This is a genomic window from Sphingobium sp. CR2-8 (assembly GCF_035818615.1).
In the GTDB taxonomy this organism is placed as follows: Bacteria; Pseudomonadota; Alphaproteobacteria; order Sphingomonadales; family Sphingomonadaceae; genus Sphingobium.
This window is the reverse complement of record NZ_JAYKZY010000002.1, coordinates 739778-797448: the sequence shown is the minus strand read 5'-3', so window position 1 is coordinate 797448 and position 57671 is coordinate 739778. Positions and strand designations below refer to the sequence as shown.

Annotated in this window: 49 protein-coding genes, 1 tRNA gene and 5 pseudogenes (2 of these 55 running past the window's edge); 25 read left to right on the top strand and 30 right to left on the bottom strand. The window is 62.7% G+C overall.

The window, feature by feature from the left end; genetic code table 11:
- The 4 genes from U5A82_RS07780 to U5A82_RS07765 all read right to left on the bottom strand — a co-directional run.
- On the bottom strand, positions 1–317 hold the start of the coding sequence (locus U5A82_RS07780; protein WP_326287847.1) for an SDR family NAD(P)-dependent oxidoreductase. It extends 472 nt beyond the left edge of the window; 317 of the gene's 789 nt are visible here — the first part of the coding sequence; the start codon lies at positions 315–317; the stop codon falls past the left edge of the window.
- 11 nt (positions 318–328) lie between these two features.
- A complete protein-coding gene (locus U5A82_RS07775) occupies positions 329–1519 on the bottom strand; it encodes a zinc-dependent alcohol dehydrogenase (protein ID WP_326287845.1) in 1191 nt (396 codons plus the stop codon).
- Complete coding sequence (locus tag U5A82_RS07770; RefSeq protein ID WP_326289922.1) at positions 1519–2094, bottom strand: SRPBCC family protein; 576 nt, start codon at positions 2092–2094, stop codon at positions 1519–1521. The genes U5A82_RS07775 and U5A82_RS07770 overlap by 1 nt, the downstream gene beginning before the upstream one ends.
- A gap of 233 nt (positions 2095–2327) precedes the next feature.
- Positions 2328–2555 carry a DUF3072 domain-containing protein gene (locus tag U5A82_RS07765; protein WP_326289920.1) on the bottom strand — a complete coding sequence of 76 codons (228 nt, stop codon included), beginning with the start codon at positions 2553–2555 and terminating at the stop codon, positions 2328–2330.
- Positions 2556–2716: 161 nt separating this feature from the next.
- On the opposite strand from U5A82_RS07765, the gene U5A82_RS07760 reads away from it, so the two are divergent.
- The 4 genes from U5A82_RS07760 to U5A82_RS07745 are packed head-to-tail and all read left to right on the top strand — an operon-like array spanning position 2717 to position 5027.
- Positions 2717–2932 (top strand): hypothetical protein, encoded by a 216-nt coding sequence (locus U5A82_RS07760; protein ID WP_326289918.1) that lies wholly within the window; start codon positions 2717–2719, stop codon positions 2930–2932.
- A 14-nt stretch (positions 2933–2946) separates the two neighbouring features.
- Positions 2947–3237, top strand: a complete 291-nt coding sequence (locus U5A82_RS07755) for a hypothetical protein (RefSeq protein ID WP_326289916.1) — start codon at positions 2947–2949, stop codon at positions 3235–3237.
- A 46-nt stretch (positions 3238–3283) separates the two neighbouring features.
- A complete protein-coding gene (locus U5A82_RS07750; protein WP_326289914.1) occupies positions 3284–4174 on the top strand; it encodes a diacylglycerol/lipid kinase family protein in 891 nt (296 codons plus the stop codon).
- Positions 4175–4193: 19 nt separating this feature from the next.
- A complete protein-coding gene (locus U5A82_RS07745) occupies positions 4194–5027 on the top strand; it encodes an inositol monophosphatase family protein (protein WP_326289912.1) in 834 nt (277 codons plus the stop codon).
- 7 nt (positions 5028–5034) lie between these two features.
- On the opposite strand, the gene U5A82_RS07740 is transcribed toward U5A82_RS07745, so the two are convergent.
- The 4 genes and pseudogenes from U5A82_RS07740 to U5A82_RS07725 form a co-directional block, all read right to left on the bottom strand.
- Entirely contained in the window at positions 5035–5805 is a 771-nt protein-coding gene (locus U5A82_RS07740) for an SDR family oxidoreductase (RefSeq protein WP_326287835.1), read from the bottom strand.
- 82 nt (positions 5806–5887) lie between these two features.
- Entirely contained in the window at positions 5888–9013 is a 3126-nt protein-coding gene (locus U5A82_RS07735) for a DEAD/DEAH box helicase (RefSeq protein WP_326289910.1), read from the bottom strand.
- A gap of 52 nt (positions 9014–9065) precedes the next feature.
- Positions 9066–9278 (bottom strand): hypothetical protein, encoded by a 213-nt coding sequence (locus tag U5A82_RS07730; protein WP_326287831.1) that lies wholly within the window; start codon positions 9276–9278, stop codon positions 9066–9068.
- Positions 9279–9409: 131 nt separating this feature from the next.
- Positions 9410–12094 (bottom strand): annotated as a pseudogene (locus tag U5A82_RS07725) (PAS domain S-box protein).
- 351 nt (positions 12095–12445) lie between these two features.
- Between U5A82_RS07725 and U5A82_RS07720 the strand changes: the two are divergent.
- Positions 12446–12625, top strand: coding sequence for a hypothetical protein (locus U5A82_RS07720; RefSeq protein WP_326287830.1), 180 nt, complete (start codon positions 12446–12448; stop codon positions 12623–12625).
- Positions 12626–12684: 59 nt separating this feature from the next.
- Here the strand turns inward: U5A82_RS07720 and U5A82_RS07715 are convergent, their stop codons facing one another.
- The 4 genes from U5A82_RS07715 to U5A82_RS07700 all read right to left on the bottom strand — a co-directional run bounded on the left by U5A82_RS07715 (position 12685) and on the right by U5A82_RS07700 (position 16580).
- Positions 12685–13185, bottom strand: coding sequence for a DUF1543 domain-containing protein (locus U5A82_RS07715; RefSeq protein WP_326289908.1), 501 nt, complete (start codon positions 13183–13185; stop codon positions 12685–12687).
- Positions 13182–14828, bottom strand: coding sequence for an FAD/NAD(P)-binding protein (locus U5A82_RS07710; RefSeq protein WP_326289906.1), 1647 nt, complete (start codon positions 14826–14828; stop codon positions 13182–13184). The genes U5A82_RS07715 and U5A82_RS07710 overlap by 4 nt, the downstream gene beginning before the upstream one ends.
- Before the next feature lie 430 nt (positions 14829–15258).
- Positions 15259–15870: a group II intron maturase-specific domain-containing protein gene (locus tag U5A82_RS07705; protein WP_473964818.1), complete on the bottom strand. Its 612-nt coding sequence runs from the start codon at positions 15868–15870 to the stop codon at positions 15259–15261.
- Positions 15768–16580 carry a reverse transcriptase domain-containing protein gene (locus U5A82_RS07700; RefSeq protein WP_326289904.1) on the bottom strand — a complete coding sequence of 271 codons (813 nt, stop codon included), beginning with the start codon at positions 16578–16580 and terminating at the stop codon, positions 15768–15770. The genes U5A82_RS07705 and U5A82_RS07700 overlap by 103 nt, the downstream gene beginning before the upstream one ends.
- 652 nt (positions 16581–17232) lie before the next feature.
- Between U5A82_RS07700 and U5A82_RS07695 the strand changes: the two genes are divergently transcribed.
- Together U5A82_RS07695 and U5A82_RS07690 are read left to right on the top strand one after the other, a co-directional pair.
- Entirely contained in the window at positions 17233–17727 is a 495-nt protein-coding gene (locus U5A82_RS07695; RefSeq protein WP_326289902.1) for a nucleoside deaminase, read from the top strand.
- Positions 17728–17997: 270 nt separating this feature from the next.
- Positions 17998–18279 (top strand): hypothetical protein, encoded by a 282-nt coding sequence (locus U5A82_RS07690; RefSeq protein WP_326289900.1) that lies wholly within the window; start codon positions 17998–18000, stop codon positions 18277–18279.
- A 38-nt stretch (positions 18280–18317) separates the two neighbouring features.
- Here U5A82_RS07690 and U5A82_RS07685 read toward each other — a convergent pair whose 3' ends face one another.
- The 6 genes and pseudogenes from U5A82_RS07685 to U5A82_RS07660 all read right to left on the bottom strand — a co-directional run.
- Positions 18318–19406, bottom strand: coding sequence for a c-type cytochrome (locus U5A82_RS07685; RefSeq protein ID WP_326289898.1), 1089 nt, complete (start codon positions 19404–19406; stop codon positions 18318–18320).
- Positions 19403–19993, bottom strand: coding sequence for a cytochrome c oxidase assembly protein (locus U5A82_RS07680; RefSeq protein ID WP_326289896.1), 591 nt, complete (start codon positions 19991–19993; stop codon positions 19403–19405). The genes U5A82_RS07685 and U5A82_RS07680 overlap by 4 nt, the downstream gene beginning before the upstream one ends.
- Positions 19990–20367 (bottom strand): hypothetical protein, encoded by a 378-nt coding sequence (locus tag U5A82_RS07675; RefSeq protein WP_326289894.1) that lies wholly within the window; start codon positions 20365–20367, stop codon positions 19990–19992. Before U5A82_RS07675 ends, U5A82_RS07680 begins: the two co-directional genes overlap by 4 nt.
- The gene (gene ctaD / locus U5A82_RS07670; RefSeq protein ID WP_326289892.1) at positions 20364–22886 is read right to left on the bottom strand and encodes a cytochrome c oxidase subunit I; all 2523 of its coding nucleotides are present in this window, start codon (positions 22884–22886) and stop codon (positions 20364–20366) included. Before ctaD ends, U5A82_RS07675 begins: the two co-directional genes overlap by 4 nt.
- Positions 22883–23140, bottom strand: coding sequence for a c-type cytochrome (locus U5A82_RS07665; protein ID WP_326292875.1), 258 nt, complete (start codon positions 23138–23140; stop codon positions 22883–22885). Before U5A82_RS07665 ends, ctaD begins: the two co-directional genes overlap by 4 nt.
- Before the next feature lie 107 nt (positions 23141–23247).
- A pseudogene (locus tag U5A82_RS07660) lies at positions 23248–23697 on the bottom strand (cupredoxin domain-containing protein); the annotation flags it as partial.
- A gap of 335 nt (positions 23698–24032) precedes the next feature.
- Here U5A82_RS07660 and U5A82_RS07655 point away from each other — a divergent pair.
- Positions 24033–24461 carry a DUF2231 domain-containing protein gene (locus U5A82_RS07655; protein WP_326292874.1) on the top strand — a complete coding sequence of 143 codons (429 nt, stop codon included), beginning with the start codon at positions 24033–24035 and terminating at the stop codon, positions 24459–24461.
- The gene (locus U5A82_RS07650; protein WP_326289890.1) at positions 24458–25753 is read left to right on the top strand and encodes a PQQ-dependent sugar dehydrogenase; all 1296 of its coding nucleotides are present in this window, start codon (positions 24458–24460) and stop codon (positions 25751–25753) included. Before U5A82_RS07655 ends, U5A82_RS07650 begins: the two co-directional genes overlap by 4 nt.
- Here U5A82_RS07650 and U5A82_RS07645 read toward each other — a convergent pair.
- Positions 25672–25944 (bottom strand): Arm DNA-binding domain-containing protein, encoded by a 273-nt coding sequence (locus tag U5A82_RS07645; RefSeq protein WP_326289889.1) that lies wholly within the window; start codon positions 25942–25944, stop codon positions 25672–25674. The genes U5A82_RS07650 and U5A82_RS07645 overlap by 82 nt on opposite strands.
- Before the next feature lie 197 nt (positions 25945–26141).
- Positions 26142–26217 (bottom strand) — tRNA-Thr (locus U5A82_RS07640).
- A gap of 191 nt (positions 26218–26408) precedes the next feature.
- Here U5A82_RS07640 and U5A82_RS07635 point away from each other — a divergent pair.
- On the top strand, positions 26409–27716 hold the full coding sequence (locus tag U5A82_RS07635) for a PAS domain-containing protein (RefSeq protein WP_326289888.1): 1308 nt from the start codon (positions 26409–26411) through the stop codon (positions 27714–27716).
- 321 nt (positions 27717–28037) lie between these two features.
- Positions 28038–32740: pseudogene (locus U5A82_RS07630) on the top strand (NAD-glutamate dehydrogenase).
- A 233-nt stretch (positions 32741–32973) separates the two neighbouring features.
- Here U5A82_RS07630 and U5A82_RS07625 read toward each other — a convergent pair.
- On the bottom strand, positions 32974–33927 hold the full coding sequence (locus U5A82_RS07625; RefSeq protein WP_326289887.1) for an MlaA family lipoprotein: 954 nt from the start codon (positions 33925–33927) through the stop codon (positions 32974–32976).
- 286 nt (positions 33928–34213) lie between these two features.
- Between U5A82_RS07625 and U5A82_RS07620 the strand changes: the two genes are divergently transcribed.
- The 5 genes from U5A82_RS07620 to U5A82_RS07600 all read left to right on the top strand — a co-directional run bounded on the left by U5A82_RS07620 (position 34214) and on the right by U5A82_RS07600 (position 38021).
- On the top strand, positions 34214–34858 hold the full coding sequence (locus U5A82_RS07620; protein ID WP_326289886.1) for a PepSY-associated TM helix domain-containing protein: 645 nt from the start codon (positions 34214–34216) through the stop codon (positions 34856–34858).
- Between the two features lie 13 nt (positions 34859–34871).
- Positions 34872–35405 (top strand): DUF2271 domain-containing protein, encoded by a 534-nt coding sequence (locus tag U5A82_RS07615; protein ID WP_326289885.1) that lies wholly within the window; start codon positions 34872–34874, stop codon positions 35403–35405.
- Positions 35406–35419: 14 nt separating this feature from the next.
- Positions 35420–36313: a DUF4198 domain-containing protein gene (locus U5A82_RS07610; RefSeq protein ID WP_326289883.1), complete on the top strand. Its 894-nt coding sequence runs from the start codon at positions 35420–35422 to the stop codon at positions 36311–36313.
- Positions 36314–36423: 110 nt separating this feature from the next.
- Positions 36424–37290 carry an FAD:protein FMN transferase gene (locus U5A82_RS07605; RefSeq protein WP_326289882.1) on the top strand — a complete coding sequence of 289 codons (867 nt, stop codon included), beginning with the start codon at positions 36424–36426 and terminating at the stop codon, positions 37288–37290.
- 56 nt (positions 37291–37346) lie between these two features.
- On the top strand, positions 37347–38021 hold the full coding sequence (locus U5A82_RS07600; protein ID WP_326289880.1) for a hypothetical protein: 675 nt from the start codon (positions 37347–37349) through the stop codon (positions 38019–38021).
- A 414-nt stretch (positions 38022–38435) separates the two neighbouring features.
- On the opposite strand, the gene U5A82_RS07595 is transcribed toward U5A82_RS07600, so the two are convergent.
- The 8 genes from U5A82_RS07595 to U5A82_RS07560 all read right to left on the bottom strand — a co-directional run bounded on the left by U5A82_RS07595 (position 38436) and on the right by U5A82_RS07560 (position 47513).
- Positions 38436–39119 carry a Fe2+-dependent dioxygenase gene (locus U5A82_RS07595; RefSeq protein WP_326289878.1) on the bottom strand — a complete coding sequence of 228 codons (684 nt, stop codon included), beginning with the start codon at positions 39117–39119 and terminating at the stop codon, positions 38436–38438.
- Positions 39120–39135: 16 nt separating this feature from the next.
- Entirely contained in the window at positions 39136–39918 is a 783-nt protein-coding gene (locus U5A82_RS07590; RefSeq protein ID WP_326289876.1) for an energy transducer TonB, read from the bottom strand.
- Between the two features lie 174 nt (positions 39919–40092).
- Entirely contained in the window at positions 40093–42651 is a 2559-nt protein-coding gene (locus U5A82_RS07585; RefSeq protein WP_326289874.1) for a TonB-dependent receptor, read from the bottom strand.
- 88 nt (positions 42652–42739) lie between these two features.
- Positions 42740–43027 (bottom strand): ribbon-helix-helix domain-containing protein, encoded by a 288-nt coding sequence (locus tag U5A82_RS07580; RefSeq protein ID WP_326289873.1) that lies wholly within the window; start codon positions 43025–43027, stop codon positions 42740–42742.
- The gene (phbB, locus tag U5A82_RS07575; protein ID WP_326289871.1) at positions 43027–43749 is read right to left on the bottom strand and encodes an acetoacetyl-CoA reductase; all 723 of its coding nucleotides are present in this window, start codon (positions 43747–43749) and stop codon (positions 43027–43029) included. The genes U5A82_RS07580 and phbB overlap by 1 nt, the downstream gene beginning before the upstream one ends.
- 28 nt (positions 43750–43777) lie before the next feature.
- Complete coding sequence (hemH, locus tag U5A82_RS07570) at positions 43778–44776, bottom strand: ferrochelatase (RefSeq protein ID WP_326289870.1); 999 nt, start codon at positions 44774–44776, stop codon at positions 43778–43780.
- Positions 44773–47040 (bottom strand): xanthine dehydrogenase family protein molybdopterin-binding subunit, encoded by a 2268-nt coding sequence (locus U5A82_RS07565; RefSeq protein ID WP_326289868.1) that lies wholly within the window; start codon positions 47038–47040, stop codon positions 44773–44775. The genes hemH and U5A82_RS07565 overlap by 4 nt, the downstream gene beginning before the upstream one ends.
- A gap of 38 nt (positions 47041–47078) precedes the next feature.
- A complete protein-coding gene (locus tag U5A82_RS07560; protein ID WP_326289867.1) occupies positions 47079–47513 on the bottom strand; it encodes a CoA-binding protein in 435 nt (144 codons plus the stop codon).
- A gap of 87 nt (positions 47514–47600) precedes the next feature.
- On the opposite strand from U5A82_RS07560, the gene U5A82_RS07555 reads away from it, so the two are divergent.
- Positions 47601–48059: a GNAT family N-acetyltransferase gene (locus U5A82_RS07555; protein ID WP_326289865.1), complete on the top strand. Its 459-nt coding sequence runs from the start codon at positions 47601–47603 to the stop codon at positions 48057–48059.
- Here the strand turns inward: U5A82_RS07555 and U5A82_RS07550 are convergent.
- Positions 48060–48838, bottom strand: a pseudogene (locus tag U5A82_RS07550) (Mrp/NBP35 family ATP-binding protein).
- Between the two features lie 272 nt (positions 48839–49110).
- On the opposite strand from U5A82_RS07550, the gene hflK reads away from it, so the two are divergent.
- The 8 genes and pseudogenes from hflK to U5A82_RS07510 all read left to right on the top strand — a co-directional run.
- Positions 49111–50241: an FtsH protease activity modulator HflK gene (hflK, locus tag U5A82_RS07545; RefSeq protein ID WP_326289863.1), complete on the top strand. Its 1131-nt coding sequence runs from the start codon at positions 49111–49113 to the stop codon at positions 50239–50241.
- Positions 50241–51089, top strand: coding sequence for a protease modulator HflC (gene hflC, locus U5A82_RS07540; RefSeq protein ID WP_326289862.1), 849 nt, complete (start codon positions 50241–50243; stop codon positions 51087–51089). Before hflK ends, hflC begins: the two co-directional genes overlap by 1 nt.
- Positions 51090–51225: 136 nt before the next feature.
- Positions 51226–52737, top strand: a complete 1512-nt coding sequence (locus U5A82_RS07535) for a Do family serine endopeptidase (protein WP_326289860.1) — start codon at positions 51226–51228, stop codon at positions 52735–52737.
- A gap of 156 nt (positions 52738–52893) precedes the next feature.
- Positions 52894–54525, top strand: coding sequence for a helicase HerA-like domain-containing protein (locus tag U5A82_RS07530; RefSeq protein WP_326289858.1), 1632 nt, complete (start codon positions 52894–52896; stop codon positions 54523–54525).
- Positions 54526–54601: 76 nt separating this feature from the next.
- Positions 54602–54952 carry a hypothetical protein gene (locus U5A82_RS07525; RefSeq protein WP_326289857.1) on the top strand — a complete coding sequence of 117 codons (351 nt, stop codon included), beginning with the start codon at positions 54602–54604 and terminating at the stop codon, positions 54950–54952.
- Between the two features lie 214 nt (positions 54953–55166).
- Positions 55167–56474, top strand: coding sequence for an MFS transporter (locus U5A82_RS07520; RefSeq protein WP_326289855.1), 1308 nt, complete (start codon positions 55167–55169; stop codon positions 56472–56474).
- A gap of 81 nt (positions 56475–56555) precedes the next feature.
- Complete coding sequence (cysK, locus tag U5A82_RS07515) at positions 56556–57473, top strand: cysteine synthase A (protein WP_326289854.1); 918 nt, start codon at positions 56556–56558, stop codon at positions 57471–57473.
- Between the two features lie 67 nt (positions 57474–57540).
- Positions 57541–57671: pseudogene (locus U5A82_RS07510) on the top strand (cell wall hydrolase) (it continues 1209 nt past the right edge of the window).

Below are 57671 nucleotides of genomic sequence, written 5' to 3'. Positions count from 1 at the left end.
TCCACCACGCGCCGCCAGTCGCTCACATCCTGATCGAGAAAAGCGTGGCCCAGGCCGCGCCCAGCGTTGGCGCATAACAAATCGATCTGCCGCCCATCGGCCGCAGCGAGGAGCGTGTCCACGCCTTGCAGTGTCGAAAGATCGGCCTCGACCGCAATAACTTCTACGCCATGCTGCTTGAAATCCTGCGCCGCGGCGTCGATCAGCGGTTCGTCGGCCACGACTAGCAGGTCATACCCATTTTTCGCGGCAATGGAGGCAAGTTCAAAGCCGATGCCGGTGGAGGCCCCGGTGACGATCGCGAATTTATTGGCCATATCTGTCTGTCCTATTGCGCGGCGACGGCGAGACCGGGCTTCAGCACGATCTTGGTTACGTCATTTTGATTGTCATGAAACATCTTGTAGCCCTTGGGCGCATCTTCCAGCCCCATGCGATGGGAAATTAGGAAGGTCGTATCGATCTTCCCCTCAAGAATTGCATTGAGCAGGGCGGGCATATAATGCTGGACGCTCGTCTGACCGGTCTTGAGGGTCAGACCCTTTTCCATGAACGCGCCCAAGGGAAACTTATCTACGAAGCCGCCGTAGACGGCTGGCATCGACACGCGCCCGCCCTTGCGACAGGCATGGATTGCCTGCCGGATCGAATGGGTGCGATCGGTGCCCAAAAATAGCGACGCCTTGATCTGATCGATGACGTTGTCGACAAAGAACCCATGGGCTTCCAGGCCCACCGCATCGATCACTGCATCAGGCCCGATACCGCCGGTCATTTCCATCAATGCTTCGTAAGTTTTCGACTCCTCGAAATTGATCGTCTCGGCGCCGAATTTTTTCGCCAGTTCCAGCCGATGCGGGAAATGGTCGATCGCGATGACGCGGTGCGCGCCCATCAGGAAAGCGGACTGGACGGCGAACAGCCCCACCGGCCCGCAACCCCACACCGCGACCGTGTCGCCCGGTTCGATGTCCGCATTCTCCGCCGCCTGCCACCCGGTCGGCAGGATGTCCGACAGGAACAGCACCTCGTCATCGTCCAACCCGTCCGGCACGACGATCGGCCCCACGTCGCTGAAAGGCACGCGCACATATTCAGCCTGTCCACCAGCATAGCCGCCGGTCAAATGACTGTATCCGAACAGGCCCGACATCGGCTGGCCATACATTTCCTGACCAATATCCTGATTGTCGGCTGGGTTGCCATTGTCGCAGGCGGAATATTGATGCTTGCCGCAATGATAGCAGCTGCCGCAGGCGATGGTGAAAGGAACCACAACCCGCTGTCCCTTCTGCAGGGTGGATTTGGGACCGGTTTCGACCACCTCTCCCATGAATTCATGGCCAAGTATGTCGCCTGCCTGCATGGTTGGAATATAGCCGTCATAGAGATGCAGGTCGGACCCACAGATCGCCGTCGACGTGATCTTGATGATCGCATCGCGCGGGTTGAGGATTTCGGGGTCATCGACGGTATCGACGCGGACGTCATGCTTACCGTGCCATGTGAGCGCGCGCATCAGGCTTTCTCCTCGTCGCGTTGCTTTCGGGTAAAGGCTGCGGTTGCGACCTCCCCCGTCTCCATAAATTGTTTGAAACGGCGCAGATCGCGTCGCGCCTGTATCGCGGGTTCGCGCTGGAACAGCTTGGCGATCACCTTGCCCACCACACCTGCGGGCGGATCATAGACGATGGTTGCCGTGACAATGGTGCCACGCACGCCTGCATCGCGAAATTCGATGCGCCCGCTGTTGGGGACATCGGCGTCTTCTGCGGAAGTCCAGGCGATCAACTCGCCAGTCTTCTCCTCCGTGATGGTCGCGTCCCATTCTACGGTGTGTCCCGCCGGAGCCTTTACCACCCAATGCGAGGTCGTATTGGACAGGATGTCGATCCGTTCGACATTGTCCATAAAAGAAGGCAGATTGGAAAAATCGCGCCAATAGGCAAAGAGTTCGTCGCGAGGGCGGTTGATCGTGACCGAGCGCTCGATCAGGTCGTCGCCCCTGGATTGGAACACTGCCGCGATCCCGCTCGCGCGTTCTTCATTCAACTTCGATGTCGCCGGTGGGGCATCGTCTGTCGCCATCGTCATGGGCATTCTCCAGCCATTCTTATGATGTCCGCACGGAGCAGTCAGATCGTTTGGAGGCTGCCTCCGGGTATGAGTAGACAACGCTCAAATGAAGGATGGGCCCAATAGCCTATTGGAAAATCTACCTGATCAACATCAGTTTAGCTGGAATGCACATGATGCTATAGCAGGCTTTGCGCCCTTCCGTGGAAGCTCCATCACGAACCATCACTGATGACTCGATTTTCAAGCTTTCACTCTCGCCCAAGCTTCGCTTTTAATTCATCAATCCGCCGCGATGCGTCAGCTTTAGTCAGGTCGCCGGCGGGCAGTTCCATACCTGCTTCTTCGCATAATGTCGCCAGATAGGACGCCTGCGCGCCGGTGATGGGTTCATTGCCCGATACCCAATTGGCTGGATCCTTCTCAGCGTTCGAAGCCGGGTGCTCATCAAGTTTGGGATTGTGCAGATGTTCAGTCATGACAGCCTCGTCGTTCACTATATGTTCTCTAGACAACGGTCCATGCGGCATGTGGTTCCTGCAATAAAGGTGGGAACCAGAATGCAACCGATCTCCAGATCAGCGCTTCATCCCAAGGCCGGGCATCGCTTCCGGCCACTGCATTACGGAAGGATCAAGACATGCCTGGAAACGAAAATGGGCTCGACCCCGAAAAGGGTCGATCGGACGGATTGCCCCGACGCGGGCCTGTCGGCGATGTCCGAGCCAATGGCGATGATCCCGATCCCCGCACACGCGGCGGCAAGTCGCAGGAGAATGTCGAGGACCGCCCCTCTGTCGGCACCGTGAAACCGGAAGATTATCCAGAGGCTGATCGGGCCAATTCCAAGCCTTGATGAAAAGGATCACCATGAGCACCACATTGACAGGCACATTCGATAGCCGGGACCAGGCGGACATGGCCGTAGAACGGCTGGTCCAGGAAATCGGCATCGAGCGAACCGATATTTTCGTGACTGCATCCGGACCGGACAACAGCGCGGGAAATCGGATTGGAGGCGCAGATAGCGAGACGGTCGATCAGGAAGAAAGGAACGATGTACCTCTTGCTGGCGGTATCACAGTTTCGATCGATTTGCAGGATGATGCGAAGGTCGAAGTCGTCACGGCTGCGTTGGAAGAATTTGGGGCGCAACCATGATCGGTATGTTGGCAACACGATATAGGCTGAATGGCAGATATTTCGTGTGAAGGCGCTCCTGATCCATAGCCCCAATGCGGGAACAAAGCCCGAGCCGATCCGGTCGCTCATCGGTCAACTGGAAGAGGCCGGCTTCGCCATCCGCTATTGTGAACATGGCCGGGACGATATTCGATCCGGAATGAGCGGCATGGAAATGGCGATTGCCGCTGGCGGTGATGGAACCGTAGCTTCGGTCGCCATCGAGATGCCCGACCGGTCTGTACCCATTGCGATCCTGCCGATGGGCGGGTCCAATAATGTCGCAAGGGCGCTGGGCATTCGTCAATCGGTCGAAGACGTCATTGGTGGTCTCGACAATGCGCGCGAAATGAGGCTGACCGTAGGCAGCGTCGCCGGGCCGTTCGGGCGGAAAGGCTTTCTGGAAGCGGTAGGTCTTGGCGCGCTCAATCAATCCATCGAACTTGTGGATGAATCGCCCAACACCCCGGAGGAAAAGCGCGAAAACGGCCGCGCGGCTTTTCGGGAGACCCTGCGAACGGCCACGCCGATAGCATGCGTCGTCGATATCGATGGACGCCGCGTCGAGGGACCATGGTTGCTTGGCGAAATTCTTAACATAGGCGCGATCGGCCCACGACTCCCGTTCGCGCCCAGGGCGGACACGCAGGATAAGTTGCTCGACATCCTGCTGGTTGGCGAGGCCGATCGCGACGCCATGATAGGATGGGCCGAACATTTCTCCGGCCCGCCACCGGCCCGATTGGAAACCGGCTGCGTCGTAACGCTTAAAGCCAGCGGGCTGTGCCCCCGGATCGACGATCGCCCCATCGACATGCCCGACGACGCATGGACGGTCGAAATACGGTTGGACGACGAGCCGGAGACGATATTGGTGCCTCGCGGTATGACGGGACATGACGATGACACCTGCTGAGCCAATGCTAACGCCGGACTTGCTGACCCGCATTGAAGCGGTAGCGATGGAACTGGCCACGATCGGCGGCCGGGAAATCGTGGCTACGCTGGGCAGCCTTATGGCCGTGGAATATAAGGGGGATGACGACGCCATTGCCTCGATGCGTGATCCGGTAAGCGAAGTCGACAGCCGGGTCGAAGCGATGATCCGCAGCCATCTGGCAGATTATTTCCCTGGCCATGGCATCATAGGCGAGGAAATGGCCATCCATCCTGGACTGGACACTGATTTCGTCTGGGCGGTCGATCCGATCGATGGGACGAGCAATTTCATCAACGGTTTTCCATTATTCGCGTCATCCGTTGGCGTCCTGTATCGGGGCGTTCCCGTCGTCGGCGCATTATGGTGCAGCACAAGTCATTTGCTGACGCCTGGCGTCTATCATTGCGGCGGCGCTGGCGGATTGCGGTTCGATGGCGCGCAGATATCGCACATGGCCAACCCCGCCGTTCGCAAACGGCTTGCGGGCGATCCGCATGGCCAGTCCGGCTTGGGTCCGTGGGATGGGCGCAAGACAGGATCGGCCGCGATCGAATGCGCGTTCGTGGCGGCAGGCCTTCTGCAAGTCACCAGGTTCGCAGCGCCTAACATCTGGGATGTCGCGGGGGGAATAGCTCTGGCGCGCGCATCGGGCGCTTCGGTGTTTCAGGTTGAGCAGGATGGAAATTGGGTGCCATTCACAAGCTTTGGCGACCAACTAGCGCAGATGGCGCAATGGCGGCGTCCATTGATCCTTGGAACGCCTGAGGATGCCGCTCGCATGACCGACATCCAGCGCGCTGAAGCGCAGGACCAAAACCGCCGGATATAGATAACCGTCAATGCGCGTAGATCATCTTTCGGGTCATGCCGCCATCGACGGCGATCTGCTGCCCCGTGATGAACCCCGCACCTTCGGACGCCAGAAACAGGACGGTCGCCGCGATGTCGGACGGTTCGCCGACGCGGCCGACCGGATGCTGATCCCGGTCGATCGCGCGATGCTCCACCGCTTCGCGCACCTCTGCTTTGGCCCAAGGGCGGCTTTCAATCCAGCCGGGTAGGATAGCATTGACGCGGATGTCGGGGCCAAGACTGATCGCCAGCGCATGGGTCAAGGCGCAGAGCGCGCCTTTGGCCGCAGCATAGGCCTCCGTATCGGGTTCCGATTGGACCGCGCGGGTCGACGCCATGACCACAATTACGCCTTTACGCTGGCGCAGGAGCGGGACGGCAGCGCGCACCATCAGAAAAGCACCCGTCACATGGCTGTCCTGCCACGCCTGCCATTTCTTTAGCTCCAGTTTTTCGATCGGACCGCTGACCGGATTGGCAAGGCCCGCATTGGAGACGAGCAGATCGATACCCTGCGCCTCTTCCGTAGCGTTGGTCCAGTCCGTAATTTTATCGAACGCCTTTTCGACGTCGCGCTCGCTGGCAACGTCTGCCCGGATCGCAATAAGCTTGTCGGTCGGCATCTCATTGGAAAGATCGCGCACTGCTTCGGCATCCTGGTCCAGCACCGCTACTCTCCAGCCCTGCGCCAATAATGTCTGGGTGATACCTTTGCCGATGCCCTGAGCACCGCCAGTGACCACCGCTATCTTCATATGGAATCCCCCCTCTTAATCGTCCGAAAATTCCCGCGCCTCAGTTCATGCCGATCGACGCAATCACCGGACATAAGTTCCGCTAAGCGCCTATGCTTTCGAGCAGGCTGGTCACTCTTGCAAGCCGATCAGTGTCGTCGGTCTGCTCCTTCAAAAGCCAGCGGCCGTCTTTTTTGGAAAGCTCAGCACATTTGCCAATATCTCGCGCGGCTCTACGCGGCGTCAGCGCTATCGCGGCCGGGCCTGCATCGACGCGTGCAATTCCGGCCACCCGCGCGAGAATAGCAATTCTGTTGGCATCGATCAGACGTTCGGCAGCGGAGGGCAGCGGACCAAATCTATCCGCCATTTCCTCCTCCAAAGCGCTGAGGGCAGCTTCATCGACAAGCCGCGAAAGCCTGACATAGAGACCCAGGCGGACGTCGGGATCGGGAATCCAGTCCGATGGCAAGCCGCCCGCGATGCCCAGGTTGAGTTCGGGTGTCCACAGTCCAGCATCTTCGCCCCGCGCCTCTTTCAACGCTGCTTCGAACAGATGCTGATAGAGGTCGACCCCGATCAGCTTCATATGCCCCGCCTGCGTGTCGGCCAGCGGATCGCCAGCGCCCCGTTGATCGAGATCGGCTGCGCTGATTGCAAAGCCCGCACCCAGCCGGTCATAGGTCGCCAGCGTGCGCAGCCGCTTCATCGTACGTTCGGCAATCTCTCCCGCTTCGGTCAGCAAAATGACCTGACCCCGGCGATTGCCGCGGCCCACCCGCCCGCGCAACTGATGAAGCTGGGCAAGGCCGAAGCGGTCGGCGCGCCAGACAATCATCGTGTTGGCGCGCGGCACGTCCAACCCCGCCTCGATGATGTTGGTCGCGAGCAGGACATCGCCTTCGCCACCGCCAAAGCGGACCATGGCGTCGTCGATGGCGGCCACCGGCATCTTGCCATGCGCTTCAATCAGCGCGAGGTCCGGCACGATCCGCGCCAGCCGTTCGGCCAGGGGCGCGAGATCTTCGATACGGGGCACGACGACAAAGCTCTGTCCCCCACGCGACCGTTCACGCAGAAGCGCCGTCCTGATCATCATATCGTCGGGGCTGGCAAGGCTCGTCCGGATCGGCTGGCGACGGGCGGGCGGCGTCGCGATCACCGACATCTGTTGCAGGCCGATCATCGCACGGTGCAACGTCCGGGGGATGGGCGTCGCGCTCATCGCCAGCAGATGAAGGTCGGCGCATCCCCGCAGCCGTGCCTTATCGGCCGCGCCGAAGCGCTGTTCTTCGTCGATGATGACAAGCCCCAATCGGGCATAGCGTATATCCTTCGCCATCACCGCAGCCGTGCCGATGAAGATACCGATGGACCCGTCCGCCAGCCCGGCCTTCGCCGCCTTCTTCTCCGCCGCACTCGACAGGCGCGACAGGCCAGCGACGACCACGCCCGTATCGGCAAAGCGTCGCTGGAACGTTTCGATATGTTGCCGAACGAGAACCGTCGTGGGCGCGGCCAAAATGACTTGATAGCCTGCAAGGGCGGCAAGCGCGGCGGCACGCAGGGCGACCTCCGTCTTGCCATAGCCGACATCGCCGATCACCAGGCGATCCATCGGCCGTCCGCTGGCCAGGTCGTCCCTTACCGCCTGGATCGCCCGCGCCTGATCCGCCGTTTCGTTGAAAGGGAAGCTGGCCACGAATTGTTCATAAGCAGCGCTGTCAGGTTCTATGACGGCGGCTTTGACATCGGCCCTCTCCCGCGCCAATCGAAGAAGATCGCGCGCGCTTTGGGCCACCGCCTCGTCAATCGCCCCGCGCCGCTTTTCCCAGGTCGATCCATCCAGCTTGTCGAGCCGCACCGCATCGCCATCAGCGCCATAACGCCATAAAAGGCCCGCCTCCTGGCACGGAACGAGCCGCCGGGCACCATTGGCATATTCAAGCGCGATCAGTTCCGCGTCGGTATTACCGGCAACCGGCTCGAGGCCCAGCACGCGCGCGACCCCATGATCCTCATGCACGATCAGATCGCCTGCACGAATGTCGCCGCCCGCCTGGGCAAGCCCGGCGGCCACGCTGTTTTGCGCTGAGCCTATGATCGCCCGGCTACCCAGCAGATCGGCGGCAGCAATCATCATCAGCTCACTGCCAACAGCGCCCCGGTCGATCGGCGCAACCAGCGCAGCTATCGCGCCCGGCGCAAGCGTATCGACAGCCGCGACCGAATTGACGGCCTCGAGCGCGGCTTTGAATGTCTTGGCGATCTTGGGCCGGAGAAAACGGACGTCCCGCTCGCTGCCAACAAGCAGCAGGCGTTTACCCTGCTGTAAATGCGGTGCCGCAAAGCGCTTCAGTGCTGATAGGGGTGAGCGCTGCTCCGCAAAGCGTAGAATTGGCGATACCGCGAAATCTGCCGGATCACCTGAACGCCAGGCTGCAAGATCCTTTGCCCATAGTGACTGGGATGCGGCATCAATCGCTGAACCGGCTTTGCTGGTGGCGTCGGTGGCCAGGCGAATGAAGCGTGCGCGACGCTGCTCGGCCTTTGCCGAGACGTAAAGTCGCCCTGGCCGCAGGTGGGCTAATATGGTGACTTTCCGCTCCGACTCTGGTTCGGCCGCGCGACCAATCTCCAGCATCTCGCACGGCTCCTGCGTACGCTGCGTGATTGGATCATAGCGGCGGATACCGACGACGCGCCCATCGGCGATATCGATCCGCGCCGGCAGCCCGGCATCGGCCGGAAAGATATCGATGACCTCGCCGCGCACCGCCACTTCGCCGGGTTCATCTACGCGATCGTCGGCGATATAACCCAGCCTTTCCATTTCAGCGGCGAAGTTGGTCGGATCGATCGGTTCGCCAACCCGCAGGCTGGGGGGCGCGGCGTCGAAGGCAGCAGGGTCCGCATAAAGCCGCGCGGCCCCTTCGCCGCTTATGATGGTTGCAAGAGGACGGCGCTTGGGGTCCTCTGCAAGCCGCCGCAGATGCCGCAAGGCAGCAACACGTTTCCCGATGTTGGAAGGGGACGCACGCGCGCTGTCGCCCGGCAAGGTGTCGCTCAATGGCAAGAAGACGACATGATTATCAGGTGCAAAGGACATAAGAGCACATGCCACCGATTTGGCGTCCTGCTCGTCATCGGCCAGATAAAGCAAATCGCCTTCCCGCAGCGCATCAAGCAGCATGAGTGCGGTCTCGCCAATTCCCCGAGACACGCTCATTGCCCCACCGCCGCGCGAAAATAGACCGGAGCAGGCCCGACAGCAAGCCGGCTCAAAATCCTTCTTCGCCCTGATGATCGCCATGCCCGGCCGCCCGCAACGCGGCTCGATCGCGATCTGCGCGCTCACGCGCAGCCTCGATCATGGCCCGTTCCTTATCAGATAATGGAGCGTCGGATTTTGGCGCAGCTTGCTCATAGAGCCCGCCCTTCGCGGCTGCGCGCTGCTCTACCTCCGGATTCTGACCTTTTCTTTTCTCTTCCATCCTAGCACACCTCTCCTACAGGTGGGCTGCTAACTGCGCGACGATGTTGCCGGTTCCGCCAGCGGCAAAATCAAAGGCCGGAAGGCACGCGCCAGGCGGTCGCTTCAAGGGCCAGATTGGCCGACGGCTGATCAGCTGCCATTCTTTCGACTTAATCTGTCACCTTCGTCTATCATCCCACGAACCTTGTTGGCGATGGCTTCGATACCGAAGGGCTTTGTGATCACGTGCATATCATGCTCCAGCAATCCATTGCCGATGACGGCATTTTCCGCATAGCCGGTGATGAACAAGATCTTGAGCTTGGGACGGCCCACCCGGCCGGCATCTGCAACCTGACGGCCATTCATTCCCCCAGGCAAACCCACATCCGTGATGAGAAGGTCTATGCGTAGATCAGACTGAAGCACCTTTAGACCGCTGGGACCATCTGCAGCTTCAATGACGTGATATCCACCGTCCGTAAGAACATCGACGATGAGCGAGCGAACGGAGGCCTCGTCATCGATGACCAGCACGGTTTCGCCATGCCCCCCAGCGTCAAGCTGCGTCGGCCGCAACTCCTGTTCGATCTCGGTTGCCGGGCCCAGATGCCTTGGAAGGTAGAGGCACATGGTCGTTCCTTCGCCGACCTCCGAATAAATCCTTACCTGCCCGCCCGACTGTCGCACGAAGCCATAGATCATCGAAAGACCAAGGCCTGTGCCTTCGCCGAGCGGCTTGGTCGTGAAGAACGGATCAAAAGCGCGGGCGATCACGTCGGGCGTCATACCTGTCCCAGTGTCACTCACGCATAGCGACACATATTAGCCAGGGGGTAGCTCGCGTTCGCGGGCCATACGGTCGTCCAGCCACTTATTGGCTGTTTCAATCGTCAGGCGTCCGCCATCCGGCATCGCATCTCGCGCATTGATGCATAGGTTCAAAAGGGCATTTTCAAGCTGGTAGCGATCGACCAACGTCATCCACAATCCGCCCGATCCAACCACTTCAATCTCTATGGAAGACCCTACGGTGCGGCGTATGAGGTCTTCCAGGCCAGAAATTAGACGGTTTGCATTGACGGCTGTTGGATCCAGCGTCTGTCGGCGCGAAAAGGCAAGCAGTCGCTGCGTTAACGCGGCGGCCCGCTTTGCAGCGCCCTGTGCGGTTTCGAGATGGCGACCGATCGCCTCCAGGCGACCCTAGGAAATACGCAGTTCCAGCAATTCCAGATTGCCGAGAACCCCTGCCAGAAGATTGTTGAAATCATGGGCAATGCCACCGGTCAACTGCCCTACCGCCTCCATCTTCTGGCTTTGGCGCAAAGCTTCTTCTGTCGCGATAAGGGCTTCGGCCGCTTCAGTCTCTACGGTGATATCGCGGCCGAATAGATAGACCATGCCGGCTTCTGGAACGGTGGTCCAGGCGAAGCGACGATGGCTGCCATCCTTTGCGCGAAAAACGCTTTGTGACTCGACTACAGCAGCGTTGGGTTCAGACAGTTTCGCTAACCGCTGCTGCGCGGCGCCTTGCTCCTGCGCTACAAACTCCAGAATGTTGCGGCCGACCGCATCAGCTTCACCCCACCCCAGCGTCTTCGTCCAGGATGGATTGACGGCCTTGATAATGCCCTGGGTCGTCGCCACCACCTTGACGATCGGAGAGAGCGCCCAAATCCGCTCGCGATCACGGGCGAGTTGGCGCTCCTGAGTTATATCGCGTGCCATAGCGTGAATACGGCCCGCGTCCGGCACCGCGTTCCAGTCGAGCAATCGATAGCTACCGTCCCGGCAGCGATAGCGGTTCTCAAACAAAAGGGTCGTCACGCCCTGCGCCAGCTTTTCGACTTCTCTGATGGTGGCAGATAAATCGTCGGGATGGACGAAATCGGCAAGGACCTGTCCAACCATCTCATCCTCTTGCCACCCCAGGAGCCGGGTCGCTGACGGGTTTACCGAGCGAATGACGCCATCAAAGTTGCAAACCAGCATCAGGTCCTGACTAAGCGACCACAGTCGATCGCGGTCGCGTCGTTGGGCCGAAATGGCATCAATGGTGGCCAGCGCACCTGCGATCTGCGCGGCGATCAGGTTGGCGAAATCGCGGGTTGCTGCATCGAGCAAGCGGTACGGGTTTAAGCCCAGGACGAGAGCGCCGATGGCTTGGGCTTCGCCAGTCTGTTCCACCGCGACCATCAACGCATCACGTGGCGGTATCTCCCACGGTCCGGTCGGGAAATCCTGCGAGGCATGTTCCAGTGCGACCACAGCCTGCTTTTCGCCTGGTTGAATGGCCGTTACTGGCCAAGGCGTCGCTTTTCCCATGGCGGGATAGGGGCTGTCTGGTAAATCGAACAATTGGAGGTTGGCGAACGGAAAGTCTCGGCTTTCCTTACCAAACTCGGCGCGAACGGAGTCGATAACATCCGATCGACTTTGCGATCGGAGCAACGCGGCGGCCAGATCATTCAATTGCTTGATGCGCCGTTCGCTAATGACCCTGTCGGTCTCCTCGCGAACGACGCACATCAGGCCTTCGACAGCGCCGCCACTACCAATCAGCGGACGGTATGAAAATGTGTGATACGTCTCTTCAGGATAGCCGTTGCGCTCAAGGAGGAGAAGCAACTGTTCGTCCCAGGTCGCAACCCCATCTTGCATGACTGAGACGATGCGATCCCGGACGTCCTCAAAGACTTCCTTCCATACCTGTGACATGGGCCGACCCAGCGCTGTTGGATGCTTGGACCCTAGGGTGGGAATATAGGCGTCATTGTAGAAGAAGGTCAGATCATCTCCCCAGCCAAGCCACATCTCAAACCGAGACAGGAGCATGAGCCGTAGCGACGCTTTGAGCTCCTCGGGCCATCGATCAGGGGGACCTAAGTTCGATACGTTCCAATCATGGGCTCGCATGATGGCGCTCATTTTGGAATCGCCAGGGAAAACGTCAGCCAAGTCGTTTGTGACATTTGAAGCCGTAATGATTATAATCGCCCTCAGTTCCCTACGGCAGTAGCGCTGTAATAGAGGGCGGTAAGGGCGGGCTTGCCCAACGCGGCGATCTTTCTCCAGATCGTGTACGAAAATTAAATCTGAAACTTCAAGCGCGGGAGGTTCCAAGCAATAGAGGGAACACTGACCAACTCGGCTCGTTATCAAAGCAGTGTCAAATAGGAGAGCCTGATGAGCATCGAAGGAAAAGCGAAAGAAGCGGCCGGCTACGTCAAGGAAGAGGCGTTCGAGCACGGCAAGTCCGCCGAAAGCCAGAAGAAGGCACAGGAAGGGCGCGATCTGCGCAATGAAGGACGCGTAGAAGATGGCAAGGCGCCAAAGACTTCTGAGCCAGGCACAGGGTCCAAGTAATTTTTGATTTCTGCCGAACGATACGCCGCTCCTTAAAAGGGCGGCGTTTTCGTATCCTCTTACTTTAGCGGGGTGTAACGGCAGGCAAACTTCGGTGGTCGCGCCGTTTCGGCGGCGACCAGGTGTATGTGAAGCTTTTCGCCAATGACCTCATTGAGAGCGAATGCTTTCTCAGCCTCGTAGAGATCGTCGCGATGGCCTTCCTTCCATTCAGGTATCGTTGCCATCGCGCGAGCCTTGGCTTGCGTCACATTCTCGGCAACAACGAACATATTGCGATGCTGTTCGGCGAAGTCAGCCGGATCGTAACCACCCAGATTCACGAAAAAGAGTTGTTCACGCCCCTTATATGGCTCCGGCTTCAGCTGGACGTCATAACCGTCCGCATGGTCGATCTCGGCCCAGCAGTCGATATGGAGCGTGCCAGGCGTGCCCCACCACTGGCGACGAAGCGCATCATGCGTCGCTTTCAAAGATGGTGCCACTATGAACCGAACATCATGAATTTCTATGTGAGCGGCAGGATGTTCGCCGCCAATGTAAATTGCGAACAGCTTCATGCCGCGTCAGCCCGAACAGGCGCAGCGATCATGCGAGCGAGCGCCTCGCCCACGATACCGCCCATCTCATGCGAACTGGTGATTCCCTGTACAAAGGGATGACGTCCCAGGATGAAAGGAAGGCTGAGACAGAATAGCCGTTGTGCGCGCGGGTCGGGAGATGCTGGGTGGAATGTCTCATCCACCGAGATTCCTTTGGTGGCACCCGCGTCTGCATCTTGCGCGTCGAGAACGATGCCTTGTTCGACAAGCGCCGGGAATGGGAAATCTTCGGCTTCGAGCGGGCGTTGGCCCGTCGCATCGATGAACACATTATAGTGGCGCCGCTTTCCTTTAATGACGACGTTGACGCCGGGATCTGCCCCATGTGTCTCCACGCGATAGTCGTTTCCAAGCGCGAGCACTTCAAGATGACCCGCGTGATGCAGAGCGAGGAGCCGCTGAATGGAGAGATGGGGAACGCTCGCATATTCATCGACGAAGGCAGGCTTCAAATGCTTGCCGAACGATTCCAGCGCTTCTTCGTCAAGATGCGGAATGATCAGCGCCAGCACCTCGTGCATCCGCAGGACCGCGTAGCGCCAAGGTACCGTGATTTCCTTGTCGAAATTTGCCTGCGCCTCCCGCAAGTTTGTGGCGGCCCATTCAAACGGATCCGCGTCCGCGCGGTCGGCGAAGAAACGCTCCGCGAAATCTTCCAAGGTTAGGTCAGCCAGCCTAATATGATCGGCATAAGCAGGATCGGCGTGTGCCAGTTCCTGCTTGAAAAGCGCATAGGCCTGCTCAAGAAGATCCTCGGGCTGAGCCTCGATCAACGTTCCGATCGCCTCATGCGTACAAAAGGCTAGTGGCTCATAGGGTATGGGATGGTAGAAATCCGCTTCTGGTAGCAGTCCCTTGCGCGACATCATCGTCAGTCGAAGTCCTTCCGAACCCGCCCCAATCCGATATTCAACACTGCCATTCGGACCGTCAATGAATGCGCCATGCGCGGTGGCCAGAGCGACGACGGCGTCGATCGCTGTCAGAGAACTCCCGCGAATGCCAACATTGACGGCGTTGATGCGCTTAAGGGCCGAAGCTGGCCATGGGCTGAGAAAATAGCCAGGCCGCGCTTCGGGTTCCTCTGGCCACTGATGGCCAGTCGCCATGACGACGAAGTCGAAACGATTGTCAGCTATATCCTCGTCCTCCCCTTCAACCTCCAGTTGAACGCCGTCGCTCTGGACAGACATGTTCAAAACGCGGCGGCCGGTTCGAATATCGACGATGAACCCTTTCTCACGCGCTTCGTCGACGAGCATGTCGAACTGGTCGAGGAAGTACCGCCCCAGTGCAACGCGCGGGTAGAAAGCGCGGTCATCAACATCCTTGGGATCGATTCCCAAACTTATGAGCCGCTTGCGGCTTTGACGGTTGAGCCATGAAAGAAGCGTCTCGCACAGCGGCGGGATTTCGACGCTCGCAATGTTTGAGAGCATGGCCGGGTCGTTCCACCCCGGCCGATAGGGCGTACCGAGACCGGCGCGCGCCTGTTGCTCGAAGATGGTGATCCTCGCAGGGCAGGCTGTCTGCTCGACAAATGCTTTGAGCGTATAAAGGGTGGTCGGTCCGGCACCGACGAATGCAATAGATGCGGTCATCCGGCTATGAATGCGTAGATGCCAGAGTGGTGCCATCTCAAAGCATGGCACATCAAAATTGTCTCGCCGCCGGTGATGTAGTTGTCCTACACACGCTTGCGATATCGTTGGCCACAGCAAGTCGAGAACACCGCCAGACCTTGAGGCCGACGGAGAATGAGCCTTTGCGCGATTTCCTTTTCGACGCTGAAACTCCAAGGCTTGTTAGCATCTTTTTTTGCCGAGAGTTGTAGTGCGCAGCAGCACCGATGAACGCCGACTTAGCCACTACGCAGCGTTCGGCGCTTGGCAAAACCGGTAGAGTCAGGAAGTGGCGCGGTGTCGTGCGGCGCGCCTGTGGGGCTTGCCAGACGGTCCGTTTCCACTCCCTGCTCATCGAACCGGACGTGCAGATCTCCCGCATCCGGCTCTCGGACAAGACATCACGCCTTCACCCACGGCGGGCTGCGGCCACGTTAGCCAGACGCACGAGGCCGAAACGCTCGTATAGCTCGGGGTCGTGATAGGCTCCCTCTCGCCGTCGCCTGGTCTTGTATTTGGCGCGCAGCCACCGGCGCAACCGCACCGCTGTGTAGCTGTCGACAGCCCGATATGCTCTGCTCGTAGTGCCAACCGAGAAGTAGTTGGCCCATCCGCGCAGCACCCGGTTCATCTTGGCCACCAGATATGTGGTATCCTGCCATGTACGCGCTCGGTCCGTCAGTTCGTGGATCGTTGCGATCACACGCTGAATGCTTTTCTTTGATGGCCGGTGGCCCATATAGGCTTTGCCGGTTTTCGCGGAGTACATCCGACCGAACGTGTATCCCAGAAAATCGAACGTCTCGTCCGGCACCTTGCAGATGCGTGTCTTGTCCTCATTCACCGTCAGCTTCAGCTTTTCCATGATCCTGCGCATATGATCGAGCGCGGCTTCTGCGTTGCCCTTCTCGCACAGGATCACGAGGTCGTCCGCATAGGTGACGAGCCGCGAGCCGAGGCGTTGCCCAAGACCGAGCTTCCGCCATCCCAGCACGAACCGGCGCATGTAGATATTAGCCAGCAGCGGTGAGATGGGTGATCCTTGCGGGATGCCGCGCCGTTGATCGCGGCCTTCCGTCGTTCGTATTTCCGGCCCTTGTCGTCCGTTTCCTCGACAGCACAGTCCAGCCAAAGCCTGATGAGGTGCAGCACGCGCGGATCGACGATCCGGCGGGCCAGCGATTTCATCAGATCAAGGTGGGGAATGGAGCCGAAGTATTCGGCAAGGTCGGCGTCCACGACATCCGGACGGCCACGAAACAACTGCTCCTCCACATCGATCACGGCCTGCTGGGCGTTGCGCCCAGCGCGGTAGGCGTAGATTTCAGGTGGAAGATCGGCCTCGAAGATCGGCTCCAGCACCAGCATTGCTGCTGTCATGCAGACCCGATCCCGCACGGTGGATATGCCCAGCGGCCTGAGTTTGCCGTTGGCTTTTGGTATGTAGACACGTCTGATCGGTTCCGGCCGGTACGTCTCCTTCCTGAGCGACAGCGCCAATTCCGCCAGCCATCGTTCGACGCCATAGTCCTTGATGTCCGCAAAGTCCTGTCCATCTACCCCCGGCGCGCCCTTGTTGGAGCGGCACTGGGCATAGGCATGGGCCAGAATGTCATCGCGGCTGATCTTGTCGTATAGCGCGTAGAAACGATAACCGACTTCTGCCTTCGCTTTCGCGTGCAACGCCTTCTGCAGTTTCTGGACGCTTTTCGGAGTTGATAGGTTTCCCAATCTCCTGCCCCTTACCACTTGTTGCGTTCATCTTGAACTGAGGCTCCTTCCCTCCACCGGCATTACTCGGATTCCTCGGTACTACGGGCCTCTCCGCCACCCCACCGCGCCCGTCCCATCCCTCGCGGGCGTCCGGTTGCCGATCCCTCGACACGCCATGGGGCTTCCCGTGTTGCGTGCACTTTCCTTGCGTACATGCTGTCGCCACTACCCCGGTGCAGCAGACGGGCTCAAACGTCGCTCAAACTTGCCCGTCCATATCAACCTTCCCCGTAAGGGTTAACGGGTCGGCCTGCACATCGTCCTTTTCGAGGATTGCTCAGCGTTCACTCACGTTACGGCCTGTACGCTCGCACGGTCACCTATGTGACCGTCATCCGGGGGCTTCAGACATCTCGTCACCTCCATGCCTGCCCCGGTTGCTTCCGGCTGGAGCATCGCCGGGTGGGCCTTTCACCTACTAGAAAGTGCCGCCTTTGCACGGCGCACACCCATCGTAGACGTTTACGGCTGAAATTCGCGTGACAAGTAGCCAACTGTCACCTTTGTTTTTCGTGAATGACCAAGCCCGTCGCGGCCAACCGTTTGCATATGGAACGGTCGCCATTCAAAATCGTCAATGTCGATCAGCAGATGACGGACCGCAAATATTATGACTGACGAAACGGACAAGGCGTGGATGGAGCAGGCGATCAGCTTGGCCATGAGCAAAGGCAAATCTCCCGAGAATACGCCGATCGCAGCCATCATCGTGTTGGATGGAAAGATACTCGCACGAGGAATCAACCAAACAGAGGAGCTGTGTGACGCTACTGCCCACGCGGAGATGATGGCATTCAGGAAAGCCGGCAAAGCGTACGGCGACATGGATCTGCGGGGGGCCACTCTTTATTCCACCCTACAGCCGTGTGGGATGTGCACGATGGCATCCATCTGGGCAAAGGTCGGGCGCATTGTCTACGGCGCGGGCCGTGACGATGTGCACCGTATGTATTTCGAGGATCGTCATCTCGATACGATGAATTTCATCAAGGATGCGTGGCGCGAGGATTTGGCGTTGGAAGGAGGATGCCTCAAGGAACAATGCGCGGCTCTATACTTCAAGCCGGACGATAACGTGCCTATCGAGATGCAAGGTAACATATAGCCAGCACGAGCAGCTGGGGATCATGATATGGAATCGTAATCCGCGGCAGATGAGCACATCTTAAACGACCATTTGTCGCCATTCAGCGACCAAAATCGCTGCCCCAAGTCCGGAAGGTCACCTTTTCCTCAGACAAACGCTGTCGCGGCAAGAGCGCGTATGTCGTGACCCGCAACGCCAAGGCATAATTGCGATGCGCAAGGATATTGCGTTTCGCATCGCGCAGACGCTCCTCAATTCCGCCCGCCCGTACCGATCAAGTGGGCCACGGTGACTGCCATCAAGGACGTCCAGATCAATAATTTCGGCAGGCCCTGGCCGCGCTCAAATTCATTAAAAGGTCGGGCATTACTATCCAAACCCCGCCCGATCATTATGCGGCGGGACATCACTGCCGACATGGTGTGTTGTCATCCAACAACAAAGGCTCAGGATGCCCCATCACCAGAAACGCCCGCGCGAAAGGAACCCAGCCGTTTTCCCATCTATCTCTTCTTTGCTTTTCCCATTGCTGCCATTCTGGCGTTTAGGTGGGTCAACATGCATGGCTGATCCCGCAAGAAGCGGTTCGCCTGGCGCTCTGATCTTGATCAGTTTGCGGCCTCCGGCATGACTCCACGCCTGACAACATCCCGCCCTTGCTCTTCGGAAGCAGCAACAGACGTCGCGAGCGCGTCAATCTGGTCATCCGGGATGCGCCGGGCGATCATCGCCATGGTTGCGGGCGACTTGCGCGCATCGACAGTTCCGGTGTCGTGCTGCCATCCCCGCAGACGCGCCGCGAGATAGGATGCCTTCTGGTCGGCCAGCACTGGGCCTGCCTTGCCGGGCGCATGACAACCGCGGCAGGTCGGGATAGGCAAGCCTGCCTTGTCCTTGAGCGGCGCGAGTTGCGACAACATGCTTTTCGCATCCAGACCTGGCATGGCGGCGAAATGGCTGGCGAGCCTCGTCATTTCCTCTTCATTCAAGGTGGCAACCGCCGTCTGCATGACCGCGCTCGATCGTTCGCCAGAAGCATAGCGGCGCAGGCTTGCCAGCAAATAGGCAGGATTCTGTCCTCCCAGCACCGGAATATCGGGCTGGCCGCGCCCCCGCCCTTCCGTGCCATGGCATCCGGTGCAGGCTGCTAGCGTAGCAGGAGCGATACCCGTTACTCGCGTTTCATCTGACGCGTGCGTCAGTGTGCGATATTGCTGCGCCGTCATGCCCGGCAAGCGACGGACAAAGGCCGTCATGCGGCGCACCTCGTCAGGTCGATCTGATGCTGCCCAGGCGGGCATACCGGTGAATTTCACGCCGTGGCGGATGATCCAAAACAGTTCGCGATCCCGCCATTCGCCCGCTGTTTTCGCGAGATCGGGCGCTGGCGGCGTTGCGCTCTGCATAACCGGCGAAGGACGGACGCCCGGCGCACCGTGGCAAACCTGGCAAGCCTGCCGAAAATGTCCCGCAGCGCTGATGAGTCCGTCTTCGTCTAGGGGGTTTGAGGGAGTCTGGAAGGCAGAATAGGTCCGCACCGAATTGCGCATCACCCAGTGGAGAAACCAGTCGGTAATGCGCCAATGCCCGGACGAAGCGGAAATCTGCATCGCGCCCGACCAAGCGAAGAGCATGGCAACAAGACTGATGCCGAGCAGCGCAACGATGGCGCGCATCCACGTGATGCGGAAAGTCATACTATGCTCCGCTGACGAAGGAGACCGGCCAGAAGCGCCAGGCCGCCAATAAAATAACAGGCTGCCCCCAGCAGCAACATGATGACGCCGCCCAGTTGCTGGTCGATCAACGGGTCGAAGCCCACCGGCCCATGATGCTCCATGGGATATAGAGGCCGTGGCGCGAGACCGATGAGCACGCCCAGCAGCGTCATATGCATAGATGTGAGAAGCAGCGCGCCTATGCCCGCCATGCGCTGCGGCGCATGACATACGGCAGACCATAGCAGCAGGCCCGCAGCCAGAAAGCAAAACTGCTCGATGACGAGCCCTGGAATGGACTGCGCCGCCGCACGCATTGCAGGCAGATGCCACAGCCATACGATCAGCAGTTCGACCAGCATCATCGCCATCGGCGTCACAAAGCGGGGCCAGCGCCGGGCAGGGTCAAGGGCAGTCCCCGTCAAACCAATGGCGAGCAGCGGCGCGGCGACTGCCACGGCGATCATGTGCCCTGCCATATGGCCGATCATACCCAGCGGCAGCGCCGCGAGAAGCCATCCAAGTGGTAGGAAGGCCGACCCGGCGATCAGTGCGGCGCGCTTCACAGGCAATCTCGCAGGAATATGACGGGCATGGCCGTGAAAAGGACGCCGATGAAGCTCAGCCCCGCCAGCAGCAATGTCGATTTTGCCAGAAAACGCAGCCGGTCGATATCGGTCGAATCCTCATGCGGCACGCTGCCGCCCGGCCTGCGCCCCTGCATCCACGCGATCCAACCTGACAGGCCAATCAGGGCCAACGCGACCATCGTGCCGATAACGAACAATGTCGGGAAGGTCGCGAACGCGCCCGCCTTTGCGCAGGAAATCGCCGCCCAGAGATAGGCCATCAGGAAATGACCGGCCCAGATGGTGGGCGGAACTATCAGCGTCCAGAGCGTAACCTTCAGCCGCTCATGCCATTTGCCGCGCTCGGTCATGCCCCCTCCGGAAACAGGCCGATGGTGGCATAGGTGACGATGGCGGTCAGGGCGTAGAAGTGCATGTAGACGGTGATGTTGCGCAGGTCAGCGTCATGCCGCGGGTCCATCCTGCCTGCCAGGCTGCGCGCAAGCGCATAGCCTTGCATGATCGCCGCCACCCCCGCATGGACACTGGTCCAGATCGCCAGCGTCCACACGATCGCGGGATAGCTGTGTATCTGCGGATCAAGGCCGCTGGTCCATGGTCCCGCCAGTCCGGCACCAACTCCGGCGATGCTCAACATGATGCCGATGCACAGCAGGGCGCGCGCAATCGCGATCGCGCCCCGCACATGCACTTCCCGTGCTACGATCGTCGCCAGCCAGCCGAACACCCCGACCGTCAGTGCGATCATCGGCCACATCATGCCCGGCCCGTCCGCCATATCAGCGGGAGGAAAATCCGCATGGCGCGTCCAGAAGAAGAAATAGCCGAAGACAAGGCCGGAAAAGGCGGTCGCATCGGCCATCATCGTGATGAACATCGCCCACCATCCGGGCGCTGACGGGCCGGACAGATAGAGCGGCAGTTCGATACCATGGCCTATGGGCTTGCACGGTTTTTCCGGAATTTCCGCCGTCCCGGTCCACAACCACCATATCGCGCAAGCCAGCGTCGCCACACCACAGACGAGCGCGGCCCAATAGAGATGGTAGGTCGTCAGGATAAATACGCCGCCCAGCGCGATCGCCGTCAGCATCGGCTTGAAGCTGGGCGTGCCAAGCCGGATCACCGCCAGCGGCCGGGCGTCCAGCACCGTCGTCACGATGGTTTCGCGCCTGCCCTCCTCCGCATCGGGCAGGAAAAAACGCCCTTCGTCCACCTTCTTCACGAAATCACGTTGGTCCCAGATGGGATAGCGGCTCTCGATCAGTGGCACGGACCTTATGCCCCAATCCTCGTCATCGGGATGGGCCAGCCATTCGAGCGTTCCGGCGTTCCACGGGTTGCGCACCGCCTTGGCCCGGCGCGGCGAGAGGCAGAGATCGACGCAGATGATCGCGACACCGGTCGCGAACAGATAAGCGCCCCCCGTCGATATCATGTTGAGGCCGCCAAGGCCAAGCTCCGCGGGATAGGTGAAGACCCGGCGCGGCATGCCCATCAGGCCGGAAAGGTGCATGGGGAAGAAGGTGATATTCGCGCCGACGAACAGCATCCAGAAGGCGATCCGGCCGAGCCTGTCGGACAGTTTCTTGCCCGTTATCAGCGGCCAATAATAATAAAGGCCCGCGAACAGCGGCATCAGCGTCCCGCCGATCAGGACGTAATGAAGGTGGGCGACTATGAAATAGCTGTCATGCGCCTGCCAGTCGAAGGGGGCGACCGCCACCATCACGCCGGTGAGGCCCCCGATGACGAAGATGGCGAGGCTGCCGGTCGCATAGAGCAAGGGCGTCGACCATGTGACGCGACCGGCCCATAGCGTCGCAATGAACACGAAAATCTGGACCCCGGTCGGGATCGCTACGGCTTCCGAAGCCGCAGAAAAGAAGGCCAGGCTGATCTTAGGCAGGCCCGTCGTGAACATGTGGTGGACCCACAGGCCGAACGACAGGAAAGCCGTTCCTACCGCCGCCAGCACGATCCAGGGATAGCCAAGCAAGTGCCGGTTCGCGAAGGTCGGCACCAGCATCGCGAACAGCGCGATCGATGGCAGGAAGATGATGTAGACTTCGGGATGACCGAATATCCAGAAGAGATGCTGCCACAGCAGCGGATCGCCGCCCCGGCTCGCATCGAAGAACGGCCAGCCGAGCAACCTTTCCATCTCGAAGAGAATATCGCCCGCGATCAGCGGCGGAAAGGCGAATAGGATCATCACCGCCACGACGAGGATATACCAGGCGTAGAGCGGCATGAGGTTGAGTCGCATTCCCGGCGGTCGGCACTTGAGCACGCCGACGATGAGTTCCACCGCCGCCGCGACCGACGATACCTCAATGAAGGAAAGCCCCAGCATCCATATGTCCGCGCCAAGGCCGGACAGATCGGTGCGGGTCGTCAGCGGCGGATACATGAACCAGCCGCCATCCGGCGCGACGTTGAAGAATATCGATCCACCAACGAATATCCCGCCGATCAGAAAGGACCAGTAGCCGAAGGCGGAAAGACGCGGAAATGGCAGGTCGCGCGCGCCCAGCAACTGGGGCAGCAGGATGATCGACACCGCTTCGAACATCGGCACGGCGAAGAGGAACATCATCATCGAGCCGTGCAGCGTGAAGAGCTGATTGAAGGTGTTCGCGCCGACCAGATCATTGTCCGGCACCGCAAGCTGGGTGCGCATGATGAGCGCCAGCACGCCGGCGAACAGCATGAAAGCGAATGCGGTCAGCACATACCACACGCCCACACGGTTATTGTTGCAGTCGGTCCAGCGAAGGAACAGCCCTTTGGGCGGCGCCCACACGGCGCGCAGCCTTTCCTCCTGCGCGGCTCGCAGCGCCGGGTCGTCCTGATCGTGCAGGCTCATTGCAGTCCCTTGAGATAAAGTGCGATCGCCTGCGCGTCGGCGGCGCTGATTTGCGGGTAGGCCGGCATGCGGGCACCGGGCTTCGCGTCTTGCGGCGACCGGATGAAGGCGGCGATGTTCGCGGACGTAGGCGGCAGGATGCCCGCGCCCAGCGTCTGCCTTTCGCCAAATCGGCTGAGGTCAGGACCGATCGCCGCAGCATGCGCCGTCCCCCGGATAGCGTGGCAGGCGCCACAACCATGCGCATCGAACAATGCGCTTCCGCTTGATGCAAGGGCAGCCTTGCTCGCCCCCGGCTTTTTTCAAGCCAGGCATCAAAATCCGAACCGTCCATTGCTATCACGTCGAAAGCCATCAGCGCATGGGAAAGGCCACAAAATTCCGCGCATACGCCGCGATAGCGCCCTGTCTTTTCCGCCTTGACTACCAGTCGGTTGGTGCGCCCCGGTATCATGTCCATCTTGCCCGCCAGGCCAGGAATCCAGAAACTGTGGATCACATCCTGCGCGGTCAGTTCGAACGCGACTGTCCGCCCGACCGGGATGCGAATTTCATTGGCGGAACGCAGCTTCGCTATGTCGCCCGATGGTCGATAGGTCACCCGCCACCAGAATTGCTCGCCATCGACCCGCACGACCAGATCGCCTGGGCCGCTGATGCGCGGACGCATGGCGGGCAACGCGTAGATAAGCAATGCCGCGAGGATCAACGTGGGACCGATCGCACCCAGCCAGAGGACCATCCGCATGCCATCATGGTGGGTGAGCTTGCCTTCCGGCGCCCGCACCGCGCGCAGATAGAGTGTGATCATGATCGCCACGATCACAGCCGCGCCAATGGTAAGGATCAGCGCCATATGTCGCACTTCGCGCGCTTCCGCACCGAAGACATGCAATGTAGATTGCTCCGCGTTGCAGGCCGCAAGGCCAGACAGCATCATCGTCCAGAACCATGGATTGCGCATCGCGCCCGATTTACCCCTTTTACGCCGCATCCGATGTGCTGCTCTAACGGGTCGAACACCCCAGTCGCCTTCCGGTTCAATGATTTCTGTTTCGTAACAAGCGTCTCAATTGCTGTTGCCGGGCAACCAAAGCGCGCGCCGGGCATTGCCTTCCAGTCATCCATTCGATCAGGAGACCCATGTTGCCCAGTGCCCCGCCGCGCGTCCGGCCTTTGCTGCAACCCTTGCACGGCCTGCTGCTGGCATGGCCGGTCGCCCTGTTTCCAGCAGCGCTGCTGTCCGACATCACCTATCTCAATAGCGCGGAAATCCAGTGGACCAATTTTTCGGCCTGGCTGATCACCGGCGGCTTGCTGGGCGGCGGCATCGTGTTGCTCTGGGTTTTCATTGGCCTGGTACGCGCTAAGGCCACTATGAGATCGCGTTCGGCGATATATCTGCTGCTCTTAGCGCTCATGTGGATTAGCGGCCTCATCAATGCCTTCCAGCATAGCCGTGATGGCTGGAGTTCTGTCGGCACGACCGGGTTGATCCTCTCCATTTTGAGCAGCCTCTTCGCCCTTGCTGCCGGTTGGGTCGCATATGCAGGCTATCGGGAGGATCGGCCATGACGATGCGCGCAATGCTCCTCTACACCGGCCTCCTTGCGCTCGCCGCATGTGGCCGCAGCCAGCCGGGCCTCGACCAGACTGGCGCTCGCCCCGACCTCCCCGACCAGCGGCAGACATTGTTGCCACCGATGAAGATCGCCACACCGGCCGGATGGCATGACGAAAAACCGACCGCTCCGGCGGGCTTCACCGTCACGGCGCTCGCCACCGGCCTTGCCATTCCGCGCCAGACCCTGGTCCTGCCTAACGGCGACATTCTGGTCGCGGAAGGGGCTGGCGGCGGTGCTCCCGCATTGCGCCCCAAGGATGTGATCGCCAACTATATCAAGGCGATGGGAAAATCGCCGGTCAAGGGGGGCAACCGCATCACTTTGCTGCGCGACGCTGATAATGATGGCCGCGCGGAATTGCGTACGAGTTTCATCACCGGTCTTAATGCGCCTTACGGCCTCGTCCATGTTGACGGGCAAATCTATGTCGCGGCACAGGACGCGCTTTTGCGCTTCCCCTATCGCGACGGCGTGACCCGCATCACCATGCCGGGCGTGGAAGTGACCAAATTGCCCTCCCACATCAACCATCACTGGACGAAGGCTCTGACTGCCGGGCCGGATGGATCGAAACTGTATGTCGGCATCGGTTCCAACAGCAATGTGGGCGAACGCAGCATGGGAATAGAGCAGGACCGCGCCGTCATCTGGGAGATCGACCGGCAAAGCGGCATGCATCGCACTTATGCGTCCGGCATTCGAAACCCCACGGCGCTCGCCGTCGAACCCCGGACCCGGCGGCTGTGGGCCGTTGTGAATGAACGGGACGAGTTGGGCCCGCAACTGGTGCCTGATTACATGACGGCGGTTCGTCCCGGCGCCTTCTATGGCTGGCCTTACAGCTATTGGGGGCAGAATGTGGACCCGCGCGTCCGTCCGCAGAAACCCGACATGGTTCGCCGGGCGATCCGCCCGGACTATGCGCTGGGATCGCATGTTGCTGCGCTGGGTATCAGTTTCACGACCCAAGGCGGTTTTGGCGGCAGCTTCACCGAGGGCGCATTCGTGGGCGAGCATGGGAGTTGGAACCGGCAGGATCTGTCCGGCTACAAGGTCGTATGGGTGCCATTCGCCGATGGGCATCCGTCAGGCAAGCCGCAGGATTTCCTGACCGGCTTCATCAAGGATGACCATGCCCGCGGCCGTCCGGTCGGCGTCACCTATGATCCTGTCCACGGCGCGCTGATCGTCGCGGATGACCTTTCCAACACAGTCTGGCGGGTAGCCCCAAGCCGCCGATAAGCACCCAGCGACAGCAGCTTTTCTATCTTCTTGAACTTGCCCTTGGCGTCCAGGCCGTCGATCCGGAACTTCACACGCCACAGTCGACTGCCCCCAGGGCTGACCAGCAGGAACAACCCGCGTTCGTCCGCCACCTTGAACGGCTTGGGCCCAGGCTTCAAAGCCCTGATTTTCGCATCCGAAAGCGCCATCGCGATGTCATTCCATCTGCTACAAATCGCTTCAGGGGGTATCGAGATTCGCGCCTAGGGGTCATACCCCCACAAAATACCCCCAGCGGGACACGGATGGGGGTGGACGGCGGCGAACACACCCGACCTGAAACAGTGAATTTTTAGCAGATTTCCGCCGTTTTTTCAACCCTGAACGGACGCTGCGGAGGGGGTACTGGTGCCGCTTACGTGACTCGAACACGTGACCCCATCATTACGAATGATGTGCTCTACCAACTGAGCTAAAGCGGCGTCGGGGCGGGCAGATACCAGCGGTTGGGGCGAAGGACAAGCGGGCATTTCTTTCCCTGCGCCGTTTTTTCGGGCCGTGGCGGCGGCGCCCCGCTCCACCCGATCCGGCCTGCCGCGTTTACACCAAATTTACCATCCCGTGCCACTGTCGAGTCCCGAAATAGATTATGACGTAAAGGTGGGACGATCGAATGGACACGCTGCGGGGGCATGACGCCGCCAATGACGAGGACGATTTCGACTATGTCGGCGACGCCCAGATGGACGCGCCGCCCGCCGTCATTTCCGACGAACGGCGCATGCAGGTGCGCGCCTATAATTATTGGGCCTCGCTGCTGGGCGACCGCGCGCTGCCCTCGATCGAGGATCTGGTCCCCGACCAGCTGGAAGATTTCGGCCCGCATGCCGTGCTGCTGGATTTCAGCGCGGGCATCGACAATCCCGCCATCGTCTATCTGGGCACCGCGCTGCGGCAGGAATGTCAGATCGACGGCAGCATCGATTATATCGCCGACGTCCCCGCCCGATCGCTCCTGTCGCGGCTGACCGACCATTATCTCCAGATCATCGCCAATGCCGCGCCGATCGGCTTCGAGGCCGAATTCGTCAACCAGCGCGGCGCGGAAATCCTGTATCGCGGCATATTGATGCCCTTCTCCTCCGATGACGACACGATCGATTTCGTCTTCGGCGTCATCAACTGGAAGGAACTGGCCAGCCGCAGCCTGTCCGACGCGCTGGAACTGGAAGTCGACCAAGCGCTGCGCGGCATTCCTGCCGCGCGCGACGCCGCACCCATCTGGGCGGACGGCCCCGCCGCCGACCGGCAGAGCAACAGCCTGGCTTTCGATGTTGACCAAGATGACGACGCGCTCGATCTGGCCGGTCTGGAATGCCCGACGGAGGATGCGCCGCTGGCCGACTGGCTGGCGATCGCCCGCGACGGCGCGGCGCGGGTCCGCATCAGCGAGGCGCGCAGCCATGCCGCGCTCTACCGCGCCGTCAGCCTCTCCTATGATTTCGCCCAAGTGGCGCAGGTCCGCCCCGACGATTATGCCGAACTGCTGCATGATTATGGGATCAAGGCGCAGGCCCGCAGCCCGATGACCGCCGTCATCAAGCTGGTCTTCGGCGCGACCTACGACAAGACGCGGATCACCGAATATGCCACCACGCTGGAGCATGCGATGGCCGCGGGCCTCAGCGTCGGGTCGCTCGCCGCCTATCTGTCCGCCTATGCCGGTGGCTTGAAGGCGCTGGTACGCGACGAACGCGCGTTGCGCCGGGCGCAGGCCCCCGCCCGGCCCGATCGTCGCCAGGTCGCGCGCGATACGATCAAGGCCGCCACGGCGCTCGATCCGGTCGCCGTCACCACCGATGCGGACGGGCTGGCCGTCGTCGTCGCCCGGCGCGAGGCCGACGGCACGTTGGCGATCGTCGCCGCCCTGCCGGAGGATAGCGACCTCAATCAGCGGGTCATCACGGCCGTCACCCGCTGATCGCCTGCGCGCGGCACGTCCTGTCGTGCCGCCATCGACGCACATGGCAAAAATGCTTCCATCGCGTCGCATCGATACTCGACATGCGGCGCGGGCTGGCCGATAGTTGCCCCATTGGCATGCCCCGCCCCTTGGCGCGGGTCCTGTTTTGGCTCATCATATTATTTCAAAAGATAGAAATTTTATTTCTTTACCAGGGTTGAGCCACCCTTCAGCCGGGCGCATATAGGCGCTCCTTAAAGCCGAGGAGTCGCATGGCGGCGATCCAGCGCCTCCTCCTTCATGATCCAAGCGGGCAGACCTGCGGTAAGAGGTGAGCGAATGACGGCGGTGGCGGAAGCGAAGAACAAGGACGTCGACAAGGATATCCGCCAGGCGCTGGAAGGCGCGCTGAGCCGGGGCGCGTTGCCGGGCGAGAGCGAGGGGTTTGACGAGGCCGCGCTGACCGCCGCCGCCGCCTTCCTGGGACGCACCGCCAATGGTCGCAAGCCGGGCGCGGTGTCCATCGCGGTCGAAACGCTGGGCGAAGGGGCGAATGGCCGCTTCATGCGGCTGGCGATCGTCAATGACGATATGCCCTTCCTGGTCGATTCCATCGCCAATGCGCTGGCGGCGGCCGACATCACCATCCACCGCCTGTTCCATCCGGTGGTGTCGGTGACGCGCACCAGCGACAATATTCTGTCGGCCATATTGGAGGACGACACGCCCGGCGCGCGCCGGGAATCCATGATCTATATCGAGACCGACCGGGCGGACGCGAAGGCGCGCCGGGCGCTCGAAAAATCCCTGCAGGAAACACTGGCCGACGTGCGCGCCGCGGTGGTGGACTGGCCCAAGATGCAGGCGGCCATGGCGGCCGACGCGGACGCCGTGCCGGACGAGGAAGGCGCGGCGTTGCTGCGCTGGTTTCTGGGCCGCCATTTCACCCAGACCGGGCATGAGATCCTGCATCGCGACGGCAGCAGCAGCGCGCCGCTGGGCATCTGCACCCGGCACGACAAGCCGCTGATCGCGCCGACGTCGCTGGAGGCCGCCTTCGCCTGGTTCGAGGAGGGCAAGCGCACCCCGCTCATCATCAAGTCCAGCCGCATGTCGCGCGTGCATCGCCTGGTGCTGCTCGACCTCGTCATCATCCCCGTCCGGGAGGGTCGGGAGGTCAAGGCGCTGTCGATCCATGCGGGCATGTGGACCAGTTCGGGCCTTTCGGCGACCCCGGACAAGGTGCCGCTGCTGCGATCGGCGCTGTCCAGCCTGATGGACAAGTTCGGATTCGACCCGCTGGGCCATGCGGGCAAGACGCTGGCCCATGCGCTGACCGCCCTGCCCCACGACATCACCATCGGCTTCGACCGCGAGACGCTGGAGCGGCTGGCGCTGACCTTCATGTCGCTGACCGACCGGCCGCGTCCGAAACTGGCGCTCGCCACCAGCGCGCTCGCCCGCCATCTCTACGCCTTCGTCTGGCTGCCACGCGACGAACTGTCGACGGCGCGGCGCGTGAGCATTCAGGACATGCTCTCGCTCAAGAGCCATGGTGCGGTGCTCAGCTGGTCGATCGCGCTGGAAGAAGGCGGCCTGGCGCTGTTGCGCATCACGCTCGACCTGCGCGATGGCGGCGTCGTGCCGGACGATGCCGTGCTGGACCGGATGCTCAAGCAGATGGTGCGCGGCTGGATTCCCGCCGTCGAGGAAGCCCTGGCGTTGACGGAGGAGCCTGGACGCGCTGCGGCCATGGCCCAGCGCTATGGTGGCGGCTTCCCCCTCGCCTATCGCAATGGCGCGGGACCGGAAGAAGCGGCGATCGACATTCGCATGATCCACGCCCTGTCGGGCGAAGGCGACAAGTCGATCCGTATCTACCGCAACCCCGAAGACAGCGCGGAGCGGCTGCGGCTGAAGCTTTACAGCCATGTGACCGTCGCCCTGTCCGAAGTCGTCCCCGCCTTCGAGAATTTCGGTTTCCGCGTGATCGAGGAAATGACCACCGCCATCAGCGGCAGCGCGAGCGAGGGCGGCACGCTGGGCCATGTCCAGCGCTTCGTGCTGGAACTGCCCGCAGGCGACGATGCGCAGAACGTGGTGGACCGCGCCGAAGTCGTGACGGAAGCCATCGCGCAGGTGCTGGAGGGCGTGGCGGAAAATGACCGGCTGAACGAACTGATCGTGACCGCCGGTCTGGCGCCGCGCTCGGTCGTGCTGCTGCGCGCCCTGTATCGCTATCTGCGCCAGGCGGGCGTCGCCTATGGCATGGCGACCTTCGCCGACACGCTGCGCAAGGCGCAGGGCGTGGCCACCAACCTCATCACGCTGTTCGCAGCGCTGCACGATCCCGCCGCGCAGGATGGCGCGGCCGACCGGATCGCGCAGGCGCAGGCGGACATCGACGCCGGGCTGGAGCAGGTCGTAGCGATCGACGAGGATCGCATCCTGCGCCTGCTGCGCGCCGTCATCACCGCGACGCTGCGCACCAACTTCTTCGCCCCGGCCTCGGCCGAAGCGCTGGCGTTCAAGCTGGACAGCGCGCAGGTGCCCGGCCTGCCCGCACCGCTCCCCTGGCGCGAAATCTGGGTCTATTGCCCGCGCGTCGAGGGCATCCATCTGCGCGCGGGTCCGGTCGCGCGCGGCGGGTTGCGCTGGTCCGACCGGCGGGACGATTTCCGCACCGAAATCCTGGGCCTGATGAAGGCGCAGCGGGTCAAGAACGCCGTCATCGTGCCCACCGGCGCGAAGGGCGGCTTCTATCCCAAGCAGCTGCCCAATCCCCAGGTCGATCGCGACGCCTGGCTGGCGGAAGGCACCGAAAGCTATCGCATCTTCATCCGCGCGCTGCTGTCGATCACCGACAACATCGTGAAGAACATGGTGGAGCATCCGCAGGACGTGGTCATCCATGACGGCGACGATCCCTATTTCGTCGTTGCGGCGGACAAAGGCACCGCGACGTTCAGCGATGTCGCCAACGCGATCGCGCTGGAGCGCGGCTTCTGGCTGGGCGACGCCTTCGCCAGCGGCGGCTCCAACGGCTACGATCATAAGGCGATGGGCATCACCGCGCGCGGCGCATGGATTTCGGTCCAACGCCACTTCGCCGAAATGGGCGTGGATGTGCAGAGCGAGCCGGTCAGCGTCGTGGGCTGCGGCGACATGTCGGGCGACGTGTTCGGCAACGGCATGCTGCTGAGCAAGGCGATCAAGCTGGTCGCCGCCTTCGACCATCGCCACATCTTCTTCGACCCCGCGCCCGATCCGGCCAGCAGCTGGGAAGAGCGCAACCGGATGTTCGCCCTGCCCCGCTCCAGCTGGGAGGATTATGACAAGTCGCTGATTTCCAAGGGCGGCGGCATCTTTTCGCGCAGCCTCAAGCGCATCGCGCTGACGCCGGAAATGCAGGCGGTTCTCGACGTCACCGACACGGAGATGGAACCGGCCGCGCTGATTTCCGCGATCCTGAAGGCGCCTGCCGACCTGCTGTGGTTCGGCGGCATCGGCACCTATGTGAAGGCGGCGGCGCAGAGCCATGGCGATGTCGGCGACCCCGCCAACGACCGCCTGCGCATCAATGCCGAACAGTTGCGCGTCAAGGTGATCGGCGAAGGCGCCAATCTGGGCACGACCCAGGCCGGGCGCATCGCCTTCTCGCTGCGCGGCGGCCGCATCAACACCGACTTCATCGACAATAGCGCGGGCGTCGATTGTTCGGATAATGAGGTCAATATCAAGATCGCGCTGAACAAGGAGATGATCGAAGGCCGCCTGCCCTTCGACGCGCGCAACGCGTTGCTGGAAAGCATGACCGACGCGGTGGGCGACATCGTGCTGGAGGATAACCGCCTTCAGGCGCTGGGCCTGTCCATCGCCGAAGCGGGCGGCGCGGCCGACCTTGCCTCCTATGTCCGGCTGATCGAAACCTTCGAGGAAACCGGGCGGCTCGACCGGCAGGTGGAAGGACTGGCCGCCAACGACCAGTTGCTGCGGCGTGGACAGGACGGTCAGGGACTGACCCGGCCCGAACTGGCCGTGCTGCTGTCGACCGCGAAGCTGGCGTTGCAGGATGCGATCGAACATGGCGACCTGGCCAGCGACGATGGCATGACCGGCGAACTCATGGCCGCCTTCCCCCGGCTATGCAGGAAAAGGAAGCAGACGCCATCGCTGCCCATGCGCTGCGCAAGGAGATCATCGCGACCAAGGTCGCCAACCGCATCGTCAATCGCCTGGGCCTCATCCACCCGTTCGAACTGGCGGAGGAGGAAGGCTGTTCGCTCGCCGACCTCGCCAGCGCCTTCCTGATCGCGGAGCGGCTTTACGATATCGGCACGCTATGGGCCGATATCGACGCGGCCGACATGTCCGAAGGCGCGCGCCTGGCGCTGTTCAGCAGCATTGCGGGCGGCATGCGGGCGCAGATCGCCGATATCCTGCGCGCCCTGCCCGCCGGAACCCTGCCAAGCGAAGGGCATGAACGCCTGGCCCAGGGCGTCGGCACGCTGGCGGCCGAGGTCGACGATCTGCTCACCAGCGAAGCGCAGCGGCGCACCGGCGCAGTCACGGAGCGACTGCTGGGCCTGGGCGCGCCCGAAGCTCTGGCGGTCCGCACGGCCGGTCTGTTCAAGCTGGACGGCGCGGTCGGCATTGCCGCGCTCGCCGCGCGCATGGGCGTGGACGAAATCGCGCTGACCCGCGCCTTCACCCATTTGGGCGAAGCGGTCGGCATCGACTGGGTCCAGTCTGCCGCGTCGCGCATGGAGCCGACCGATCCGTGGGAGCGGCTGCTGATATCGGGCGTCGCGCGCGACATGCAGCAGGTGCGGCTCGACTTCCTGGCGCTGGGCGCTGGCAGCACCAGGGGCAAGGATGGCGACAAGGACATCGCCACCCATGTCGAGGACTGGTTGCAGGCCAAGGGCGCGCGCGTCCGCCAGTTCCGGACCCTGGTCCAGCGCGCCAAGGCCGCCGCGACGCCTAATGTCGCGATGCTCGCCGAAATCGCAGGACAGGCGCGCGGCCTGCTGGGCCGCTGATCAAAAGACGTAGAATAGCGGCGGCGTCCAGTCAGGACGCCGCCGCTATTTTTCAATAAGCCCAATACCCGACCCCGTTCGGGCTGAGCCTGTCGAAGCCCTCTTCATGTGGGAGAGGACTAACATGCCATGCTGTTCCCCGGCGCAGGCCGGGGTCCAGTCCCACGCTCTGAGCTGGATCCCGGCCTGCGCCGGGGAACTGGCTTATGGGTCAGCACCATCGCATTCCGGCATTAGGTTGGCGGTACATCCGCCACCGGTGCGTCATCATCCCCATAAGGATCGGGCAGGACGATCTTGGGCGCGCCCTTCTTGCCGGGCGTGGGCATGTCCTCGCCATAGATGGGGATGACCGGCTCGGCAGGCGCACGGCCGTGCAGCGCGTCGATCTCCGCCTGACGCTGCTTCATATAGAGGGTGCGATAGACGGTATAGGGATCGTCTTCCTTGCGGATCGCCCGGATCGTCTCGTCGAAGGCCGCGCGTTCGCCCAGCTGGTTCAGGATCGAGGAGGGGATGACATAGGTCGGCTTGTTGAACGGCGTGCCCACGGCGAAGGGCACGACCATCTTGTCCACCGTATCGCCGACAAGGTCGCGCAGCGTGGTCGGGCCGATGATCGGCAGATACATGAACGGCCCCGGCCCGACGCCATAGAAACCCAGCGTATTGGCCAGGCCATTGTTGCGATGCGGCAGATTGAACGGCGGGCGTTTGGCGACGTCGAACAGGCCGACAAAGCCCAGCGTCGAATTGACGCCGAAGCGCCCGACCGTTTCCGCAGCCTTGCCCGGCTTGAACTGGAGCAGATAGGCCGCCGCGACGACGGGATCGCCCAGGTTGGAGAAGAAGTTGCGCAGCCCCTTGCGCACCGGACGCGGCAGGCCCTTGTTATAGGCCTTCGCCACCGGTTCGACCACGGCCTTGTCCACCGACTGCACCGTCTGGAAGCTCTGGGCGTTCAGTTGCTCCAGCGGATCGCCCTTGGGCGCGCCCTTTTCGCCGGTGACGACGATATCCTGCACGTCATCGGGCTGCGCGGGCGGCTGCGCGACGGGCGCGGTGGCGGGCGGCGGCGCATCCTGCACGCCGGGCGCGGCCTGTGCGGCCAAAGCCGGTTGCGGGGCAGCGTTTTCCGCCTGTATCCCCATCATCATCATTCCCGCAGCGACGGCCGGCAACAGCATATTCATATCCTAGCAGCAGCCATGCGCTCTCCTGCGCGCGGCCGATCGATCGCCGTGACGTCCCGGATATGGTAATCCATGTTACTTCAGGCAGGTGGCGCGGCTAGATGTGGTGGCCGCCATGGTCAATGGCAAGACCGGCCATCGACCCGATACGCCCGGCCGCTCATCGCAAAAGCAAAGCCGCCTTACATTTTAATACAAAATTCTCCTGCGACTCGTTTGCAACTGCGAGTCGTTCGCGTTATGCGGTCGGCACCATCTTTCGCAGGACAAGTCGCAGCCGATGCACGGAACCGCCCGCATCCAGACCAAGAAGAAGAAGAGCGCCAAGGCCTTCTGGATGAAGCAGCTCCATACCTGGCATTGGGTAAGTTCGGCCGTCAGCCTGATCGGCCTGCTGCTCTTCGCCTTTACCGGCATCACGCTCAATCATGCCGCCGATGTCGAGGGTTCGCCCCAGACGATCGAAAAGAGCGCCACGCTGCCCGCCGACCTGCTGAAACAGGTCGCGCCCGACGATGCGCCCGACGCCAAGAAGCCCCTGCCCGCCGCCATCGCCGCCTGGGTGGAGAAATCCGTGGGGCAGGTCGGCGCGGGCGATGCGGAATGGTCGGCCGATGAGGTCTATCTGGCGCTGCCCCGACCCGGCGGCGACGGCTGGGTATCGATCGATCGCCACAGCGGCGCGGTGACCAGCGAAGCGACCAGCCGCGGTTGGATCAGCTATCTCAACGATCTGCACAAGGGCCGGAACGCGGGCGGCGTGTGGAAGTGGTTCATCGATATCTTCGCGGTCGCCTGCTTCCTGTTTGCGCTCACCGGCCTGGTCCTGCTCCAGATCCACGCCAAGAAGCGGCCCAGCACCTGGCCGCTGGTCGCCGCGGGCCTCGCCATTCCGGCGATCCTCGCCATCATCTTCATTCATTAAAGGGGGACCCTATATGCAGATCAGCCATCGCCTGTTGCTGACCGGTACGGCGGCGCTCGGCGCGGCCGGGACGGCAGCCGCGCCCGCCGCCGCACAGACGCTGAACCTCAACGTCGCCATCCCGCGGCTGTCAGTGGCCGAATATCACCGCCCCTATGTCGCCATCTGGATCGAGAAGGAGGGCGCAGCGCCCCGCACCCTGTCGGTCTGGTATGATGTCGACAAGGCGAAGGGCGAAGGCACGAAATGGCTGCGCGACATCCGTCAATGGTGGCGCGCATCGGGCCGGACGCTGACCTTCCCGGCCGACGGCGTATCGGGCGCGACCCGCGCGCCGGGCGACCAGAAGATAGCCTTCCCCGCAGGCAAGGGCCCCCTCGGCGCGCTGGGCGCGGGCAATTACACGCTGATCGTGGAGGCGGCGCGCGAAGTCGGTGGACGCGAAGTCGTGCGCCTGCCCTTCGCCTGGCCGCCAAAGCCCGGTACGACCGTCAAGGCGCAGGGCAGCAGCGAACTGGGCGCGATCGCCCTGACATTCGGCAAATAAGAGGGGATACAGCCATGAAAACCAAGTTTCTGATCGCGGGCGCGCTCGCCGCGCTGATGCTGCCTGCCACCGCGCAGGCCCACCGGCAATGGATGCTGCCCTCCTCCACCACCCTGTCGGGCACCGACAGCTGGGTTACGGTGGACGCCGCCATTTCCAACGACGTCTTCTACTTCGAACATTTCCCCATGGGCACGGACAATATCGTCGTGACCGAGCCGGACGGCGCGGCCGGTAAGATCGAGAATGCCGCCAAGGGCCGCTATCGCTCGACCTTCGACGTGCATCTGACGAAGCCCGGCACCTATCGCATTGCCAATGTTTCGACCGGCGTGATGGGCAGCTACATGCTGAACGGCAAGCAGGAACGCCTGCCGCGCGGCACGACCAAGGACAAGCTGGCCAGCGTCATCCCCGCGGGCGCGACCGACGTGCGCACCGCCGAAATGTCCAGCCGCAACGAGATTTTCGTGACGCTGGGCGCGCCGACCACCACGCTCTTCAAACCCACCGGCAGCGGCATCGAACTGGTCCCCGTCACCCATCCCAACGACCTGGTGTCGGGCGAAGCGGCGAATTTCCAGTTCCTGCTGGATGGCAAGCCCGCCGCAGGCCTGAAGGTCACGGTCATTCCCGGCGGCATCCGCTATCGCGACGCGCTGGGCCAGATCGACCTGGTCGCCGACAAGGATGGCAAGGTCGCCATCACCTGGCCGCAGCCGGGCATGTATTGGCTGAACGCCAGCGTCGGCGGCGGTCGGGAAGGCGGTCCCGGTGGACCGGGTGGCTCAGGTGGCGAAGCCGGTCCGGGCGCAGGCGCACCGCCCGCCCCGCGCCCGCAGGCCCCCGCTGGCCCGCCGCAGCGCCGCGCCGCCTACATCACGACGCTGGAAGTGCTGGCGCCCTGATACAGCCTGCCCCGCACGGCATCCGCATCGCGATAGCGCCCGGCCTGTCGCCCGACGCCTTTGTCGGACGACAGCGCAGGGGCGCTATCGTCACATTTGGCGGCCCGACGATGGGAACCAGCTGGTCGGCGCAGATCGTCGATCCGCCCGATGGCTGCGACGCGGCGATCGAAGAGGTGCTGGCGCGCGTCATTGAGCAGATGAGCCATTGGGAAGCGGACTCCGCCATCAGCCGCTTCAACCGTGCCCCGCTGGGCGAATGGATGGTCCTGCCCGGCGACATGCTGGCGGTGCTGCATGCGGGGCTGGACATGGCCCGGCTGTCGGGCGGGGCCTTCGATCCTGCCATCGGGCGGCTGGTCGACCGTTGGGGCTTCGGCCCCGCCCTCCAGCCCGCATCGACCGCCATGCCGGGCGCGCCCTGGACCCATATCGACGTCGAAGGCAAGCGCGCCCGTCGCCGCGCCGACGTGGCGCTGGATTTCTCGGGCATTGCCAAGGGCTTTGCCGTCGATGCCGTCGCCACGGCGCTCCGTGCGCGCGGCGTCGCGAATTTCCTGATCGAGATCGGCGGCGAACTGCGCGGCGAAGGGGTCAAGCCCGACATCCAGCCCTGGTGGGTCGATGTCGACGCGCCGCCGGACCTGGCCGTACCGACCCTGCGCGTGGCGCTCTGCAACTGCGCCATCGCCACGTCGGGCGACTATCGCCGCTTCCGGTTTCAGGACGGCGCGCGCCTGTCGCACAGCATCGACCCCGCCACCGGCGCCCCGATCGCGGCGGGCGTCGCATCGGTCACGGTGCTGCACGATCAGGCGATGCTGGCCGACGCATGGGCTACGGCGATCACCGTGATGGGCCCGGATCGCGGCATGCACCTCGCGACCCGACACGGCCTCGCCGCGCGCCTCGTGATGCGCACGGACACCGGCGCGCAGGAATATATGACGCCTGCGCTGGCCGCGATGCTGGAGTGAGGGGAGGAGTGGTTGGGGGGTGGTTTCCAGACTGTCTGGTTTTTGCCGCAATCAAAATGATAGCCGACGTTGCCAAAGTATTGGTTGCTCGCCATCATCGGCTCATGTGGAAGCCAACTATCATAGCCGTGTTTCTTGGAACGACGCCCTCAACTGCACAGGCATGCTCAGTAGTTAGCGGCTATCGTGTCCCCACCACTTTGCAACTGGTGGAAGGCTCGGACGCAATTGTTTTGGCAAAAGTCAAAGCGGGAGCGGTTAATTCTGAATTTGGCTTTCGACACGCGTCGCTAACGCCAATTGCGCTTCTCAAGGGAGACCTACTGCCTCAACAAATATCTTATGAATATGGCGCTATATCAAGCCGTCGATGGAAAGCGGTCGCAAGTAATCCTCGCAATTTGGAAGAGCCAAATCCCGATGTGTTTTCAGGCGGATGTAACCGTCAGGTTTTCAAGAATGGCATGCTCGTTGTAACCTTCCTGAAGAAAGAAGGTAGTACATATGTCGTTAACGCACCGCCATTTTCGAGGGCATTGGAGGATGTGCCATCGTCCGATGCTCTTTGGGTGAAGGCTGTCAAAATATACGTCAAAATCGCGGCTTTGCCGGGCATGAAGCGTCGAAAAGCCGTGGAAGCGGAACGGGCGCGATTAGCAGCGACAAAAAATGACCCGGATGCTCCACTGCTTGCCCGCGAGCTAGGCAGGGCACTTCATGAAAACCCATAAACTTTCTTAAATTGGGCGAATGTCGGCTCTAGGCATATGCAGGGATCATTTCCGCTGACGTAAAATGGTCGACACCCGCCGATCTTCCCTTTGCGAAAAAGATGGGTCGCTTGCCGCTCACTCATCCTTCCAATGTTGGATAATCTCTGATCTATCCTGTCGGATGACACGCCATCACCCTCCCGCGCGGCCCCTGCAATCGCACCGACCCGTGACCTGCTCGTCGCGTCACTGTCGCGCGATCGACGCGTCGCAGGCGCTTGGCCGTGACCCGGGTGGCGCGTCATCGTCGCGTTGGTGGCGCTTCAGGCGCGCTTCGCAGGCGCTTTGGCCGCAAAAGCGCGCCGACAGACCCGACGACGGTGTGAACTTCGCAGGAGGACGAAACCGTGACCCTGGCGCTACGGGCTTGGCTCAGGCGTCGGCCCAGCGGCGCAGCAGATTATGATAGACGCCGGTCAGCCGGATCACCTCGTCATGGCCCTGCCCCATGGCGGCGGCCACGCCCTGCACGCTGCGGTCGAGATCGAACAGCAATTGCCGCGCGCTGTCGTCGCGGATCATCGACTGGAGCCAGAAGAAGCTCGCCACCCGCCGCCCCCGCGTCACCGGCTCGACCCGGTGCAACGAAGAGGACGGATAGAGCACCGCATGGCCCGCAGGCAGCTTCACCTGCTGCACCCCGAAATGCGTTTCCACCGTCAACTCGCCGCCATCATAGGCGTCAGGTTCCTCAAGGAAGATCGTGATCGACAGGTCGGATCGCACGCGAAATCCGGTCCCCGCCTGGATGCGCACGGCATTGTCGACATGGACGCCGAAATTCTGGCCACCGGCATAGCTGTTGAACAGGGGCGGGAAAATCTTGAGCGGCAACGCGGCGGCGATGAAGAGTGGCGACCGTCCCAGCGCGTCGAGCACCATCTGTCCCGCCTGCTTGGCCGCGTCGCTGTCTTCGGCCAATTGCAGGTTGCGCTTGGCAAGCGCCGACTGGTGGCCGGACGTGACATTGCCATCGACCCAGTCGGCCGCGTCGATGACCGCACGGATGGCGGCGATGCCCGCAGCGTCGATCAGGTCGGGTATGGCGATCAACATGGAAAAGGCGTGTCCGTCAGGCGGCCTGGGTCCGCAGGATGAAAGGAATTTCGACCACGCCCCTGACCCGCACCGGTTGCCCGCCGCGAATTGTCGGCTTCCATCGCCACCCCTTCACCGCGTCGCGCGCGGCATCGTCCAGCCGGGGCGAACCGCTGCTCTGGCTGACGGTGATGCTTTCGACGCCGCCATCGACGGACAGGGTGATGGTCAGCACCACCGTCCCCTGTTCATGCTTGCGGCGGCTTTCGACCGGATAGCGGGGCGGCTTGCCCGCGACCATCTGGGTGCCGAGGTCGCCGCCCTGCACCATGCTGGGCGGGGCTGGCGGGGCGGCCACGGATGTGACGGGTCCGGGCGCGACCACCATGGTCGGTGCGGGCGTGGGCACGGCAACGGGTTCGGGCGATGTCTGCACCGGCACCGGCGGCGCAGGCGTCTGCACGATCGGCGGCGGCGCGACGACCTGGGGGGCGGAGGGCGGCGGTGGCGGGGTTTCCGCCGCTGGGGGCGGCGGTGGTGGTGGCGACAGGTTCACCACGGTCAGCTTCGCAACGTCCGCCCGCTGCACATGGTTGCGCACCTGGATGAGCGCGCCGATCGCGAGCGCGTGGACGACAAGGATCGCGACGATGGCGGTAATGTTGGGACGGCGGCGCGCGCCGTAGCGATGTGGGCCGACAGGACCGGACGCCGTGGGCGAGGAAGGGACGACGGGCACGGAAGCGACCGTGGCGTCGAAGTCCGGCTCCGCTATGGTCGTCTGATCGTCGATCGGCTGGCTCGCGGCATGCAGCATGGAAGCGCCTCCCTCTCTGCGCCCATAACGCGAAGACTAATGCGAATCAATTGCGTCCTGGAAACATATCGGAAAAATTTGGGCGGGCGGCGACCCGAGGAGATGGCCACAAGGCCTGTGACATCGCCGCCCGCCCCTTTGCGCCCCGGCCGGGACATGCCGGGGCGCGGTAGATCAGAAGCTGTAGTTCAGGCTGAACACCGCCGACCGCGTCGGCGCCGGCTGCGCCCAGCTGCCCGCAACGGCATTGCGGACCGTGGTCACATATTTCTCGTTCGTGAAGTTCTGCACATTGACCTGCGCCTTGAGGTTCGGCGTGATCGGGTAGTTCACCATCAGGCGATGGATGGTGTAGCTCGGCACATGATAGCCGACATAGGTGCCAGCCACCAACTGCGCCAACGAAGGCTGGTTCAGCAGGAATTTGCCCTGATAGGTCAGCCCATAGCCCAGCTCCAGACCGAAAGCGAAGCGGTAGGTCGTGAACAGGCTGCCCGAATGTTTGGGCGTGTTGGTGAGCGCATAGCCCGCCGTCGGATCGAGGAAGGCCGCGCTGTTGGCGCATGCCCCCGCCGCCGGATCGGTCGTGCCGGGATTGGCGAGGCAATAATCGGACACGCCCTGTTTGATATCCGACTTGAGATACATATAGTTGGCGGAAATCGTCCAGTTGCTGGTGATGTTGCCCGACGCGCCGAAGGAGATGCCCTCCACCCGCTGATGGCCGTCCGTCGCCTGGTCCGGCAGTAACGGATCGCCCGATATGACCTTGATCTGGTTGCGATCGTTGCGGAACGCGGCGAGCGTCAACAGCAGTTTCTTCTCGAACAGGTCCGCCTTGGCGCCGATCTCGTAATTTTTGGTGGTTTCGGGGCGCACATTGCAGGTGCCGCTGCCACCGGCCGCATTGTCCGCGGTGCAGCTGCCATCGACCGACGCCTTGGATGGCAGTTTCGAGTTACCAAAGGCGACATAGAAGCTGGTGTCCGGCGTCGGCTTCACCACCGCGCCGACGCGGTAAGAGAAGAGATTGTCGTCGGTGCCGGGCAAGCTTGCGACGGCCGTGGGCTGGCCGAGGAGAGGAGAACCCCCGGTCGTATTATAGGTGATGGTGCGGCTGCTTCCCTTCACATTTTCATAACGGACGCCGCCGTTGATTTCAAAGAAGTCGCTGAACTTGATCGTGTCGAACAGATAGGCCGCGTAGCTTGTCTGTTCGCCAATCGCGGCGCTGCCACGGATGAAATTGACCGGACCGACATAGGCATTGCTGCCATACACCCTGGCCTGGCCCGTTGAGGCAGCGGGGCCAGTGATGATGCTGCCCGGATCGGATATGCTGACGAGCGGATTGTAAAAGCCAAGGCTTGTCGCTGCGCTATAGGCCGGATTGGCGATGATGCGCGTCACGCCATTCGTCGTCTGGGTCGTAAAGGGTGCGGCATAAGGATCGAAGCCGTTCGCCGAGCGATTGATATTGCCCTGCTGCTGTTCATAGCGTTCCCACAGCGCAGACACACCGATCACCAATGTGTGACCGATACCCGCGGTCTGAAAGTCCGCGCTAAGATCAACCTGATTATATGCGGTCTCGTTGGTCATGTGACGCGCCGTGGCACGTCCGCCGGTCGGAAGATAATAGCCAGCCGGTATATTCAACGTCTGGCCAACATTATTGGAATATATGGTCGTGGTGCAAGGCGCGGCAACACCCGTGTTGACGTCCGGCGGCTGCAGACCGGTCGACGCCAGGCAGAAGGTGCCCGTCGGCTGGCTGGTCACGGTATTCTGGCGGATATGTTCGTAGCGGGTCAGGTTGCGGATCTTGACCGTATCGCTGAACGCATGGCTGAAGATCGCCTGGAGCGAACGGGTCTTGCTGTTCTGTTGGTCCAGATTGGCAAAGCCATAATAGCCTTCGCGATCGAACTTCTTCAGGAAGCCGCCTTCGCGCGGATAATAGCGCAGGCCATATTGCGGCATGGCGTCGTCGTGCAGATATTCGCCCTGCACGGTCAGGCTGGTGGAGCTGTCGATGCCGATGGTGATCGCCGGGGCGAAGCCGTAGCGTTCGTAAAATTCCACGTCGCGGCCGGGCACGTCATTCTTGTGATAGACGGCGTTCAGGCGCACCGCGATCAGGTCGTTGATCCGCTGGTTGGTGTCGATCGTGGCGCGGTAATATTGGTCGGTGCCGATCCCTGCATTGAGGATCGTCTGACTATCGGCCAGCGGACGCTTGGTGACGAGGTTGATCGTGCCCGCAACCGAACCGCCGCCGTTCATGACGGAATTGGCGCCGTTAGTGACTTCGACCTGCTCGATATTGTAGACTTCATTGCGGTTGAGGAACGCGCCCGACCGTACGCCGTCGATGGTGACATCGTTCTTGGCGTCCTGGCCGCGCAGGATTATGCGATCGCCATAGCCGAAACCGCCCTCGCCCGCGCCGAAGGTGATGCCGGGAACCGTGGACAGGACGTCCCGCAGAGTCAGCAGATTTTGCTGCTGAATCGTTTCCTTGCCGATGACGGTGATCGTCTGGGGCGTATCAAGCAGCGGGCGGGTATATTTGGGCGATTCCGCCTTTTCCACCTTGATCGTCGGTTCATCGAGCGCGGTGTCGGTAACGGTCATGCCGCCCAGTCGTGCCCCCTGCGCCGTATCCTGCGCCTGAGCGCCCGCGGCAAATGCCATCGCACCGACGCAGCCGAGCGCGAGGAATGACGTCATGTTTCCGGATTTCGACATATGTTCAGAACCCCCTAATTGTCAGGAGGCCTGCTATTGCGAGTCCTTCGCAGAGTCAACGCTATTGCGACTAATTATTGCCTTTGTCGCAGATTTGTTGCTGGAATAGCCAGCTTCGTATCGCACTGGCCAGATTGGGCGGCTGCGTCGCCGCCAGCCGCGCGGCATCGATACGCGCGACGAGAGCGTTGAGGGGCAGATGTCGGTGGGCGGCCTGGGCGCGCAAAGCGTCCCAGAAAATGGGCTCCAGACTGATCGCGGTCTGGTGCCCCGCAATCGTCACGCTCCGCTTGATCGGCGGAGCGAAGGGCGACCCTTCCGGCCCGGACGGGCCATCGTCAGGGTCGCCCTGGCGCATCAATACATGTGCTGCCCGCCGTTGATCGACAGCGTGCTGCCAGTCACGAAGCCGCCTTCTTCGCTACAGAGAAAGGCGACGCCGCGTGCGATTTCGCTGGCCTGGCCGAGGCGGCCGACCGGGATCTTCGCGACGATCTTTTCCAGCACCGACGCGGGCACGGCCGCGACCATGTCTGTATCGATATATCCCGGTGCGATCGCGTTGACGGTGATGCCGGCCTTCGCCCCTTCCTGCGCCAGGGCCTTGGTAAAGCCGTGGATTCCGGACTTGGCGGCGGCATAGTTCACCTGACCATATTGGCCGGCCTGTCCGTTGATCGAGCCGATATTGACGATCCGGCCCCAGCCGCGTTCCCGCATCCCGCCGAACGTGGCCTTGGACATGTTGAAGCACCCGCCCAAGTTGATGCGCATCACTTCATTCCAGTCGTCGAAGCTCATCTTCGCCAACACGCCGTCGCGCGTGATGCCCGCATTGTTGACGACGATATCCACCGGACCAAGCGCCTGCGTCACCTGCTCCACACCGTCGAGACATGCCTGATGATCGCCGACATCCCATTTGAAGGTCGCGATGCCGGTCTTTTCAGTGAAGGCCTTCGCCTTTTCCTCATTACCCGCATAGTTGGCGGCGACGGTATAACCCAAGTCTTGCAGCGCCAGGCTGATCGCCTCGCCAATGCCACGCGTTCCGCCCGTTACGATCGCTATTCTCGACATCCGTCTATCCTCTTCCTGTAACGGGGGGTCAGTCTATCCAACCCGAAAGCTCACGGCTCATAAGCCTGCGATAAAGGATGATAGCTTCGGCCGACGCATTTAAACAGGGCAAACAGGCAAATTTTTCGCCACCTCTGGCCAAAAAAACCTCTTTCGCGCGCAATGCGATTTCCTCTAGAGTTTCAAGACAATCCGCCGCGAATCCGGGTGTTACGACAGCAACTTTGCGGACATCTTCATTTACCAATCTGGTAAGTGTCGCCTCCGTTTCCGGTTCGAGCCATTTGGCGCGGCCGAACCGGGATTGGAAGCTTATATGGATCGGTAGCGACAGGGCTTCGCGCAGCAGTCGAGTGGTCTTGACCGCCTGGCAATGATAGGGGTCGCCCAGCCGCAGGGTGCGTTCGGGCATGCCGTGGAAGCTGACGAGCAGCGCATCGGGCACGAAGTCCAGCGCGGCGACATGGCGTTCGATCGACGCCTTGAGCGCCGCAATATAGGCCGGGTCGTCATGATAGGGCGGCAGGGTGCGGATGGCGGGCTGCCAGCGCATCGCCGCCAGCGCGGCGAAGGCGGCGTCATGGGCGGTCGCGGTCGTCGCGGCGCTATATTGGGGATAGAGCGGCGCCAGCAATATGCGCTCGCATCCTTGCTGCTTCATGGCGGCAAGCCTGTCCGCTATCGCCGGATTGCCGTAGCGCATCGCCCAGTCGACGACGACATGCGGCATCGCCTCTTGCAGCGCATGCGCGGCCGCACGGGTGTGGACGGCCAGCGGCGACCCTTCGGGAGTCCAGACCTGTTGATAGGCATGGGCGGATTTCTTCGGCCGGGTGGTCAGGATCGCGCCGCGCAGGATCGGCTGCCAAAGCAGTTGCGGGATTTCCACCACACGACGATCCGACAGAAATTCCGCCAGATAACGGCGCACGGACGCCGGGTCAGGGGCGTCCGGCGTGCCGAGATTGATCAGCAGCACGCCGACCTTGGGCGCGGGAAGGACGGGATGATCGGCGGGCTTGTTCATGCGGTTCCTACGAGTGGCAGGCTGCGCATGCGCTGGCCCGTCCATGTATAGAGGGCGTTAGCGATGGCGGGGGCGACGAGCGGCGCAGCGAGATCGCTGACGCCCGCAGGTTCGGCGGTACTGCGCATCAGTTCCACCGTGACTTCGCCGATATCGGCAAGGCGCGGCAGGTTCATGCGGCCGAGAATCGCGCGCGTGGGCAGGCCGCGTTCATAGGGAACCGACGCGCCCATGGCATAGGCCAGGCCGTAGATGAGGCCGCTTTCCACCTGCTGCCGGGCGATGTCGGGGTTGACCTGATCGCCGACATCGACCGCCGCGACGATGCGGTTGACGCTCAGCTTTTCGCCATTCATGGCTGCTTCCACAAGGACGGCCGCATAGCCGCCATCCATCATGTGCGCGGCGATGCCCTGTCCGCTGCCCGCTATGCCACCCTGCCATCCCCCCATCGCAGCGGCAGTGGACAGGCAATGGGCGAGGCGCGGATTGCCGCCCAGCATCTGGATGCGGAAGGACATCGCCTCTATCCCGGCCAGATGCGCGAGTTCATCCATGAAGCTTTCGGTGAAGAAAGCGCCATGGAGATGCGCGTTTCCGCGCATAAAGCCGAGCGGCAGGCCGACATCGGTCGGGAAATGATCGACCGCCCAGTTGGGGATGGCATAGGGTGGAGCCATGCCCGCCACGGCCAGCCGGGTCGCCCTGTCCGCTGCGTCGGCCGATGCTTCATGGGGCAATTTCCCGTCGGCAATGCGCGCCCAGGTCTGGGTCATGGCGCAGGGCGCGGCGACCTTGGCCGACCAGCCTTCGATCGCGCCGTTGCGGCTGAGCTTGGCGGCCATACGGGCATGGGCGGGGGCGCTGGGGCGGTCGTGAATGATATCCTCCAGCCGCGACCAGAGCAGCTGCACCGGGCGTTTCATTTCGCGCGCCAGCAGCGCAGCTTGCACGCCCACGTCCCAGTCCATCTTGCGCCCGAAGGAACCGCCTGCGTGAAGCGGATACAGCGCCACCGCGCCTTCCGACAGGCCCAGCGCATCGGCGATCGCCGCGCGGGCGAGGCCGGGGGCCTGCGTCGCCATCCAGATTTCAGCGCCGTCGTCCGTCACGCGCGCCGTCGCGCAGGGCGGTTCGAGCGCCAGGTGAAGGCCCGGATCGACCTGATATTCGCTGGCCAGAATGGTCGCGCCGTCGAACACCGGCGCCAGGTCGCCCTGCGCATAGAGACGGCGACCGGCCGATCCTTCGAACGCTTTTTCCAGCGCGTCTTCGATGCCGCCGCTGCTGACCGGATCGCTGCGCAAAGTGAACACAGGGTCCGCAAGGTCGAGCGCCTTGTTCGCCGCCCACCAGTTGCTGGCGACCGCCGCGACCCAGCGGTCCTGCCGTACCAGCTTCAGGTAGCCGGTGACCCCGCTGGCGCCGCGTTCATCGAGACCCGCCAGCAGGACATCACCGATCGGTCCCTGACGGATCGAGGCATAGACCATGTCGGGCAGGCGAATGTCGGCGGCGAAATTATGGCTGCCATCGATCTTGGACGGGGTATCGAGGCGGGGGAGGTCCTGCCCCGACAAGCGACCGTCCTGCCCCTGCCGATAGGGCAGGATGGCGGGTAGGTCGAATTGCGCGGCCTCCGCCACCACATCGCCGATCTTCATGCGGCGGGCGGCGCCATCGGAAATGACGCCGTCTGCGATGTCGCAACTTTCCCAGGGTATCGCCCAGCGCGCCGCCGCCGCCTTACACAGCAGGACGCGGGCCGCCGCCCCGGCGTCACGATAGGCGTCGTGGAACATGGGGATGGATGTGCCGCCGCCGGTCAGCATCAGCGCGCCGCGCGTCGCATATTGGTTGATCGCCCAGTCGCCCGCGTCCCCCAGCAGCCGCGTCCAGTCGCTGGCCAGCCATTCGCGCGCCAGCAGGCTGTTGGCATAGAGCGGGCTGATCGGCGCGCTCTGCACCGCGACCGTGCGCCAGTCCGCGCCGAGTTCGTCCGCCAATATCTGCGGCAGGACGGTGGTGACGCCCTGCCCCATTTCGGTCTGCGGCACGACGACGATGATCTGGCCCGTCGCGTCGATTTTCAGGAAGGCGTTGACGATGGTTTCGCCGGGACCGGCATTGAGATTGGGTTGATAGCTGCGCGGCCAGACGCCCCAGGCGACCAGCAGCCCCGCCGCCACGCCGCCGCCGATGAGGAGCCTGCGCCGGTCGATGCCTTTGCCTTGTCGGGATTGCTTCCGCATGGTGCGCGCCATGCCTGTCTGATAGAGGCGCGAAGGCGCGCTGCCTAGGGTCAATCCGCCACGATCGGCGGAAGCCCGAGCCGGGGAATCTCGATTGCGGGGCAGCGATCCATCACGACCTTGAGCCCCGCCGCTTCCGCGCGAGCTGCGGCGGCGTCATTTATGACGCCCAATTGCATCCAGACCGCCTTTGCGCCAACGGCGATGGCGTCATCCACCGCTTCGCCCGCCGCCTCGCTGCGGCGAAAAATATCGACCAGGTCGATCGGTATGCCGATGTCGGACAGGCGGCCCCAGACGAACTCGCCATGGACATGTTCGCCCGCTATCTGCGGATTGACCGGCAGCACGCGATAGCCATGATCCTGAAGAAATTGCATCACGCGATAGCTGGGGCGATCAGGGCGATCGGATATGCCGACCAGCGCGATGGTGCGGGTTTCGCCAAGCAAGGCGGCGATATCCTGCGGGTCGGTGAGCGGCATGGCGTATCTCCTTCACAGTCGAGATGGGGAAGACGCGGGCGGACGCAAGGCGTTCCCCTGGCGATGCCCGCGCTATAGGCTCAGGCGATGTTCCAGATTCGCCCCGACGACCTGACCGACCCGCAGACCCGCGCGCTGTTGGCGCTGCATCTGTCCGGCATGCACGCCCATTCACCCGCCGACGCCGTGTTCGCTCTCGACCTCTCGGGCCTGCAATCGCCCGACATCAGTGTGTGGACGCTCTGGGACGGCATGACTGTCGCGGGCGTCGGCGCGCTGCGCACGATCAGTGCCGACCAAGGCGAGATCAAGTCGATGCGGACCCATCCCGATCATCTGCGCAAAGGCGTGGCGGCGGCGCTATTGCGGCACATCATCGCCACTGCCCGTGCGCAGGGCATGGTGCGGCTGAGCCTGGAAACAGGCCGGGGCGCGGCATTCGAACCGGCGCTGGCCCTGTATCGCGCGCAGGGGTTCGTCGATGGCGATGCCTTCGGCGACTATGCAGACAACGGGTTCAGTCAGTTTCTGCATCGGACGCTATAGTCAGGCCGTCCGTTCGAGCCAGTCGGCCACCTTTTGCGCAATGGCGCGGAAGGCGTCGGCATGGACGCCCTCCCCGCCGCCGGGGGATCGCCCGCGTCGGAGCGCCGGCGGATGTCGATCGCCAGCGGAATGCGGCCGAGGAAGGGCATCGCCATGTCGCCCGCCGCGCTTTCCGCGCCGCCTTGGCCGAAGGGATCGGAGATTTCGCCGCAATGGGGGCAGGCATAGCCCGCCATATTTTCCACCAGCCCGACCATCGGCACGCCCGCCTGGGCAAAGAGGCTGACGGCGCGCGTCGCGTCGATCAGCGCCAGATCCTGCGGCGTGGACACGATGACAGCACCGGCAGGCTTGTGCTTCTGCACCATCGTCAGCTGGATGTCGCCAGTGCCGGGCGGCATATCGACCACCAGCAATTCGGCATCGCCCCATTCCGCGTCGATCAACTGGGTGAGCGCATTGCCCACCATCGGCCCGCGCCAGGCCAGCGCCTTGCCCGGTTCCACCAGATGCGCCATCGACAGCATGGGAATGCCGAGCGGACCGGTCACGGGCACCAGCTTCTTGTCGCGCGCGATCGGCTTCTGGTCCTCGCTCGCCATCAGCTTGGCCTGCGACGGGCCGTATATGTCGGCGTCGACCAGCCCGACCTTGACCCCCAGCCGATGCAGCGCGACGGCGAGATTGGCCGACAGGGTCGACTTGCCCACCCCGCCCTTGCCGGACGCGACGGCCAGGATGCGCAGCGGCTTTTTTTGGGGGCCGCGCTCGGCGGTCATCGCTATTCGGACATCGGTGACGTCCGGCACGGTCAGCCCGCCTTCGCGGATCGCAGCGGCCAGGCCGTCCCGCTGCTCCGCGGACAGGCCGCCCACGTCGAGGGCGATGGTCATCACCCCGTCCTTGACGCGCGGGGCGCTGGCGCGACCGTCGGTCAGGGCGGTCAGACGGGCGGTGAAATCGGCAAGATCGGTCATGACGACGCCCTGTAGGAAATAATCGCGGGCATTTGCACTGTTTTTCGCAGGAGAGCCTTCCTATAGAAGATGTCATGAGAAGAACATTCGGGTGGATGCCCGCGATCGCAGCGATGGTTCAAGGCCCCTGGGGCGGCAAGAATGACGGCCCCGACGGGGACGGGCAGAAGGGCGGCGATGGCGGCCCCCGCAATCCATGGACCCAGCCGGGTAAGCCTGGCGGCGGGACGAAAGGGCCATCCGCGATCGAGGAACTGCTGCGCCGGGGTCGCGAGAGCTTTGGCCAGGGCGGCGGCAATGGCGGTGGCGGCGGCTTTGGTGGCCTGCCCCCACGTGCCAATGGCAAGGCGTTGTGGCCGATCGCGATCGGCATCATGGTGGTGCTGTGGCTGGTGCTGACCAGTTTCCACCGGGTCGGGCCGCAGGAGCGCGGCGTCGTGACGTTCTTGGGCAAATATAGCCGCACGTTGACGCCGGGCATCAGCATGACGCTGCCTGCACCGTTCGAGGCGGTCACGACGGTGGATGTCGAGGAAATCCGTACCATCGATATCGGATCGGCGTCCGAACAGAGCGAAAATCTGGTGCTGACCGGCGACCAGAATATCATCGACCTCGCCTATTCGGTGCGGTGGAACATCCGCAACCCCGAACTATATCTGTTCCAGCTGTCGGAACCGGACGCCAGCGTGCGCGAGGTCGCGGAAAGCGCGATGCGCGCCGTGCTGGCCAGCGTCAGCCTGGACGATGCGCTGGGCGCGGGCCGCACCGCGATCGAACAGCAGGTCGAATTGCGGATGCAGGAGATATTGGACGGCTACCGATCGGGCATCCGCATTCAGGGCGTCGCGATCAAGCAGGCCGATCCGCCGACCGCCGTCAACGACGCGTTCAAGGCGGTGTCCGCCGCGCAGCAGACCGCGCAGACCTACCTCAACGAAGCGCGCGCCGCCGCCCAGCAGGTGACGGCCAAGGCGCAGGGCGAGGCCGCAGCCTTCGACAAGGTGTATGAGCAGTATAAGCTGTCGCCCGAAGTAACCCGCCGCCGCATGTATTATGAAACCATGGAGGGCGTGCTGTCGAACGTCGACAAGACCATCGTCGAAGGTAACAATGTTACCCCCTATCTGCCGCTGCCTGAAATCAAGCGCCGGGCGCAGGCCGCTCCGGCGGCCGAAGCGGCCACCAGCACGGGAGGCCAGTGATGCCCGCATTCCTGCGTCATCCCGTCGCCCTCGCCCTGACGCTGCTGGCGCTGCTGATCCTGGTCGGCAGCACGGTCGCGATCGTGCCCGAAACCAAGCAGGGCGTGGTCGTGCGCTTCGGCGATCCCAAGGCGATCATCAACCGCTATCGCGCCAACGAGACGTTCGGCAATACCGGCGCGGGTATCATCATGCGCTGGCCGTTCGTTGACCAGATCGTATGGATCGACAAGCGCGTGCTGTCGGTCGAAATGGAACGCCAGCAGGTGCTGTCGACCGACCAGTTGCGCTTGCAGGTGGACGCCTTCGCCCGTTACCGCATCGTCGATCCGCTGCGTATGTATATCGCGGCGGGCAGCGAGGAGCGGGTTTCGGATGCGCTGCGCCCGATCCTGGGTTCCGCGCTGCGCAACGAACTGGGCAAGCGGCCGTTCGCGGCATTACTCAGCCCCGAGCGGGGCCAGGTGATGCAGAATATCGAGGCGGGCCTGGACCGGGTCGCGCGCCAATATGGCGCAGAGATCGTGGACGTGCGGATCAAGCGCGCGGACCTGCCCGATGGCACGCCGCTGGACAGCGCCTTCACCCGCATGCGTACCGCGCGTGAGCAGGAAGCGCTGACCATCCGCGCTCAGGGCGCCAAGCAGGCGCAGATCATTCGTGCGGAGGCCGACGCCAATGCCGCGCGCATCTATGCCGAAAGCTTCGGGAAAGATCCGTCATTCTATGACTTTTATCGGGGGATGCAGAGCTATCGCTATACCTTCTCGCCCGACCGGCCCGGCCAGACCAATGTCATCCTGTCGCCGGACAATGAATTCCTGAAACAATTCCAGGGTCGACGTTAAACTTTCGTAATGATCCCTGGTGGATCATTACGGAACCAGCGTCATTCAATGAGGGTTAAGGCAAGGCGGCGCAAATCAGGACTTCCCTAAAAGTCCCGCCTTCCATTTCCTGAAGATCATGAGAGGACCGTCACGAGTGCGTTACGCTTATGCCATCACCGGCGCCCTGCTGCTGGGCGGCACCGCCATTGCGGTAACGACCAGCTCCAATGTCGGCGCGCAAACCGCGCAGAATGAAGGCCTGACGGCCGCAGCCCCCGCGGGCGCGCCTGCCAGCCTGGCCGACATGGTCGAAAAGCTGCAACCGGCCGTCGTCAACATCTCGACCAAGCAGCGGGTGAAGGTGCAGAACCAGAACCCGTTCGCCGGCACGCCGTTCGGCGATCTGTTCGGACAGGGACAGGGCGGCCAACCGCAGACGCGCCAGGCGCAGTCGCTGGGTTCCGGCTTCCTGATTTCCGCAGACGGCTATATCGTCACCAACAACCATGTGGTGTCGGCCGGGGCCGAAGGCGCGAGCGTCGATTCGATCACGGTCACGATGACCAACAAGGAAGAATATACCGCCAAGCTGGTCGGGCGCGATCCCGCAACCGATCTGGCGGTGCTGAAAATCGAATCCAAAAAGCCCCTGCCCTTCGTCAAGTTCGGCGACAGCACGAAGGCGCGCGTGGGTGACTGGGTCGTGGCGATCGGCAATCCCTTCGCCCTGTCCGGCACGGTGACGGCGGGCATCATTTCCGCGCTCCATCGCGGCACCGGCGGCAGCTACGATAAGTTCATCCAGACCGACGCGTCGATCAACCAGGGCAACTCCGGTGGCCCGATGTTCGACATGCGCGGCAATGTGATCGGCATCAACAGCCAGATCCTGTCGCCATCGGGCGGCAATGTCGGCATCGGCTTCGCCATTCCGTCGGAACAGGCCGCTCCGATCGTGGAGAAGCTCCGTCAGGGGCAAGTGATCAAGCGCGGCTATCTGGGCGTGCAGATCAGCCCGTTGGGCGAGGATATGGCGGACTCGCTGGGTCTGGCCAAGAATCGCGGTGAGTTCGTGCAGGGCGTTGAGCCGGGCAAGGGCGCAGAGAAGGCCGGGATCAAGGCAGGCGACGTGATCGTCAGCGTCGCGGGCCAGGAAGTGAACGCAGACCAGAATCTGTCTTCGATCGTGGCCAATCAGTCGATCGGTGCGAGCGTGCCGATCATCCTGATACGCAACGGCCAGCGCCAGACGGTGACGGCGATCGTGGGCGAGCGCCCGTCCGAAGACGAGTTGAACAATTTTGCCCAGCCGCAGGGCGAAGAGGATTTCAGCCAGCAGGACAGCAATCCGGGCCAGGCGACGCAGCAGGCATTGGGCATTTCGGCGATCCCGCTGACGCCCGGCATCATTCGCCAGCTTGGCATCGCGGCCGATACGCGCGGCGTGGTCATCACCGCCGTCGATGGATCGACCGATGCGGGCGCCAAGGGCCTGCGTCGCGGCGACGTGATCATCAGCGCCAACAACCGCCCGGTCGCCAGCCAGGCGGAATTGGACGCGCAGGCCAAGGCGGTGGCAGGCCAAGGTCGCAGCGCCATCCTGTTGCAGGTGCTGCGTCGCGGCCAGCCGGCGATCTTCCTGCCGGTGCGTCTGCGCGACAAATAAGCGGCGCTTGCCGAACCGTTCTCGCGCAGTAAAGTGAGGGCGTCCTATCAGACCCGTTCGGGCTGAGCCTGTCGAAGCCTTCTTCTTCCTTCGAAGAATAGAAAGGCCCTTCGACAGGCTCAGGGCGAACGGGTTTTTCTTTTCGGAGTTGCAGCAATGAGCGACGGTATCTTCATCGGGCTGGGCGCACCGGACAAGGACGGGGGCATTCGCCAGACGCTGAATTTGCGCCGCGCCAATCGCCATGGGCTGATCGCCGGGGCTACCGGCACCGGCAAGACCGTGACGTTGCAGGGGATCGCCGAGAACTTCTCTGCCTTGGGCGTGCCGGTGTTCCTGGCGGATGTGAAGGGCGATCTAGCGGGCATAGCGATGGCCGGGTCCCCGACCGCCAAAAACGCGGACAAGCTGGTTTCGCGCGCGGCGGAGATCGGCATCACCGACTATGCCTATGCCGACAATCCCGTCATCTTCTGGGATCTGTACGGGCAGCAGGGCCATCCGGTCCGCACAACCGTCAGCGAGATGGGGCCGCTGCTGCTCGCCCGGCTGATGGGCCTTAATGAAACGCAGGAAGGCGTGCTGACCATCGCCTTCAAATATGCCGATGAGGAAGGGCTGCTCCTGCTCGACCTGGGCGATTTGCAGGCGATGCTGGCTTATTGCGCGGACAATGCCGATACGCTCTCGGCGCGCTATGGCAATGTGACCAAGGCCAGCGTCGGCGCGATCCAGCGGCAATTGCTGCAACTCGACGCCCAAGGTGGCGATTATTTCTTCGGCGAACCTGCGCTCGACATCCACGACATGCTGAAGGTGGACGAGAAGGGGCGCGGCTATGTGAACGTGCTGGCCGCCGACAAGCTGATGCAGAGTCCCAAACTCTACGCGACATTCCTGCTGTGGCTGCTGTCCGAATTGTTCGAGACGCTGCCCGAAGTGGGCGACCCCGACAAACCGGTGCTGGTCTTCTTCTTCGACGAAGCGCATCTGCTGTTCGACGACGCGCCAAAAGCGCTGACCGACAAGATCGAGCAGGTCGTGCGGCTGATCCGGTCGAAGGGCGTGGGCGTCTATTTCGTGACGCAGAACCCGATCGACATTCCCGAGGATGTGGCCGGGCAATTGGGCAACCGGGTCCAGCATGCGCTGCGCGCCTTCACGCCGCGCGACCAGCGCGCGATCAAGGCGGCGGCCGAGACGTTTCGGATCAACCCCGACCTGAATGTCGAAACCGCGATCACCGAATTGAAGGTCGGTGAAGCGCTGGTTTCGCTGTTGCAGGAAGATGGATCGCCGGGCGTCGTCCAGCGCACGTTGATCGCGCCGCCGCGGTCGCGACTGGGCCCCCTCGATGCGAAGGAACGCGCGATCATCCAGTCGATATCGCCCTGCGCCGGGAAATATGACGAGGCGGTCAACCGGGAGTCGGCGGAGGAAATACTGGCCGCGCGCGGTCAGGCCGCAGCCGCCGCCGCGCAGGCGTCCAAGGCGCAGGCGGAATCCGACAAGGCGGCCGCCGTGCAGGCCAAGGTCGAAGCCAGGCAGCGCGAGGCGGCATTGAAGGAACAGGCACGGCGCGACGCCGCGGCGGCGCGGGAAGCGGCGAAACCGGGCACGTTGGACAAGGTCATCCAATCGGCAACGCGCGCGGCGGGATCATCGGTGGGGCGGCAGGTCGCCAACGAACTGGGCAAGGCGGTGTTCGGCGGATCGCGCCGCAAATCCTCGTCCGGCGGGATCGCGGGCAAGCTGGTGCGCGGGATATTGGGCAGCCTGTTCAAATAGGCTATAGTCGGCGCGAAACAGGGAGACATAGGCCATGAAAGCGACAGCGAGTTGGACAGGTCTGGCGATAAGTCTGTTGGCCACACCCCTCCAGGCCCAGATCGTCATCGTGCCGCGTCATGTCGTGGGTGCGGCCATCGTCAGCGACATCGTGGCCGATCGGCAGGCGCAGCGCGACGCGCGCCAGACGCCCTATGCGTCGCCGGGCCATGGATCGATCGCAACGGCGGAAGCGGCGCGCGACGCCTGCGCGGAAAAGGCGCTCTATCAGGCCGGGCCAGCATCCAGGCTGATCGGTCCGGCGCGGGCCAGCAGCATGTCCACCGGCTGGGAAGTCGAAGGCGCGGTCAGCGCGGCCGATGGCGACATCCCCTTCGTCTGTTCCGTGCGCAACGGATCGGTCAGCGGCGTGCTGCTGCGGAAATAGGATATTGGGAAGGTTGGTCGCGTCGTTGCCTGAGAGGTCGGCCTTCGCTGGCAAGACTCACGGTGGTGGGCGTTCGACAACAGGCTTGCGTTTTGAAGGCCGCGCCCCTTCCCTGTCCGCGCCTTGCCCGCTCATAGATGGCAAAGCAAATCTTGTTGGACTATAGGTCGCGCTGCTGTTGCTTCGGCAACATAAGCCCCGCTACAGCATCCCCATGACGCTTGCTGCTTCGCCCCGCCACCCGCTGCATTTCGCCAATTTCAGGGCCTATCTGGTCGGGCGTCTTTGCGCCGTGCTGGCGCAGTATAGCATGATGATCGTGCTGGCATGGCAGGCCTATAATATCGCGCGCGAAACGATGACGACCGGGGCTGCGTCGGCGCAGCTTGGCCTGATCGGGCTGGCGCAGTTTCTGCCCCTGTTTTTCCTGACGCCCGTCACCGGATGGGTGGCGGACCATTATGACCGGCGGGTCATCACCCGGCTGACGCTGACGCTGCTGACGATCGCGGCGGGACTGCTCGCCTTCGCAACCTATGAAGGCTGGGTCAGCCTGCCGCTGATATTCGGCATCGCGGTGATCGTGGGGATCGCGCGGGCGTTCAACGGCCCGGCCTATGGCGCGCTCGCCCCCAATCTGGTGCCGCCCGCCGTGCTGCCCAACGCGATCGCCATATCGTCGGTCGTGTGGCAGGCGGGCATGATCGCCGGGCCGGCGGTGGGCGGCTATGCCTTTGCCGCGACGCCATGGGGCGCCTATGCGCTGGCCGCGATCCTCTATGCCGTCGCGCTGGGCGCGATGCTGATGATCGGGCCGGTGCCGCAGCCGCCGCGCGACACGACCCGCCATCCCATCCGCCAGATGATCGACGGTTTCACCTATGTGAAGGGCAACCGGCTGGTGCTGGCGACGATCACGCTGGACCTGTTCGCGGTGCTGCTGGCGGGCGCGACGGCTCTGCTGCCCGTCTATGCGCGCGACATTTTGCATGTGGGCGCGCGGGGGTTGGGCCATCTGGCCGCCGCGCCGGGGATCGGGGCTGGTCTGACGGCGCTGTGGTTCTCCTTCCGCCCGATGAAGACCGAGGTGGGGTTGAAGATGCTGGGGTCGGTGATCCTCTTTGGCCTGGCCACCATCGCCTTTGGCTGCACGGCCTTCCTACCGCGCGACATCGCGATCGAGGCGGGCATCGCGTCGCTGGTGGTCCTGGGCGGCGCGGACATGGTGTCCGTGTTCGTGCGCCAGTCGCTGGTCCAGTTGCATACGCCCGACGCGATGCGCGGGCGCGTGTCGAGCCTGTCGCAACTGACCATATCCGCCTCCAACGAACTGGGCGAGGCCGAAAGCGGTTTCCTGGCCGCGCTGGTCGGGCCGGTCGCCGCCGTGATCGGCGGTGGCGTGGGCGCGATCGTCATCACGCTCTTTTGGGCGCGACTCTTTCCTGAATTGCGCCTTGCACGAAGCTTTGATCCACCCGACATCGGGCGAGACGAGAATAAACTGGTTGGCGATCCGGTTTGATCGTTCAACCTTGACTGATTTTGGTTGGGCGCCGTCGACCGGATCGACCGACCGCCCCATGCTCTGCGAGGAGAAGACATCATGAAAGCTGCCACGATATTGGAAACCATCGGCAATACGCCGCACATCCGCATCAAGCGGCTGTTCGGTGATGCGGAAGTGTGGATCAAGTCGGAACGGTCGAACCCCGGCGGGTCGATCAAGGACCGTATCGCGCTGGCGATGATCGAGGCGGCCGAGGCCAGCGGCGAATTACAGCCCGGCGGCACCATCATCGAACCGACGTCGGGCAATACCGGCGTCGGCCTGGCCATGGTCGCGGCGGTCAAGGGCTATAAGCTGGTGCTGGTCATGCCCGAAAGCATGTCGATCGAGCGCCGCCGGTTGATGCTGGCCTATGGCGCGAGCTTCGACCTGACCCCGCGCGAGAAGGGCATGAAGGGCGCGATCGAGCGCGCGCTGGAGCTGGTGAGCCAGACGCCGGGCAGCTGGATGCCGCAGCAGTTCGAGAACCCGGCCAATATCGACGTGCATGTCCGCACCACCGCGCAGGAAATCCTGGCCGATTTCGCCGACACGCCGATCGATGCGCTGATTACGGGCGTGGGAACCGGCGGACATATCACCGGTGTCGCCGAGGTGCTGAAGAAGCAGTGGCCCCATCTGAAGGTCTATGCGGTCGAGCCGACCCTGTCGCCGGTCATCAGCGGCGGCCAACCTGGCCCGCACCCGATCCAGGGCATCGGTGCTGGCTTCATCCCGGCGAACCTGCATACCCAGTTGCTGGACGGCGTGATCCAGGTCGATCCGGCCGACGCGAAGGACTATGCCCGCAAGGCTGCGACGCAGGAAGGGATGCTGGTCGGCATCTCGTCCGGCGGCACATTGGCGGCGATCGCGCAGAAGCTGAAAGACCTGCCCGCAGGCAGCCGGGTGCTGGGCTTCAACTATGATACGGGCGAACGCTATCTTTCGGTGCCGGACTTCCTGCCGGAATAAGGCCGGGTTTCCTGCCGGGATAAGGCCGGGCTTCCTGCCGGGATAAGGATGGTGTAACGCGCCGGGCATGACCGACGCTCTACCCCGTAATCAGCCGCATCCCGGCATGTGGCTGCTATGGGCGTTGCTGTTCGTCGGCCTGCCCATGGCGGTCGCGGGATGGGACAGTCGGTCACGATCCGATGGCCCCTCCCCCGC

What these genes read in the sequence shown, in the direction of transcription:
- U5A82_RS07775 (WP_326287845.1), bottom strand. Translation starts at nt 1,519, where the DNA reads ATGCGCGCGCTCACATGGCACGGTAAGCATGACGTCCGCGTCGATACC.
- U5A82_RS07770 (WP_326289922.1), bottom strand. Translation starts at nt 2,094, where the DNA reads ATGACGATGGCGACAGACGATGCCCCACCGGCGACATCGAAGTTGAAT.
- U5A82_RS07765 (WP_326289920.1), bottom strand. Translation starts at nt 2,555, where the DNA reads ATGACTGAACATCTGCACAATCCCAAACTTGATGAGCACCCGGCTTCG.
- U5A82_RS07760 (WP_326289918.1), top strand. Translation starts at nt 2,717, where the DNA reads ATGCCTGGAAACGAAAATGGGCTCGACCCCGAAAAGGGTCGATCGGAC.
- U5A82_RS07755 (WP_326289916.1), top strand. Translation starts at nt 2,947, where the DNA reads ATGAGCACCACATTGACAGGCACATTCGATAGCCGGGACCAGGCGGAC.
- U5A82_RS07740 (WP_326287835.1), bottom strand. Translation starts at nt 5,805, where the DNA reads ATGAAGATAGCGGTGGTCACTGGCGGTGCTCAGGGCATCGGCAAAGGT.
- U5A82_RS07735 (WP_326289910.1), bottom strand. Translation starts at nt 9,013, where the DNA reads ATGAGCGTGTCTCGGGGAATTGGCGAGACCGCACTCATGCTGCTTGAT.
- U5A82_RS07730 (WP_326287831.1), bottom strand. Translation starts at nt 9,278, where the DNA reads ATGGAAGAGAAAAGAAAAGGTCAGAATCCGGAGGTAGAGCAGCGCGCA.
- U5A82_RS07720 (WP_326287830.1), top strand. Translation starts at nt 12,446, where the DNA reads ATGAGCATCGAAGGAAAAGCGAAAGAAGCGGCCGGCTACGTCAAGGAA.
- U5A82_RS07715 (WP_326289908.1), bottom strand. Translation starts at nt 13,185, where the DNA reads ATGAAGCTGTTCGCAATTTACATTGGCGGCGAACATCCTGCCGCTCAC.
- U5A82_RS07710 (WP_326289906.1), bottom strand. Translation starts at nt 14,828, where the DNA reads ATGACCGCATCTATTGCATTCGTCGGTGCCGGACCGACCACCCTTTAT.
- U5A82_RS07695 (WP_326289902.1), top strand. Translation starts at nt 17,233, where the DNA reads ATGACTGACGAAACGGACAAGGCGTGGATGGAGCAGGCGATCAGCTTG.
- U5A82_RS07685 (WP_326289898.1), bottom strand. Translation starts at nt 19,406, where the DNA reads ATGACTTTCCGCATCACGTGGATGCGCGCCATCGTTGCGCTGCTCGGC.
- U5A82_RS07675 (WP_326289894.1), bottom strand. Translation starts at nt 20,367, where the DNA reads ATGACCGAGCGCGGCAAATGGCATGAGCGGCTGAAGGTTACGCTCTGG.
- ctaD (WP_326289892.1), bottom strand. Translation starts at nt 22,886, where the DNA reads ATGAGCCTGCACGATCAGGACGACCCGGCGCTGCGAGCCGCGCAGGAG.
- U5A82_RS07650 (WP_326289890.1), top strand. Translation starts at nt 24,458, where the DNA reads ATGACGATGCGCGCAATGCTCCTCTACACCGGCCTCCTTGCGCTCGCC.
- U5A82_RS07645 (WP_326289889.1), bottom strand. Translation starts at nt 25,944, where the DNA reads ATGGCGCTTTCGGATGCGAAAATCAGGGCTTTGAAGCCTGGGCCCAAG.
- U5A82_RS07635 (WP_326289888.1), top strand. Translation starts at nt 26,409, where the DNA reads ATGGACACGCTGCGGGGGCATGACGCCGCCAATGACGAGGACGATTTC.
- U5A82_RS07625 (WP_326289887.1), bottom strand. Translation starts at nt 33,927, where the DNA reads ATGCTGTTGCCGGCCGTCGCTGCGGGAATGATGATGATGGGGATACAG.
- U5A82_RS07620 (WP_326289886.1), top strand. Translation starts at nt 34,214, where the DNA reads ATGCACGGAACCGCCCGCATCCAGACCAAGAAGAAGAAGAGCGCCAAG.
- U5A82_RS07615 (WP_326289885.1), top strand. Translation starts at nt 34,872, where the DNA reads ATGCAGATCAGCCATCGCCTGTTGCTGACCGGTACGGCGGCGCTCGGC.
- U5A82_RS07610 (WP_326289883.1), top strand. Translation starts at nt 35,420, where the DNA reads ATGAAAACCAAGTTTCTGATCGCGGGCGCGCTCGCCGCGCTGATGCTG.
- U5A82_RS07605 (WP_326289882.1), top strand. Translation starts at nt 36,424, where the DNA reads ATGGGAACCAGCTGGTCGGCGCAGATCGTCGATCCGCCCGATGGCTGC.
- U5A82_RS07600 (WP_326289880.1), top strand. Translation starts at nt 37,347, where the DNA reads ATGATAGCCGACGTTGCCAAAGTATTGGTTGCTCGCCATCATCGGCTC.
- U5A82_RS07595 (WP_326289878.1), bottom strand. Translation starts at nt 39,119, where the DNA reads ATGTTGATCGCCATACCCGACCTGATCGACGCTGCGGGCATCGCCGCC.
- U5A82_RS07590 (WP_326289876.1), bottom strand. Translation starts at nt 39,918, where the DNA reads ATGCTGCATGCCGCGAGCCAGCCGATCGACGATCAGACGACCATAGCG.
- U5A82_RS07585 (WP_326289874.1), bottom strand. Translation starts at nt 42,651, where the DNA reads ATGACGTCATTCCTCGCGCTCGGCTGCGTCGGTGCGATGGCATTTGCC.
- U5A82_RS07580 (WP_326289873.1), bottom strand. Translation starts at nt 43,027, where the DNA reads ATGCGCCAGGGCGACCCTGACGATGGCCCGTCCGGGCCGGAAGGGTCG.
- phbB (WP_326289871.1), bottom strand. Translation starts at nt 43,749, where the DNA reads ATGTCGAGAATAGCGATCGTAACGGGCGGAACGCGTGGCATTGGCGAG.
- hemH (WP_326289870.1), bottom strand. Translation starts at nt 44,776, where the DNA reads ATGAACAAGCCCGCCGATCATCCCGTCCTTCCCGCGCCCAAGGTCGGC.
- U5A82_RS07565 (WP_326289868.1), bottom strand. Translation starts at nt 47,040, where the DNA reads ATGGCGCGCACCATGCGGAAGCAATCCCGACAAGGCAAAGGCATCGAC.
- U5A82_RS07560 (WP_326289867.1), bottom strand. Translation starts at nt 47,513, where the DNA reads ATGCCGCTCACCGACCCGCAGGATATCGCCGCCTTGCTTGGCGAAACC.
- U5A82_RS07555 (WP_326289865.1), top strand. Translation starts at nt 47,601, where the DNA reads ATGTTCCAGATTCGCCCCGACGACCTGACCGACCCGCAGACCCGCGCG.
- hflK (WP_326289863.1), top strand. Translation starts at nt 49,111, where the DNA reads ATGAGAAGAACATTCGGGTGGATGCCCGCGATCGCAGCGATGGTTCAA.
- hflC (WP_326289862.1), top strand. Translation starts at nt 50,241, where the DNA reads ATGCCCGCATTCCTGCGTCATCCCGTCGCCCTCGCCCTGACGCTGCTG.
- U5A82_RS07530 (WP_326289858.1), top strand. Translation starts at nt 52,894, where the DNA reads ATGAGCGACGGTATCTTCATCGGGCTGGGCGCACCGGACAAGGACGGG.
- U5A82_RS07520 (WP_326289855.1), top strand. Translation starts at nt 55,167, where the DNA reads ATGACGCTTGCTGCTTCGCCCCGCCACCCGCTGCATTTCGCCAATTTC.
- cysK (WP_326289854.1), top strand. Translation starts at nt 56,556, where the DNA reads ATGAAAGCTGCCACGATATTGGAAACCATCGGCAATACGCCGCACATC.